We start from the raw sequence: 45,263 nt of genomic DNA, 5'->3' as shown, positions 1-45,263 counted from the left end.
GGGCCGTCCGGGCCGTCCGGGCCGTCCGGGCCGTCCGGGCCGTCCGGGCCGTCCGGGCCGTCCGGGCCGTCCGGGCCGTCCGGGCCGTCCGGGCCGTCCGGGCCGAGCGTGCACGGAGCGGCTCGGCCCTGGGCCTTGATCGACACGGGTTCGGGGAAGTCGCGGTGTCCGGGCCGGTGGGACACCCCGATTTCCCTGAACCCGTGTTGACCTTGCCGTGCGGCGGGCCGAGAGAGCGGGCCGAGGGCCGAAGGGGCGGGTCGCGGGCCGAGGCGGAGGGCCGCCGCACGGCGGTCGAGGAGCAGGGGCGGGCCGGCGCCGGGTGTCCCAAGTCGCGTTAAGGCGGGTGCGGCCCGCCGGGCAGGCCTGTGCCGGGTGGCTCGGGTCGCGTCAGGGCGGGTGCGGCCCGCCGGGCAGGCCGGTGCCGGGTGGCTCGGGTCGCGTTGCGGGCGGGTGCGGCCCGCCGGGCTGGGACGGGTCGCTAGCGTGGCGGGGTGACCACCGACCCGCTCGTCCCTCTGCTGGCGCTCGCCGACGTCGCCGCCGCCGTCGACCGGGCCCGTGAGCGCTTCGACCAGGCGCTCGGGCACCGCGCTCTGCGCCGCAACGGTGGCCAGGTCGCGGCCGAGGTCAGCCTCCGGTCGGCGGTGGCCAGCGCCGCGCTCGAAGGCGCCGTCCACGAGCGTGAAGAGGTCCGGGCCGGCACCGTCACCGACCCGGTGCTCCAGGGGGCGCTGCGGGTCGCCGGGGCGCTGCCCGGCCTGAGCGAACTCTGGCCGAAGGCCCCCCGGCAGGCACTCGCCCGGCTGCACGTCCTCGCCGCCCGCGACATCGTGACGGAGGCCGAGCTCGGCCGACCGGTGGCCGACCCGGTGGTCGCCGCCCGCCTCGACGGGCTCGCCGGTCTGGTGGCCGGCGGCACGAAGGTCTCCCCGCTGGTACTGGCCGCTGTCGTACACGGAGAGCTGTTGAACCTGCGTCCGTTCGCCGGGCCGTCCGGCGTGGTGGCGCGCGGCGCTGCCCGGCTCGTGCTTCTCGCCAGCGGCCTCGACCCGCGCGGCCTGCTCGGCGTCGACGTCGGTCACCGGGAACGGGAGCCCGAGTACGTGGGCTCGGCCGGCGCGTTCGCCACCGGCACCCCGGACGGGCTGCGCTCCTGGCTACGGCACTACATGGCGGCCGTCGAGGTCGGCGCCGACCAGCTCACCGCGATCGGCGACGAGGTCCTCGCCGCGGCCTGACCGCGACCGCGGCACGACCCGTCGGGTGAGCGCGACTTCGATCCGCCGCGTGAGCGCGGCCCGGCGGGTGAGCGCGGCTCGGCGGGTGAGCGCGGCCCGGCGGGTGAGCGCGGCCCGGCGGGTAAGCGCGGCCCGGCGGGTGAGCGCGGCCCGCTGTATGAGCGCGGCTCGCTGCATGAGCGCAGGCGCGGGCGACCGGGTGAACCGCCGACGATGCGGCGAAGGTCAGGCGGTGGCGGCGGCGCGGGTGCGGCGGTGCCGCCCGTACCAGGCGATGCCGATGGCCACGCCCACGCCGACCCCCAGGGCCGCCGCGGCCACCGGAACGGCCGGCCGCTCCCGCAGCCGGCGACCCAGCGGGATCGGATGCCGAAACTCCAGCACCGGCCAGGCGTTCTCCGAGGCCAGCTTGCGCAGCTGCCGGTCCGGGTTGACCACGCTCGGGTGACCCACGCACTCCAGCAGGGGACGATCGCTGTACGAGTCGGAGTAGGCGTACGAGTCGGCCAGGTCGTAGCCGCGCTCGGCGGCCAGCTCGCCAACCGCCTCGACCTTGCTCGGACCGGCCGCGTAGAACTCGACCTCGCCGCTGTACCGGCCGTCCCGCACCGCCATCCGGGTGGCGATCACGTCGGTGACCCCGAGCAGCTCGCCGATCGGCCGGACCATCTCCTCGCCGGACGCGGAGACCAGCACAACGTCCCGCCCGGCTGCCTGGTGCTCCGCGATCAGGATGGCAGCCTCGGCGTACACGTAGGGGTTGATCAGCTCGTGAAGCGTCTCCGCGACGATCTGGCGGACCTGGTCCACCTGCCAGCCCTTGCAGAGCGCGGCCAGGTAGTCCCGTGTTCGGGCCATGGTCTGCTCGTCGGTGCCGCCCAGCCGGAACATCAGCTGTGCGTACGCCGACTTGACCACGTCACGCCGGGTGATCAGCCCGTCCCGGTAGAACGGCCGACCGAACGCCAGGGCGCTCGACTTGGCGATGACGGTCTTGTCCAGATCGAAGAAAGCGGCACTTCGGCCCACGGCGCGAAAGTCTAGCCGGATGGTCTATCGTCGGCGGGTGCCCGGGGTCAGGCCACCCCTCGGACCTGCGGACGGGTGCCTCCAACTCCGCTCGGCGTGACCGCGGTCACAATCCGCGAGGAGATTTTCGCGCTGAGTGGAGTGAACACCACTCGACGTGACGGGTCCGCTCAGGCAGACTTGTTCGCACGACGAGCTTTCACATCCCCGAAACAGACAGACCCTCGGCGGTTGCACCCCCCGTGACCGCTGAGTGGTTCGGCTCGACCCCCCCGGAGCCGAACCGTCGACGACCCCCGTCTCCCCCCGACGGGGGTCGTCCCTTTCGCAGGGAGCGCTCCCGCACGGCACAACTGACCGCTCCTCCTACTGCAGTGCCAGTCGGCGGGCGCCAAACAGCTCGAAGAGCCGGGGCAGCCGTCTGCGCCACTCGTCCTCGTCGCTCAGGTCCCAACGCTCGTCGGCAGGCTCCGGGCTGGGCTGTTGCGGAGCAGCTGCGGCCCGCGCCGACTCGGCGGCCTCCCAGAAGGCCTCATCGTCACCCGTCAGCCGCTCGTACGCCGTCTGCGCGGCGTACTGGAGAGCCTCGTCGCCGATCCACAGCTCGCGGCCTTCTGCTGCGCTGATCTGCCGCACGGCGGGATTGTCGGCGAGCGAGTCGGGGTCACGCGCGGCCGACTCGAACGCCACTCTGCCCAGGCCGACCAGCCCTGCCTGGAAGTCGGAGAACCCGTCGTCGGACAGAAACCCGTACTCGATGATCCAGCACGCCGCGCAGACATCCCACGTGTCGACCTGGTCCACCACATCGTCGAGCACCTGGCCGAACGCCACGATGTGCGACAGCGGGAGTCGCATCAGCTCCGCGACCAGGGCCTCTGCAACAGCACTCGGCTGACCGTCACGTTGGGGCTGGTCCGCCGCCGCGCCTGCCGCCGCTCTTGCCCGATCCACGACATTCCAGAACTCCTCCACGTCCACGGCCAGGAGTGTCCCCGATGGCTGTGACAGGTTGGGGCGCGCGGTAATCGTCGGGCCTCCTGTGACACAAGCCAGAGTGAGAGTCGCCGAGGCAATGGGGGTTCGGGTGGGTCCACCGGGGAAGCGCGACGAGGGCTGGTTCACCAGCCTCTACGCCGCCGAGTACGCGCACATCGTGAGGTACGGCCTGCGCCGATTAGCCGACTTCGACGCATCGGCGGAACTCGCGCAGGAGGTCTTCGTCGTCGCGTGGCGTCGCCGCGGCGAGGTACCGGACCGCAGCCTGCCCTGGCTGTACGGGGTGGCCCGGCGCCTGCTGGCCAACCAGTGGCGGTCCCGACGCGCCGCCCCGGACCTCCTGCCGATCGCCCACGTCGACCTGACGCGGGTGACCGACCCGTCCGGCGCCGACCGGACGCTCGGGGTTGCCGACGTGCGGGCCGCGTTGGCCACCCTCAACGACCTGGATCAGGAGATCCTCCAGCTCGTTGGCTGGGAGGAGTTGACGGTGGCCGAGGCGGCCCAGGTCCTCGGCTGCACCCGCGCGACCGCGGCGGTGCGCCTGCACCGCGCCCGCCGTCGCCTCGCCGCAGCGATGTCGGACCGGCCGGCCCGCTCCCCACGCCCGATGCTGGCCGCTTCCCGAGAGGATCTGTGATGGACGGAGCGGAACGCACCCGTACCCTTCTCGGCCCTGCCGACCCGGCCCGGAACATTGTCGTCGCGCCGCCGCCGGTTCCGGCGCGGGATCTGATCGAGCGCGCCGGCGCAACCGAACCCGCAACGGGACACCGTCGCGTACACCCGACGCGCCGGTTGGTGCTGACGGCCGGGACGCTCGCCGTCGCGGCCGGTGCCGTGGCCGTCCTCCGACCGTTCGACAAGCGAACACCGGACGATCCGGGCGGACTCGGCGGTGCCGTGGGGACGCTGCTGGTGCCGGTCGCGTACCAGTTCGACGCCGACCCGCCGGCAGCCGGCCCGCAGCTACGCACGCTGGCCAGCAAGATCAAAGATGCGGAGTACGACCACCGCAGCGGGCACTACATGTACCACCACACGAAGGTGTGGGGTGATCCGGTGATGAGCTCCCCCGACGACCGTTACCACGTGGCCTTCGCCGGTGAGTCGAAGGTCTGGATGGCCGCCGACGGGACCGGCAGCCAGAGCAACACGCAGCTGGAACCGCAGTACCCCGATCAGGAGTCCCGCGACTACTGGCAGCGCAAGCTCGCGGCTCCCGAGGTGGCTGGCACTGCCGCCCCGATCCCGCTGCCCCCCATGGCGCTCACGCCGCCGCCGACCGACCCGTCGCAGCTGCGCGAACGGCTCAAGATCGAGTACGGCGCGGGGGCCGCGAGCAAGGAGGTCAGCACGCTCTACGCGAGGTACGTCTTGCCGCGGGCGACCCGAGCGGAGATCCTGCGGGTCCTCGCCGACGTGCCTGGTTTCCGCTGGCGTGGACGTGTCATCGACCGGGCCGGTCGGGCCGGTGTCGCGGTCACCGTCGACGAGCGCGAGCACGACCAGCAGTCTCTGCTGATCTTCGAACCGAAGACGGGCGAGCTGCTCGCCCACGAACTGTTGACGCTGGCGCCGGTGCGGATCAGCGCGTACCAGCTGATCCTGGACACGACCTGGACCGACCGGATCGGCTGACCGCCGACTTGTGGGGCCGCTCTCTCGAGAGCGGCCCCACCGCTTTTTCTCGGCAGCCGCGGTAGCTGTGCGGCAACCCACTCACATAGCAGATCGATCGTCTCGGCGGGCGTTGTCCACAGGCCCCGGAGTTGTCCACAGGCGAGGAATCGAGGGCGGTGTGCCGGGCCGATCGCGAGCAGGGTCGGCGGTGCATCCGATCCCGACCGCTGGAGGCCGCGATGGCACCCCGTACCTCCGTCCCGCCGATCCGACGGCTCCCGCTGGTCGTCACGGCGGACGGCGACCTGCTCGACGACCTGCTCCGGCTCGCCGCCGCCGGCGGCACCGAGGTGGAGCTCGCCGCCGACCCGGCTGCAGCCCGCACCCGCTGGGGTCCCGCGCCGCTGGTGCTGCTCGGCGCCGACCAGGCGCAGGCGTGCCTGCGTGCCCGACTGCCGAAGCGGCCCCGACTGGTGCTGGTCGGCCGGACCGGTCACCTCGATCCCGGTTGGCAGATTGCCGAGCTGATCGGCGCCGAGCACGTCGCCGCGCTGCCCGCCGCCGAGCCCTGGCTGCTGGATCGCCTCGCCGAACAGGGTCCCGAGCAGCCGGCCGGCCCGGGTGCCCGGGTCGTCGCGTTGTTCGGCGGTCGGGGCGGTGCCGGCGCGAGCGTGCTCGCCGGCGGGCTCGCCGTCACCGCGGCGCGGGCCCGACTGCGTACCCTGCTCATCGACGCCGACCCGCTCGGTGGTGGCCTCGACCTCGTGCTGGGTTGGGAGCAGCTGGAGGGGCTGCGCTGGCCGTCGCTCACCGACGCGGACGGGCGGGTGGACGCGCCCGCGCTGGTCCACGCGCTGCCCAGCCGGGGCGACCTGGTGGTGCTCTCCTGGGATCGCGGCGAGATGCTGGCACTGCCCGCCGCCGCGATGGCGGCGACCGTCGACGCCGCCCACCGTGGCCGGGACTTCGTGGTGATCGACCTGCCCCGACAGTTGGACGACGCCGCCGTGGTCGCGTTGCAGGCGGCCGACCAGGCGTTCGTCGTCGTACCGGCGGAGCTGCGCGCCACCGCTGCCGCCGCCCGGGTGGTGGCTGCGGCCGCCCCACACTGCGCCGCGCTCTCGGTGGTGGTGCGCGGGCCCGCCCCGGGCCGTCTGCGTGCCACCGAGGTGGCACGGGCACTCGGGCTTCCTCTCGCGGGCACGCTGCGCCCCGAGCCAGGGCTCTGCCGGGGCCTCGAACGCGGCGAGGCGCCGGCGGCGGCCGGAAAGGGCCCGCTCGCCACTCTCTGCCGGCGGATCGTCGCGGACCTCACCGGCGTCCCCGCCACGGGCGCGGCATGAACGGCCGCCCGGAGGAGGGCACCTTCGCGGCCCGGGTGCGGCAGCGGATCGCCGCCGCCACCGACCCGGTCACCCCGGCGGCGATCGTGTCCGCCGTACGCGCCGAGCCCACCGCTGCGGTGTTGGGCGACACCGCAGTACTCCGGATCGCCGACCGCGTGCACGACGACCTCGTCGGCGCCGGGCCACTGGCCCCACTGCTGGCCGATCCGGAGGTGACCGACGTCCTGGTCAACGGTGTCCGCGTCTGGGTCGACCGGGGCGCGGGCCTGCACCAGGTCGCGGTCCCGGTGGGCTCGGTCGAGGATGTCCGCCGGCTGGCGCAGCGCCTGATCGCCAGCGCCGGTCGGCGGCTCGACGACGGCTCCCCGTACGCCGACGCCCGGCTCCCCGACGGCACCCGACTGCACGCAGTGCTGCCGCCGGTGGCGACCGAGGGCCCCTACCTGTCCCTGCGGACGTTCCGGCACCGCCCGTTCACCCTCGACGAACTGGTGCGCCAGGGAACCGTGCCCCGACCGGTGGCGCCCCTGCTCGCCGCCGTCGTCGCGGCCCGGCTGGCGTACCTGGTCACCGGCGGCACGGGCTCGGGCAAGACCACCCTGCTCAACACACTGCTCGGGTTGGTGCCCGCCACCGAGCGGATCGTCCTGGTGGAGGACGCGGCCGAGTTGCAACCGGGGCACCCGCACGTGGTGGGGCTCCAGGCGCGTACCGCCAACGTCGAGGGGACGGGCGTGGTCGGCCTCGGCGACCTGGTCCGGCAGGCGTTGCGGATGCGCCCGGACCGGCTGGTGGTCGGGGAGTGCCGGGGCGCGGAGGTGGTCGACCTGCTGGCCGCGCTGAACACCGGCCACGACGGTGGCGCCGGCACGCTGCACGCCAACGCCCCGTCCGACGTGCCGGCCCGGCTGGAGGCGCTCGGCATGCTGGGCGGGCTGCCCCGCGCCGCGCTGCACGCCCAGGTGGTCGCCGCGCTCCAGGTGCTGCTCCAGGTACGCCGAGGGGACCGGGGTCGGGTCCTGGAGTCGATCTGCCTGCTACTTCCCGAAGGGCCGGAGCGGTTGGCCACGGTGGTGCCCGCCTGGATACGTGGACGCGGGTTGGGGCTGGCCGCGCGTACCTTCGCCGCGCTGCTGCGAGACCGTGGCGTGGCGGTGCCGCCGATCCTGAGCGAGCCGTGGCCCGGATCGGCGGGTCCGTCATGACCGGCGGGACGGTGCTGGTGGTGGGGCTGCTGCTGGCCGCCGCAGCCCTGGTGGCCTGGCCCGCGCGGACCGTTCGGGCCCGCCGCCGACGGGTGCTGGCACCGGGCCGCGGTGCCATCGGCGCTGACCCGGACGACGCCCTGGTGGAATGGATCAGGGGCCTCGCCCGCGGACCAGGTGGGCCGACCGACGAGTTCGGCGACCTGCCGGCCCCGGCCCGCCCGGGTGGCCTCTCGTACACGCCGGGAGCGTCGGCGTCCAGCGGCGGGCGAACGGCTGTCGCCTGGTCCACTCGGGACCTCGACGGCAGCACGAGCCGCCCGAGGGCGACCGGCGGCCCTGGGGGATCCACGCGACCGGCCGGCCCGGCACGTCCGCCGATCCGTCGGGATCCTCGCCGCCCTGCGGCCACTGCCCGCCCGGAAACCGAGACCCTGGAGACCGTCGAGCATCCTGGTACCAGCCTGGTCGACCCGGCGGACCACCGTCTCGGCGACCTGGCAGGCCAGCGTCTCGGCGCCCCGGCGGATCACGCTGCCGGCGGCTCCTACGCGACTCAGCCGGTACGCGTGCGTCGATCGTCCAGACGTGGGCTGCTGCTGGTTGGCCTGGTGGGGGCAGGTGTCGGTGCCGTGTCCGCTGGGCCGGTGGCCGCGGTCGCGGTGGCCGGCTACGGCACGCTGGCCATGCGTGCCCTACTTCGCTGGCGGGCGAACCGGCATGCCGAGATGGCTCGGCGGCGCGGCCTGGACCTGCTCTGCGGTCTGGCGGCCGATCTCCGGGCGGGCCTGCCCGTCCCGCCAACCATGGAGATCGCAGCCGCAGAGGGGTCGGCTGGAGCGGACCGGCTTCGGGAACTGACCTCGGCCGCCGTGCGGCTGGCGGACCGGACCGGCGCACCGCTGGCCGAGCTGATCGAGCGGATCGAGGCGGACGCCCGCGCGACCGACCGGGGCCTGGCCGCCGCAGCGGCGCAGGCGGCGGGCGCCCGTGCCACGGCCTGGTTGCTGGCGGCCCTGCCGGTCGGCGGGATCGGTCTCGGCTACGGGATCGGGGTCGATCCCTTGGCGGTGCTCCTGCACAGCACGGTCGGTGGGGTCTGCGCGATCCTCGCCGTTGCCCTACAGGTCGTCGGCCTGCTCTGGGCCGAGCGGCTGGGCGCGGCGTCGGGGCGGGCCGCCTGATGTCCTCGGTGCTCCCGGGCGGCGCGGTCGGTCGGCGCGGCTCGCCGGACCGGGACGGTTCGGGTCGCGGCGGTGTGGAGAGGCGGCGGCGACCGGACGCGATCCGGCTCGCGGCAGGGATGGCCGGGCTCGCCGTGGCGGTGGTCGTCGGGGGCTGGGTCGGGCTGCTCGGTGCGGTTCCGACAGCTGTCCTGCTGGACGTGCTGCTGCGGCGGATCGAGTCTCCGGCGGTCCGCGGTCGGCGACTCCGGGAAGCCGCCGACCTGCCACTCGCCGCTGACCTGCTGGCGGCGGCGATGCGGGCGGGTGCGCCGGTGGACCGCTCGGTGCTGGCCGTGGCCGAGGCGCTGGACGGCCCGCTCGCCAGCCGACTGGCCCGGGTCGGCCGCACCCTGCTTCTCGGCGGTGGCCCGGCCGAGGCCTGGTCGGCGTTGGAAGGGGTGCCGGGAGCGGAGCGGATGGCCGCCGCGGCATTCCGCTCGGCCAACAGCGGCGCTGCGCTGGCCGGTGCGCTGACCCGTCTCGCCGACGACCTGCGGGCCGACCGGGCTACCGCCGCCGAGGCGTCCGCCCGTCGGGCCGGCGTCCTCATCGTGCTGCCGCTGGGGCTGTGCTTCCTGCCCGCGTTCATTCTCGCCGGCCTGGTGCCGGTGATCGTCGCCGTTCTCGGCGACGTGCTCTGACCCATCGAGAAAGGAAAGACGCATGCGCAAACTCATCGCCCGACTCCGCGGCGACGACGGTATGAACACCGCCGAGTACGCCGTCGGCACGCTCGCCGCGGTGGCCTTCGCCGGGATCCTGTTGAAGGTGCTGACCTCCGGCAATGTCCAGTCGGCGCTGACCGCGGTCATCGACCGGGCGCTCAAGTGACAGGGCGCCGGCAGGTCGGCCATGCTCGGAAAACGGATCCCCCCGGGCGAGCGTGCGACGGAGGGTGTCAGGTCCACCTCGGCGGCGGCGACCGGGGGTCCTTCACCGCCGAGTTGGCGGCCGGCCTGCCGGCGCTGCTCCTGCTCCTGCTCGCCGGCCTGACCGCGGTCAACGCCGTCAGCACTCAGGCGAGTTGCCTGCACACGGCCCGGGAGGCGGCGTTGGCCGCGGCCCGGGGCGACAGCGGCGCGGACGGGGGGCGCGCGGCACCGCCGGGGGCGGAGGTGTCGGTCTCGGTCGACGGCGATCGGGTGCAGGCGACGGTCCGCGCGCCCGTCCGCGCGCTGGGCGGCCGGCTACCGCGGGTCACCGTGGTCGCCACCGCCGTCGCGGCCCTGGAACCAGGCGCCAGCGAAGGGAGTTGGTGATGCGACACCCTCGCGTTCGGTCGTGTAGGCGCGGCCCGAACGCTGAGCGACACGCTGGCGACCGGCCGGACGCGCAGCGAGGTGGCGCGACCCTGCTGCTACTCGCGTTGGGACTGGTCTTCGTGCTGGTCGGGACGTTCGGCGCGGCCGTCGCCGCAGCGGGAATGGCGGCTCAACGGGCGGCGGTGGCGGCAGATCTCGGCGCGCTGGCAGGGGCTGCCCGGGCGCTTGACGGCGACGCGGTGGCCTGCGCTGCCGCTGCGGACATCGCCCAACGCAACGCTGGCCGACTGGTGGACTGTCTCCTCGACGGGCTGGACGTGCTGGTGACCGTCGAGGTGGCGTTCACACCGCTTCCGGGCCTGACCCGGGTCGCCGCGTCGACGGCCCGTGCCGGCCCGGTGCGTGGCTGAGTCGATGGCCCGCGCCGGCCCGGTCTGCGGCTGAACAAGGACCCCGGGGAGACATCGGCCTGGCACCGGTGTCGCGAGGTTGCGGGTTGCGCCGATGGACTGCGCTGGGCTGGCCCGACGACCGGGCTGGTCCGACCGCAGCCGGCTGGCCGGGACAGGGCAGCGCCCTGTCCCGGCCAGCGGCCGAGAGGGTGTGAGGCGGGTGCGTCAGCGGGCCTGGAGCGCGTCGAGGGCGACGGCCATCGCGATGACGAGACGGCGGTCGATCTGCGGGTTCTGCACCTCGACGACGTACTTGTCGCGCAGGCCCCACTTCTTCACCACGGAGAAGACCGGCTGGCCGCCGGCGGTGAAGTCGAAGTGGTACGGCAGCCAGGACAGCGAGTCGACGAACCGGCGCAGCAGCGCCACCGGCAGGCTGCGCTCCTGGCCCGTCACCTGCGGCAGGCCGGCCTGCTCGACGTGCCAGGTGGAGCGCAGCAGGGACTGGGCGAAGTCCTTGCGGAACAGGCCGATCGCGTTGCCGGCCGCGTCGGTGACGTCGTAGGTGGCGCCGAGGTCGATGCGCTGGCGGGCCTTGAAGCCGAGCAGGGGCTGCTGCTTGGAGTCGTCGGTGTAGATCGTCACCTGCTCCTTGAAGGCGAGCCGCTTCTGCTGGGCGAACGCCAGCAGCTCACCTTCCGTGCCGTCCGGCGCCACCGCCCGGACCTCGTACTGGTTGACCATCATCCGCAGCCGCTGGCGGATGTGGAACTGATTCAGGGTCTGCAAGTTGTCGAGCTGCATCTGTTCTCCTCAGGGGGGATGGTGCGCCGGAGTCTCGCACAGCCGGGCAACCGCTGCCCGCCTGTGCCCCGGCGCTCCCACCCCCGACCGGCCCGCCCCGCCCGACCGGCCCCGACGACCGTCAGCGGCCGTCCACGGTCACGCGTAACGCCCAGGTGTTGAGCACCTGGTGGATGCTGCGCAGCCGCTCGTTGATCTGCTCCAGGCGTTCCGCCTGAGCCAGGGCGGCCAGCGCGGCCCCGAGTGCGATCTGCTGGTCGAGGGTGAGTTGGTCCTGGTCGATGGTGTAGAGCAGGTCGACGGTCTCGGCGATCGTGTCGGCCACGGCTTCTCCTCGGGCGCGGGGGCGAACTAGAACAAGCATCGATGGAAGCGCTCCCATGCCATTGTGCCCAGAGCCGCGCGGATTCATGCAAGGTGGCTCAGGCGGGCAGATTTCCCAGCACCACGTCGAGCACCCGGATCGCGTCCGGCTTGGAGAGCGGGTTGTTGCCGTTGCCGCACTTCGGCGACTGCACACAGGACGGGCAGCCGGTCTCGCAGCCGCACTCCGCTATCGCGTCTCGCGTGGCGCGCAGCCACGCCGACGCCGTCCCGTACGCCCGCTCGGCGAAGCCGGCGCCGCCCGGGTGTCCGTCGTAGACGAAGACCGTGGGCGCCTCGGTGTCCGGGTGCAGGGCGGTCGAGAGCCCGCCGATGTCCCACCTGTCGCACGTCGCCATCAGTGGAAGCAGGCCGATCGCGGCGTGTTCGGCGGCGTGCAGCGCACCCGGCACGTCGGCCTGCTGGACCCCGGCGGAGGCCAGTGATCGCGGTGACAGCGTGAACCAGACCGCCACCGTGCGCAGCTCCCGGGTGGGCAGGTCGAGCGGTCGGGTGTCGATCACCTCGCCGGTGGCGATCCGGCGCCGCTGGTACGACACGACCTGGCTGGTCACGTCCACCTCGCCGAGGAACATGCCGACCGGTCCGGCGTCCACGTAGGAGCGCACCGACACCACGGACAGGTCCGTGACGTCCCGGGCGTGGGTGGACCAGTCCGGCTCCTCGACGTGCACCAGCGCGCACCCGTCGGCCAGGTCCAGGTCGTCCACCACGTACGAGACGCCCTGGTGCAGGTAGACCGCGCCGGGGTGCAGCAGGAAGTGCGACGAGCCGCCGTCGACAGTGCCGAGGAGGCGACCGGTGGCGGACTCCACCACGACGACCGGGGCGCCGCCCTCGCCGCGCAGGTCCACCTCGGGACGCTCGCGGTGCCGCCAGTACCAGCCGGTGGGCCGCTGCCGCAGCGCCCCCGCCTCGACCAACTGGTCGATGGCCTCCTTCGCCCCGTCGCCGAAGAGCGCCAGGTCGGCCGGGGTGAGTGGTGCCTCGACGGCCGCGCAGGCCAGCTGCGGCGCCAGCACGTACGGGTTGGCCGGGTCCAGCACCGTCGCCTCGACCGGCGCACCGAAGATCGCCTCCGGGTGGTGAACCAGGTAGGTGTCCAGCGGATCGTCCCGCGCCACCAGCACCGCGAGGGCCTCCTGCCCGGATCGTCCGGCGCGGCCCGCCTGCTGCCACAGCGACGCCCGGGTGCCCGGATAGCCACAGATCAGCACCGCGTCCAGACCGACCAGGTCGACGCCCAGCTCCAGCGCGTTGGTGGAGGCCAGGCCGAGCAGGTCACCGTGCAGCAGCGCCCGTTCCAGCTCGCGCCGCTCCTCGCGCAGGTAGCCACCCCGGTAGGCGGCGACCCGGTCACCGAGCCCTGGGACCGCGTCGTCCAGCGCCCGGCGCGCGTTGGCGGCCACCACCTCGGCGCCCTTGCGGGACCGGACGAACGCGAGCGTGCGTACCCCCTCGGCGACCGTGTCGGCGAGCAGGTCCGCGGTCTCCCGCAGCGCGGACCGGCGGACCTGGCGAAGCTCGTCGTGCTCGCCGGTGGCCTGCGGGGGCACCGGAGGAGACGCAGAAGAGTCGGGTGGCAGCAGCGGCGGCTCCCAGAGCGCGAAGGTCACCCCGCCGCGCGGCGACGCGTCCTCGGTGACCGCCGTCACCGGCAGGCCGGTCAGTCGTCCGGCCGCGGTCGCCGGATCGCCGGAGGTCGCCGAGGCGAGCACGAACACCGGGGTGGCGCCGAAGCGGGCGCACTGCCGGCGCAGTCGCCGCAGCACGTGCGCCACGTGCGACCCGAACACACCCCGGTAGGTGTGGCACTCGTCGATCACCACGTACGCCAGCCGGCGCAGGAAACCGGACCACTGGGCGTGGCCGGGCAGGATGCCGTGGTGCAGCATGTCCGGGTTCGTCAGCACGAAGCGGGAGTGCCGGCGGATCCACTCCCGCTCGGCGCGCGGTGTGTCCCCGTCGTAGCAGGCGGGGCGTACCCCCTCCAGGGCCAGGTCGGCGACGGCCCGCAACTGGTCGGCGGCGAGGGCCTTGGTCGGCGCCAGGTAGAGCACCGTGGCTCGGGGGTCGGCGAGCAGGGTGGCAAGCGCCGGGAGCTGGTACGCCAGCGACTTGCCGGACGCGGTGCCGGTGGCGACGATCACGTGGCCGCCCTCGTACGCCAGGGTGGCCGCCTCGGCCTGGTGCTGCCAGGGCGCGACCACGCCGCGACGGGCGAACGCCGCCCGCAGCTCCGGTGGCGCCCACGCCGGCCACGGTGCGGGTACCCCGACGCGGGCCGGCACCCGCTCGACGTGTGTGACCGGATCGCCGGCGCCCCGGGCGCGCAGCCGGCGCAGCAGGTCGACGGGCGCTGGGCCAGCGTCGTGACCTGCGGATACGGTGGGCGCGGCGGACGACTCCAGCTCGCGGCGCGGCGTAGGGCGCGCCGAGATGAAGTCGTTGGAGGTCACGTCCTGCACTCTCGCACTGGTGTTCGGAGATGAAAAGCCGGGCCCGGGGGTAAGGGGAAGCCTCCGCCGGTGACCGCAGGGTGTCCCGGCGGTAGTGGTTAGATGCCCAGGAGAGTTTACGGCTCTGGCGAGGAGGACCGATGGAGCTGTCGCTGGCGACGCGCACCGTGGGCGAGCACACGGTGCTCGAGGTCGGCGGTGAGGTGGACGTCTACACCGCGCCCCGGCTCCGTGAACGACTCCTCGAGCTGATCGACGGTGGCGCGCGACACGTGGTCGTGGACCTCGGGCGGGTGGACTTCCTCGACTCCACGGGGCTGGGCGTGCTGGTCGGCGCGCACAAGCGGCTGCGGACGGCCGGCGGCTCGTTCTCCCTGGTCTGTGACAAGGAGCCGCTGCTCAAGATCTTCCGGATCACGGCGCTGGACCAGGTGTTCCCGCTGCACCCCACGGTCGAGGCGGCGGTCGGTGCGGGCCCGACCGGCGCCAACGCGTGATGGCGACGGTCCGGCTCTCCTTCTCTCCGGCGCCGGTGCACGTGCGTACGGCCCGACTTGTCGGCGTCGCCGTCGCCCGACGTGCCGGTGTCCGCGAAGACCTGCTGGACGAGGTGCGCCTGGCCATCGGTGAGGCGTGCACCCGGGCGGTCGCCCTGCACCGCCAGTACGGCCTGGCCGATCCGGTGCTGGTGGAGATGTCCGACGGCGGCTCGTACGCGGTGCGGGTGGTGGACCGCGCGCCGATCGAGGCAGGCATCGGGCTGGCGGCGTTGCCGCCGGACGAGTTGGCCAACGAGTCGCTTACCGACGAGGCGCTTACCACTGGCGTCGGGTTCGCGCTGCTCGCGGGCTTCGTCGAGGATCTTCAGGTGCGCCCGGTCGACGAGGGCATCGGCACCGAGGTGCGGATGGTGTGGCCGGTCGGCCGCTGACCCACTCCGGTATCCCGGCCGCACAACCGCCAGGCCGCACAACCCGCAAGGCCGCATGACCGCCCGCCAGGCCGCATCCCCGTCAGGGGGTGCGGCCTTGTCGTCATGGATCGGGCCCTATATCAGATTTCGTTTCATAACACAGCGACGAAGATCATCGAGACACGGTGCCACCTCGATGTGACCTCGAACACTGTGGAGGGCTACAGTACCCGGGTTGTCAGCAAGTGATCCAGCCCGCAGCCAGCGGGTATGGGTGGGTATCGCTGGTCCGCTGGGGTGGGTTGGCGCGCGCTTGCGAGTCCGCATCCAGGCGTCGACAGGTGCGTCTCCACCGTCGACGCGAGTGTTCGGTAACAGGAGGACACAGATGTCCGAGACCTTGGCCGCCGATGGCGGCGGGCTTTCCCTTACCGGAAGCAATGTCACGTACGTCGTCATCGCCGCGGTCATCGCGCTGGTGGCGCTCGTCTTCGCCGCCGCATTGACGAAGACGGTGCTGGCAGCCGGCAAGGGCACCACCAATATGCAGGAGATCTCGGGGGCGGTCCAGGAGGGCGCCTCGGCCTACCTGCTCCGCCAGTTCCGCACGTTGGCGATCTTCGTAGTCGTCGCCGTGGTGCTGCTCTTCCTGCTGCCGGTGCACGACACCGACGGCAGCGAGATTGCCGTGAAGGTCGGCCGCTCGCTCTTCTTCGTCGTGGGCGCCGTGTTCAGCGCGTCCATCGGCGGCGCCGGCATGTGGCTGGCCACCCGCGCCAACCTGCGCGTGGCCGCCGCAGCCCGGGAGCGACAGGGTGGCCGCGAGGCGGCCATGAAGATCGCCTTCCGGACCGGTGGCGTGGTCGGCTTCCTCACCGTCGGCCTCGGCCTCTTCGGCGCCGCGCTTGTCGTCCTGGTCTACCGGGGTGACGCGCCCACCGTGCTGGAGGGCTTCGGCTTCGGCGCCGCGCTGCTCGCGATGTTCATGCGTGTCGGCGGCGGCATCTTCACCAAGGCCGCCGACGTCGGCGCCGACCTGGTCGGCAAGGTCGAGCAGGGCATCCCCGAGGACGACCCGCGCAACGCCGCCACCATCGCCGACAACGTGGGCGACAACGTCGGTGACTGCGCCGGTATGGCCGCCGACCTGTTCGAGTCGTACGCGGTGACGCTCGTCGCCGCGCTGATCCTCGGCCGCGCCGCCTTCGGCGAGGACGGTCTGGTCTTCCCGCTGATCATCTCCACCATCGGCGTGCTGGTAGCCATCGTCGGTGTCTTCATCACCCGGCTGCGCACGTCCGACCGCAGCGGCCTGACCGCCATCAACAGGGCCTTCTACCTCTCCGCGGTGCTCTCCGCGGTGCTGGTGGCCATCGCCGCGTACGCGTACCTGCCGGCGACCTTCGCCGAGTTGGAGGGCGGGCTCGACGTCACCGACCGCAACCCGCGACTGGTGGCCATCGGCGCGGTCGTGATCGGCATCGTGCTGGCCGCGGCGATCCAGGCGCTGACCGGGTACTTCACCGAGACCAACCGCCGGCCCGTGCAGGACATCGGCAAGAGCTCGCAGACCGGCGCCGCCACGGTGATCCTGGCCGGCATCAGCATCGGGCTGGAGTCGGCTGTCTACTCGGCGCTGCTGATCGGCGCCGGCGTCTTCGGGGCGTTCCTGCTCGGCGGCAGCTCCATCACGCTGTCGCTGTTCGCGGTGGCGCTGGCCGGCACCGGCCTGCTCACCACTGTCGGCGTCATCGTCGCCATGGACACCTTCGGGCCGATCTCCGACAACGCCCAGGGCATCGCCGAGATGTCCGGTGACATCGACGAGCACGGCGCCCGGACGCTCACCGAGCTGGACGCCGTGGGCAACACCACCAAGGCGATCACCAAGGGCATCGCGATCGCCACCGCGGTGCTGGCGGCGACCGCGCTGTTCGGCTCGTACACGGACACGCTGAAGGCTGCGTACGGGGACGCAAAGGTGGGGAACGTCGAGGCGGAGATCCTCAACGCGCTCAACCTGGCCAACCCGCGCAACCTGGTCGGCCTGATCATCGGTGCGGCTGTCGTCTTCCTCTTCTCCGGGCTGGCCATCAACGCGGTGTCCCGCTCGGCAGGCGCCGTGGTGATGGAGGTTCGCCGGCAGTTCCGTGAGCTGCCCGGCATCATGGACCGCACCCAGCGCCCGGAGTACGGCAAGGTCGTCGACATCTGCACCCGGGACGCGCAGCGCGAGCTGATGACCCCCGGTCTGCTCGCCATCCTGGCGCCGATCGCTGTCGGCTTCGGCCTCGGGCCCGGCGCCCTGGCGGCGTACCTCGCCGGTGCGATCGGTGCCGGCACCCTGATGGCGGTCTTCCTGGCCAACTCCGGTGGCGCGTGGGACAACGCCAAGAAGCTGGTCGAGGACGGCGCGTACGGCGGCAAGGGGTCCGAGGCGCACGCCGCAACTGTCATCGGCGACACCGTCGGTGACCCGTTCAAGGACACCGCCGGCCCGGCGATCAACCCGCTGATCAAGGTGATGAACCTGGTCTCGCTGCTGATCGCGCCCGCCGTGGTGGCGTACAGCGTCGGTGACGACCGCAACGTCGCACTGCGGGTGGGCATCGCGCTGGTCGCGACGCTGATCATCGTGGCGTCGGTGGTCTTCAGCAAGCGCAAGGGCATCGCGATGGACGACTCCGACGCCGGTGGCACCACCGGCGCGGGCAGCGCCGACCAGCGGCCGGAGACGGTCAACGCCTGAGCGACACCGGCACCGGGGTCCCCGTTCGACGTACCCGTCGGGCGGGGACCCCGGCCATCCGGACCGGTGCCACGCCTGACCGAAGGCCGTACGCTGCAACGCATGCGTACGTGCCGGGCGTCTGCCGCCGGAAAGCTCACGGTGGTCCTGGCCACGCTCGTCGTCGTCCTCGCCGGCTGCGGTGGCGGGCCCAGCCCGCGGGCCTGGGCGGCGTCGGTCTGCGGCGCGCTCACGCCGTGGCGCTCCGAGATCAGCAAGTTGACAAGCAGCACCGATCAACAGATGACGGCGCAGACCACTCCGGCGCAGGCCAAGGAGAACCTGGTGCGGCTCTTCGGTGGAGCGGAGCAGGCCAGCGAAACCGCGCGCCGCAAGGTCGAGCAGGCCGGCGTCCCGGAGACCGACAACGGCGAGGCCATCTCCGCCGGGTTCCGCGGCTCGCTGAGCAAGATGCGGGACGCCTACGGCCGGGCCCGGGACACCATCGAGGGGTTGGGCACCGGCGAGCCGACAACCTTCTACGACGGCGTGCGGGCCGCCGTCGAGACACTCAACAAGGAGTACGACGCCAGCGCCCTGGACACCAGCAAGCTCAACTCCGAGGAGTTGAAACAGGCATTCGACGAGGTGCCGGAGTGTCGCTGAACGGGCTCGGTGACTCTTCGGCGGCGCAGCCGCTGGAGGCGCTGTTCCCCGTACCCGAGCCGGATCCGCCGGACACCGGCGCGGCGACGTCGGGCGCCAGCCGGCGGCGGGGCGACCCGGCCCGATCGGAGTCGAGTCGACCCGGGTCGCCGCACGCCGACGACGCGGGCCGGCAACTTGTCTTCTTCGGCGCGGATGCCGCCGAGCCGACGGTCGCCGACCTGGCCGGCTTGCTGGCCGGGCCGGGCGAGGTGGTCCGGATGGGCGGCACGGCCCGACTCGCGGTGCGGGTGGACGCCGCCTGGCGGGTGCACGTGCTCGTCGCCGAACTGGCGCTGCGCGGCCTGGCCGCGAGCTGGGAGCCGACCGAGGACGAGCGACACACCGTCCGTACGTCGTACACCCGTCTGTTGAAGCCGCTCGCGGTCGCCTGGCTGCACGGCCCGACGAAGCGTCCGCCGGCGATCTTCCACCTGACCGGCCGGCGGCTGCGGCTCTGGCTCGCCGCCGCCGGGACGCCGGAGCCGCCCAGTGGGTTCCTGCTGCGGCTCGGCGCGGGCGACCAGGAGTCCTGGGACGCGATCGGCGCAGCCCTCGCCGCCGCCGGTCTGGCCGGCACGTTTGTCGGCCCCGACGAGGGCGGTCCGGCGTACCGGATCACCGGCCGGCGCCGGTTGGCGCGGCTCGCCGAACTGGTCGGCGGGCCACCGCCGACGGCGCCAACGGACGCCTGGCCCAGCCGGGCCTGAACCAGGCAATTCGCCCAAGTCGGGAGGGGTGGTCGGCTGTCCGGTGCCGGACAGCCGGCGGGCCGATCCAGAGGAAAACGGGCGGGTCGGATCTCGGTCGATGGTCCGCCATCGTCACAGTGACCCGCTTCGAGCCCTACTCACGGTGTACGGTGGCGCCGTCCGGCAGTGCCGAGCACGGCGGGGCGGAGTTGACCGCCGCGCCGCAGCGGATTGCCGCCCGCGAAACCCGAAACGCGGACGGCGCGTTACGTTGGACATCCGGACCGCCGGTGCCGCGGCGGGGTGGAGAGCGGTCGCTGTTCCCGGCGCCGGCAGGCCACGAGCAGGAGTGAGGACGACAGAGACGTGCCGAGCAAAGCTGGAACCACCCGTCTGGTCATCGTCGAGTCACCGGCGAAGGCCAAGACGATCTCGGGCTACCTCGGCCCGGGGTACGTCGTGGAGGCCAGCTTCGGTCACGTCCGCGACCTGCCGCGCAACGCCGCCGACGTGCCGGCGAAGTACAAGGGCGAATCCTGGGCCCGGCTCGGGGTGGACGTGGACAACGGGTTCCACGCCCTCTACGTCGTCTCCGCCGACCGCCGACAGCAGATCAGCAAGCTGGTGAAGCTGTCCAAGGAGGTCGACGAGATCTTCCTGGCGACGGATGAGGACCGCGAGGGCGAGGCGATCGCCTGGCACCTGGTGGAGACGCTCAAGCCCAAGGTGCCGGTCAAGCGGATGGTCTTCCACGAGATCACCAAGCCGGCGATCCAGGCGGCGGTGGCCAACCCACGGGAGATCGACCGCGATCTGGTCGACGCCCAGGAGGCTCGGCGGATCCTCGACCGCCTCTACGGCTACGAGGTCTCCCCGGTGCTGTGGAAGAAGGTCATGCCGAAGCTCTCGGCGGGCCGGGTGCAGTCCGTGGCGACCCGGATCGTGGTCGAGCGGGAGCGGCAGCGGATGGCCTTCCGCACCGCCGAATACTGGGACATCCTGGCCACCCTCGCCGTGGCGAACGCCGGTGAGGGGCCGCGCACCTTCAACGCCACCCTGGTCGCGCTGAACGGCGACCGGATCGCCACCGGCAAGGACTTCGAGCCGACCACCGGTCGGGTCCGGGCCGGCGCGGGCGTCGTGCACCTGGACGAGGGCGGTGCCCGTGGGCTCGCGGCCCGTCTGGAGGGCCGGCCGTTCACAGTCACCCGCGTCGAGGAGAAGCCCTACCGCCGTCGCCCGTACGCGCCGTTCATCACCTCGACCCTCCAGCAGGAGGCGGCCCGCAAGCTGCGCCTGTCCTCGCAGCAGACGATGCGCACCGCGCAGCGGCTCTACGAGAACGGTTACATCACCTATATGCGTACCGACTCGGTGAACCTGTCGGAGACCGCCATCTCGGCGGCCCGCCGGCAGATCGTCGAGCTGTACGGCGAGCGCAGCGTGCCGCCGGAGCCGCGCCGCTACACCGGCAAGGTGAAGAACGCGCAGGAGGCGCACGAGGCGATCCGCCCGGCGGGGGACAACTTCCGCACCCCGGGTGAGGTGGCCAAGGAGCTGTCCGCCGAGGAGTTCAAGCTCTACGAGCTGATCTGGCGGCGGACGATCGCCTCGCAGATGACCGACGCGGTCGGTTCCAGCGTGTCGGTCCGCATCCGCGCGGTCTCCACCTCGCAGGAGGAGGCCGACTTCGGCGCGACCGGCAAGACGATCACCGACCCGGGCTTCCTGCGCGCGTACGTCGAGTCCAGCGACGACGAGAACGCCGAGGCCGAGGACGCCGAGCGCCGGCTGCCCACCCTCGTCAAGGACCAGCCGCTGACCGCCGACGAGCTGGCCGCGCAGGGCCACCACACCCAGCCGCCGTCGCGCTACACGGAGGCGTCGCTGGTCAAGGCCCTGGAAGAGCTGGGCATCGGGCGGCCGTCCACCTACGCCTCGATCATGCAGACGATCCAGGACCGGGGGTACGTCACCAAGCGCGGCCAGGCGATGATCCCGACGTTCCTGGCCTTCGCGGTGATCGGGCTGATGGAGCGGCACTACCCGCGTCTGATCGACTACGACTTCACCGCCACAATGGAGAACGAGCTGGACGAGATCGCCGGCGGTGACCACGCCGCTGTCGACTTCCTCACCGCGTTCTACTTCGGCAGCGCCAACGGCGCCGGTGACCAGGACATCGCCCGCTCCGGTGGGTTGAAGAAGCTGGTCACCGAGAACCTCAGCGACATCGACGCGCGCAGCGTCAACTCGATCCCGCTCTTCACCGACGACGACGGCCGCGAGGTAGTGGTCCGGGTCGGCCGGTACGGCCCGTACCTCCAGCGTGAGCTGCCCGGCGGCGAGCAGCCGGCGGCGACGGCTGCCGGGGCGGCTTCGGACTCGACGGCGGCTTCGGCTTCGACGGCGGCTTCGGGTGAGGGTGAGGAGAGCAGCCCCCAGGGCGACCGGGCACCGATCCCCGAGGGCCTCGCCCCGGACGAGCTGACTCCGGAGAAGGTGCACGAGCTGTTCCTCGGCGGCAGCGGCGAGCGCAAGCTCGGCGACGACCCGGCCACCGGCGAGCCGATCGTGCTGAAGTCCGGCCGATTCGGCCCGTACGTGTCCAGTGGCGAGCGGAAGTCCTCGCTGCTGCGCTCGCAGACACCTGACTCGCTCTCGCTGGAGGAGGCGCTGCGGCTGCTCAGCCTGCCCAGGCTGGTGGGCGTCGCGCCCGACGGTGTCGAGGTGTTCGCCAACAACGGTCGCTACGGCCCGTACGTGAAGCAGGGCGAGGAGTTCCGCTCGCTGGAGTCCGAAGAGCAGATGTTCACGGTCACCCTGGACGAGGCGCTGACCCTGCTGGCCGCCCCGAAGACCCGGGGCCGGCGGGCCGCCGCGCCGCCACTGCGGGAGATGGGCGTCGACCCGCTGACCGAGAAGCCGCTGGTGATCAAGGACGGCCGCTTCGGCCCGTACGTCACCGACGGCGAGTTCAACGCGTCCCTGCGGCGCGGGCAGACCCCGGAGGCGTTGAGCCTCGAGGAAGCCTCGGAGATGCTGGCCGACAAGCGCGCCAAGGGCCCGGCGCCGCGCAAGAAGGCGGCGGCGAAGAAGGCACCCGCCAAGAAGGCCACGGCCACGAAGAAGGCCACGGCCACCAAGAAGACGGCCGCTGCCAGCAAGTCCACGGCCGCGAAGAAGACGACGACGGCCAAGGCCACCTCCACGACGGCGAAGAAGACGCCGGCCAAGAAGGCGACCCCCCGCAAGGCCGCGTCGAGCACGGAGTAGAGCCTCGGGACAGGAGATCTTGGTACGCGAGCGCCCCTGGAGGGGCCGTTTCGTACCAAGATCTCGGTCAGGCGAGGTCGTCAGCCGGGCCAGCCGGCGGCTTCGAGGGCGGTTCGGAGCTGACGGACGACTTCGGCGGCGTCTGCGCGGATCGCCCAGGCGGGGAAGCGAAGAACGCGGTCGCCCTCCAACCACAGGTCGTTCTGACGCCGCATGTCCGCCCAGGCAGTCCGCGGATCGAGGTGCTGCCCGCCGTCGATCTCCACGTGGACTCGCCACTTTTCGAACCACGCGTCGAGATAGCGGCGGCGCCCGGCGGCATCGCGTCGAACGGCCTGGCGGGACGGCTCGGGCAGCCCGGCGCGACGAATTAGGTCGAGAAATTCGAGCTCGGCCAGGGAATGCGAGCCTCCGGCGACGTCCACGGCGGTTCGGTGGATCAACTGTCGACGGTGGGCCCGGGGAAGCCGCCCCAGGACGTGGTGCAGGTCGTCGCCGGCGACGAGTCGTTGCTGGAAGCCGGCCGCGATGATGGCCCTCGCCTCGGCGTCGGTGCGCGCCCACTGGGCCGCGTCCACCAGCGACCGGGCAGCTCTGGTGCGGGGCGGTCGCGCCAAGCGGTGAACGTCGGCTGCGGGAAGGAGGGTCGTGCGGTGGACGCGTACACCCGGCGGTATCGCACGGATCTGATGCCTCGCCGGCAGGAGCACGTGGATGATCCGGCTGTCGTAACCGCGCAGTCCGCAGGCGTGAGCGGCCGTCAGGCCACCGAGCAGCGCGGCGGGGCCAGCCGCGAGCAGGGCGATCCACCGGCTCTGCTCGACAGTGATCGGGCCGTTGTGCGTGATCAGGACCGACCGGTGTGCCCGTCGCCAGCGGCCGCTGGACACCCGGTGGCGGATCGCCTTCGGTGACAGGTGTCGTCGTGCCTGGTCGAGGCTGATGACGGCATCCTGCTGGAACAGCAGCCAGGTCAGCTCGTCGGCGTCATCACCGGGCAGCGCCCGCCGCAGCCCGGCCCACCCCGAATTCGCCCGCACGGACCCACCCTGCCCCCGCGCCCGCACAGCTGTCCGTCCCTGTGGATACCGCCCGAGATCTTGGTACGCGGCCGCCCCTGGAGGGGCCGTCCCGTACCAAGATCTCGGACGTCAGGCGCCGAGGACGTGGGTCAGGTGGGGGTTGGTGAAGACGCGGTTCGGGTCCAGGCGGTCGCGGACCGCCTGGAAGTCGGCGAAGCGGGGGTACGCCGTGGCGAGTGACGCGGCGTCGCGGTAGTGCAGTTTGCCCCAGTGCGGACGACCGCCCAGCTCGGCGGCCACCTTCTCGAACGCCTGGAAGTACGGCTCGTACGGCATGCCGACGTACTGGTGCACGGCTACGTACGCGTTGTCCCGGCCGTAGCCGTGCGAAAGCCAGATGTCGTCGGCGGCGGTGAAGCGCACCTCGACCGGGAACAGGACCTTGAACGGCAGCCCGTCCACGATCCGTCGCAGTGCGGTGAGCGCCTCGGGCAGCGCCTCGCGGGGCAGGCCGTACTCCATCTCGACGAAGCGGACCCGGCGCGGGGTGCAGAACACCCGGTCGGAGCGTCCGGTGTACTGCCGTTCGGTGAGCGCGCGGGCGGAGACGGCGCTGATGCCGGGTGCCAGCGCCGGCACGGCCCGGCCGAGGCGACAGGCACCGGCGAAGACGGTGTTGGACAGGAAGTCGTCGTCCAGCCAGCCGCGCCATCGGGGCAGCGGCCGGTCGTTGGCGGGCACCCGGTCGTTGGCCTTGACCTGGACCCGGGACGTGTACGGGAACCAGTAGAACTCGACGTGGTCGTGCCGGCCGATCAGCGCGGGCAGTTCGCCGAGCACGTCGGCCAGCTCGGCGGGACGTTCGTGGGCGCGGAGGACGAAGGCGTCCACGCAGCGCAGGGTCACCTCGACCAGGACGCCGAGCGCGCCGATCGAGACCCGGGCGGCGGCGAAGACGTCGGGGTGTTCGTCGGCGGAGCAGCGCAGCACCTCGCCGGCGCCGGTGACCAGTGTGAGGGCCTCGACGAAGGTGGACAGGCAGCCGTAGCCGGCGCCGGTGCCGTGGGTGCCCGTGGAGATCGCGCCGGCGACCGTCTGCGCGTCGATGTCACCGAGGTTGGGCAGTGCGAGGCCGTGCCGGGCGAGCAGCCCGTTGAGCGTGTGCAGGGTCATTCCCGCCGGTACGGTGACGAGTCGGCGCGCGACGTCGACGCTGACGTCGGTGTCCAACTCGGACAGCTCCATCCGCCGGTCGTCGGCCAGGGCGACAGCGGTGAACGAGTGGCCGCTGCCGGTGACGCGGATGCGGCCTCCGGCGGCGGCGGCGACCCGGACAGCTTCGGCGACGTCGTTCGGCGAGCCGGGGCGCAGGATGGCGGTGGCGCTGCCACGCTGGTTGCCGGCCCAGTTGGACCAGCGGGCGGTGAGCGGTGCGGTGCCGACCATGCGCGCTCCTCATTCATGAATATGAAGTGACTTCATATCAGGAACGTTGTACCTGGTAAATACCGCAATTGCGATCCGCTCGTTGTACCGGTAGTCACGGACTCGTGACGTGGAGATATGTTCATCCGTCGAAGGGGGGTGGCGCCGAGTGTCCACACCAGCCGCCACGACCGGGCCGCTGCGCCGCGTACCGGTGCAGGGTCGAAGTGTTGCGCGGGTCCAGCGCATGTTGGATGCCTGCGCCGAACTCGTCGACGAGGTGGGGTACGAGGGACTGACCACGACCCTGCTCGCCGAGCGGGCCGAAGTGGCGATCGGGTCGGTCTACCAGTTCTTCCCGGACAAACGGGCGATCGTGCAGGCGTTGACCCTGCGCACGATGGAGTCCTACCTGCAGCGGCTCGACGAGCGCTTCGCCTCCGACGAGATGACCCACTGGTGGGACGGCGTCGACGCGGGCATCGACGAGTACATCACGATGCACCGCACCGTCCCCGGCTTCCGTACCCTGCACTTCGGCGACGTGGTCGACCTGCACCTGCTCGATGAGCAGCGGGACAACAACGGCGTGATCGCCGATCAGTTGGCGCGGGTGCTCATCGAGCGCTTCGGGCTGACCGACGTGCCGAAGCTGCGCTTCGTCCTGGAGATCGCGGTGGAGGCCGCCGACGCGCTGATCAAGCTCGCGTTCCGGCGGAAGTCCGACGGCGACGAGCGGGTGCTGCTCGAGGCGAAGGCGCTGATCCGGGAGTACCTGCACCGCCAGGTCGACGGGCGCGACAGCGCCCACTCCGCCGCCGAGCAGCAGGCCGAGGCCGTCCAGCACGTCTGAGTGGGCGCGCCGCGCGCCCGTCAGAGGAACGCGTGGCCCTCGCCCCGGTAGGTGGGCACTGTCGCCACGACCGCGTCCCCCTCGATCAGGTGCAGTTCGTTGACCCGTTCGCACAGCTCACCGGCCTTGGCGTGCCGGAACCACACCCGGTCGCCGACGCGCAGGGTGGCCGCCGCCGCGCCGGAGAGCGGTGTCTGCACCTCACCGGCGCCCTCGGTGCCGACGAGCTTCAGGCCGGCCGGCAGCCACGGTCGGGGCAGCCGGCTGTCGGCGGCCTGACCGGAGGCGATCCAACCGCCGCCGAGCACCGTCGCCAGCTCCGGCGTCGGCCGGCGGACCACCGAGCAGGCGAAGAATGCCGCAGGGCTGGGCCGCCAGGCGCGGTACGCGTCGAACAGCGTCGGCCCGTACAGGCCCGATCCCGCGGTGACCTCGGTGACCGCGGGATCGGCGCTCGTCGCGGCCACGCTGCCGGTGCCACCGCCGTTGACGAACTCCAGGTCGGCGTGCTCGCGTACCGCGGCCACCGCCGCGCCCCGGCGGGCCAGCAACTCGCGGTACGACCCGCGCTGGGCCAGCCTGATCGCGCCCGCCAGCAGCGTCCGCCCCGGCGGCGCGTCGCCCAGGCCGGCGATCTGCGCCTCGTACGACATGAGCCCGGCCAGCCGGAAGCCGGGCCGGTCGGCGATGGCGGCGGCGAGTGCGCCGGCTGCCCGGGCGCTGTGCACCGGCGAGCGCCGGACGCCGACGTGCACCCCGCGCAGTGGTCGCCAGGAGGCGTCCAGGTCCAGGCAGAGCCGTAGCTCGGCGCGCTGCCCCGGGGCTCGGACGGTGTCGATGAAGTCCAGTTGCCCGGTGCTGTCGATCATGAGGGTGACGGCGGCGGCGAGCGTCGGGTCGGCGGCCAGTTCGGCGAGCGCGGCCCGGTCGGCGCTCGGGTACGCGACGAGCACGTCGTCGCTCAGGCCGGCCCGGACCAGCCAGATCGCCTCGGGCACCGTGAACGCCATGACGCCGTGCCAGCCGGGTCGGGCGAGCGCCCGGCCGATCAACTCCCGGCTGCGCACCGACTTGCTCGCCAGCCGGATCGGTTTGCCGGCGGCGCGGTCGGCGAGGGCCGCCGAGTTGGCGTCGAAGGCGGTGAGATCCACCACGGCGTACGGGGGGTCGAGATGGGCGGTCGCCCGGTCCAGGCGGTCGCGCAGTTTGTCGCTTTCGATGGCCACGTGTGCACGCTAACTGTCCGACGATGAATGCGAAATACCCTCGCGTACGTCCCGGGCTGCGGCCGGCGCCTCCGGCGGCCTAGGCTCAGCGAGCAGGAGAATGTCGCCGGTGGGGCGGCCCCCACCGGGTCTAGAGTGTTCCACCGGGGGTGCCCAGCGATGGGCCGGCACGTGGAGGTACGGCCATCGAAAGCCAGAACAGCGGCGAGTCGCCCGGCGTGTCGCGCGCGGGTGACCAGTCGGGCAACGCCGCCAACCAGTCCAGCTCCGGTCAGGTCGATCCGTCCGGCTACGCCGCGATCCGCTCGGTTCTGCGGATCAGGCCGTTCCGACGGCTCTGGATCGTGCTCGGCGCGGCCTCCTTCGGCGACTGGCTCGGTCTGCTGGCCACCGCTCTCTTCGCCGCCTCGCAGGTGCAGGGCAGCACCGCCCAGGGCGCCGCGTTCGGCGGGGTGACCGCGATCCGGCTGTTGCCCGCGCTGGTGCTCGGCCCGGTGGCCGGCGTCTTCGCCGACCGGTTCGACAGGCGCTGGACGATGGTCATCTGTGACCTGCTGCGCTTCGTGCTCTTCGCGTCCATTCCGCTCTACGCCCTCTCCGGCGCGGCGGGTGGCCTGGTGGTCGGCTGGGCGCTGATCGCCACCTTCCTGATCGAGTCGATCACCCTGCTCTGGATCCCGGCCAAGGAAGCCGCGGTCCCGAACCTCATCCCGCGGGCCCGGCTGGAGGCGGCCAACCAGCTCACCCTGATCACCACGTACGGGCTCACCCCGATCGCCGCAGCCGTCGGCCTGGCCGTGCTCGACCGTGGCGTCCGCGGTGCCGTCGGCGGCGACCTGCCCTCCTGGGCCGAACCGGCCCAGCTCGCGCTCTGGATCAACTCGCTGTCCCGGCTCGCCACGGCACTGGTGGTGGCCTTCGGGATCAAGGAGATCAGCGAGGCGCAACGCGGTGAGGTCGGGCGTGCCGAACAGAGCATGTTCCGGCAGTTCTCCGAGGGCTGGAAATACATCGGCAAGACCCCGCTGGTGCGTGGCTTGGTGCTGGGCATCTTCGGCGCGTTCGCCGGTGGCGGCATCGTGGTCGGCACGGCCAAGTTCTTCGCCAACTCGCTCGGCGCCGGCGACGCCGCGTTCTCGCTGCTCTTCGGCGCCATGTTCGCCGGTCTGGCCCTCGGCATCGGTCTGGGCCCGATGATCGTCAAGGACATGTCCCGGCGCCGGTGGTTCGGCATGAGCATCGTGCTGGCCAGCGCTGCCGTGATGACCCTCGCCTTCGCCATCCACCTGTCCATGGCGATCGTCGGCGCGGTCCTGGTCGGCGCCGGCGCCGGAATGGCCTTCCTGGCCGGCACCACGCTGCTGGGCGGCGAGGTGGCCGACGAGGTGCGCGGCCGGGTCTTCGCGGTGGTGCAGATCGGCACCCGGCTGGTGCTGATCCTGGCCATCGGCCTGAGCAGCGTGTTGGTAGGCGTCGGCGGCTCCCGCAAGCTGACCATCGCCGACCTCGGCATCTCCGTCTCCTCCACCCGACTGCTGCTGCTCGCCGCCGGTGCCGCCGGCATCTTCGCCGGGATCAGCGCGTTCGGCCAGATGGACGACAAGAAGGGCGTCCCCGTCCTCGCCGACCTCTGGGGCTCGATCCGCGGTCGCCCGCTGATGCCCTCCGAGCCGTTCGTCTCCGCCGGGCTCTTCGTGGTGTTCGAGGGCGGCGAGGGCGCCGGCAAGTCCACCCAGCTCGCCGCGCTCGCCGAGCGGCTGCGCGGCCAGGGGCGTGACGTCCTGGTCACCCGCGAGCCGGGGGCCACGACCGTGGGTAAGCGGATCCGGTCCCTGGTGCTGGACACCTCCGGCGACGACGCGCCCTCTGCGCGCGCCGAGGCGCTGCTCTACGCCGCCGACCGGGCGCACCACGTCGCCGCCGTGGTCCGGCCCGCGCTGGTCCGCGGTGATGTGGTGATCAGCGACCGGTACGTCGACTCGTCGCTCGCGTACCAGGGCGCGGGGCGGACGCTCCCGGTCGACGAGGTTTCCTGGCTCTCCTCCTGGGCCACCGGCGGGCTCAAGCCGGACCTGGTGGTGCTGCTCGACGTCGAGCCGCGGACCGGCCTGTCCCGGGTCGCCTCGCGCAGCGCGGCCGCCGACCGGCTGGAGGCCGAGTCGATAGCCTTCCACGAGCGCGTCCGGTACGCCTTCCTGGACCTGGCCGCCGCCGACCCGAAGCGCTACCTGGTGCTCGACGCGTCCCGGCCGGCCGACGAGATCACCGGGCTGGTGGTCCGGCGCGTTTCGGAGATGCTGGGTAAGCCGGGCGGCATCGTGCACCCCCGCCCCGCGCAGGGCCCGGACACGTCGGTGCAGCCGGAGTTATCCGACGCGGAGCTGGTGATGATGGAGCACAAGACCTGATGCCGGACGTCTTCGCCGACCTGGTCGGTCAGGACGAGGCGGTAGCCGAACTGCGCCGGGCCGCCGCCGCGGCGGCAGCCGTGCTGCGCGCCGGTGCGGCCGACCGGGCACCCGCGCTGATCTCCGCCGGCCCGGCCAGCCCTGGCGAGGCCGGTGACACCGAGCCCGGCGCGCTGGATCCGTCGACCGGGATGACGCACGCCTGGATCTTCACCGGGCCGCCCGGCTCCGGCCGTTCGGTCGCCGCCCGCGCCTTCGCCGCCGCCCTGCAGTGCACGTACGGCACCGGCTGCGGCGAGTGCCCCGGCTGTCACACCACGATGGGCGGCACGAACGCCGACGTCCGGATGGTGGTGCCGGAGGGGCTCTCCATCGGCGTCGGCGAGATGCGCGCGCTGGTGCTGCGCGCGGCCAGCACCCCGTCCGGCGGGCGCTGGCAGGTGGTGGTCATCGAGGATGCCGACCGGCTCACCGAGGCGGCCAGCAACGCGCTGCTCAAGGCCGTCGAGGAGCCGCCGCCGCGTACGGTCTTCCTGCTCTGCGCCCCCTCCACCCACCCCGACGACGTGTCGGTGACCATCCGGTCGCGCTGTCGTGTCGTACCCCTGCGGCAGCCGCCGGCCGCGGCGGTGGCCGAGGTGCTGGTCCGTCGGGACGGCATCGCGCCCGACGTGGCGCAGTGGGCGGCGGCGGCCGCGCAGGGGCACGTGGGTCGGGCCCGCCGGCTGGCCCGCGACCCGGAGGCCCGCAAGCGGCGTGAGGCGGTGCTCGCCGTGCCACGCCGGTTGACAGGCGTCGGCGCGGCGTTCGACGCGGCGTCCGCGCTGATCGAGGCGGCCGAGGCGGAGGCCGAGGCGTCGGTGTCCGAGGCCGACGCGACCGAACGGGCGGCGCTGGAGACCGCGCTCGGCGCGGGCGGCACCGGCCGGGGCGCGGCCGGCGCGCTGCGCGGTGCCGCCGGGCAGCTCAAGGAGCTGGAGAAGCGGCAGAAGTCGCGGGCCACCCGGGCCCAGCGGGACGCGCTGGACCGGGCGCTCGTCGACCTGGCCGGCTTCTACCGGGACGCGCTCACCATGGCGCTGCGAGCCCCGATCGCCCCGGTGCACACCGACACCGCCGCGCTCGCCGGCGCGGGGGCCCAGAAGTGGGACGCCGAGGGGTCGCTGCGCCGGCTGGAGGCCGTCCTCGCCTGCCGGACGGCGATCGAGGCGAACGTCAAGCCACGGATCGCGGTCGAGGCGATGATGCTCGCCCTCTGGAAGGGCTGACCCGCAGCTCCAGCCGGTTGTCCACAGCCATCGACACGTGCGATTGCTGTGCGGTACGGTCCGGTGTGCCGTGGTGACGGTGGCGGCACGCTCAGTGAGGGCCCATCCGGGAGGAGCCGCCGATGCCGCGGGGGGAGATCGACGAGGCCTGGATCGAGGAGGCGGTGCGGCGCTACCGCCGCATCGAATCGCTGCAGGCCGAGTTCGACCAGGCCGTGTCGACAGTCGAGGTCACCGTCCGGTCACCGGACGGGTTGGTCGAGGTGGTGGTCACCGCCGGAGGGCGGATCACCGACGTCCGGTTCCTCGGGCCGCTGCACACCCGCAGCCCACGGGACGTGGCCGGCTCGGTGCAGGCCGCCGTCACCGCGGCCGCCGACGCCGCCGAGTGGGCCCGGGAGAAGCTGCACAACGAGACGTTCGCCGCCTACCGACCGCTCGCGGGGGCCTGACATGGACGCACTGCGCGCGCTCTCCGCCCGGCTCGACGAGGCGAGCGCCACGCTCACCACCCTGTCCCACACGGTCACCGCCAGCGACCCGGCCCAGGCGGCGTTCGGTACGGACGCCCCGGGCCGCCCCGGCGAGATCGGCCGCGCGCTGCACCGACAGTGGACCGCCGCCACCGACGACCGGGCCCGCGAGGCACGAGCCGCCGCCGGTCGGCTCGCCGCCGCCGCCTCGGCGATCCGCGAGGCCGCCGACCGGTACGCCGAGGTCGACCGCGCCGCCCGCCGTCGGATCATCGGAGAACCGTGATGGACCCACTGGACCGGCTCGCCGAACCGGGCCTCGACCTGCTCCACCGGGTGGACGCGTTGCTCGCGGCCGGCGTCCCCGAGGGGCACCGGGTCTGGCCTCTGCTACGCCGGATGCAGGTGCTGCCGGGTGACGCCGTCCGTGGCTTCCTCGACCTCCACCCGGCGCCGCTCGCCAGCGCCGGGCACGCCGTCCGCCGGCTCGTCCGGGGGTACGACGACGTCGGCGCCGCGCTCACCGACCCGGTGCTCTGGTCCGGCCCGGCCGCCTCGGCGTACGGGCAGGAGCGCGCGGCGCTGCTGCGTCATCTCGACGAGGGCCCGGAGAGCCTGGTCGGCCGACTGGACTCCACCGCCGGGTACGCGGACGCGCTCGCCGACTGGGTGGAGGGCAGCCGCCTCGCCCTGGCCCGCACGATCGCCGACGTGCTGCGCTCGGCTGAGGCGGTGGCCGTTGTCGCCGCCACCGCCGCCGGCCCGCCGACCCGCTTGACGCCTGTCGGCCCGGGTGTCGCCGACGCGGCCGAGATCGCCGCGCGGGTGCTGGCGGTGCTGTGCGTCGCGTACGACGGGGCCGAGACACTGCTGCGCCAGTGGGCGCCGAGCCTGGCCGAGTCCATCTGGCGGTCGCCGCTGGACGGCCGTCCCCGCTACGACCAGCCCACCCAGCCCACCCGGGTCGGCTGGTAGCCGATCGCCGCGGCTCGTCCCCCTCGGGGAGCGCGTCGCCGTCGGGCAGCTCTGCGGACAGGCCACGGCGTCGCTCGCGGGCGCCCGAGCAGAGTCGACGCCCACGGCGACGCCGTGGTCTTCCCCCTGCACCCCCCGCAGGTCTGCCTCCACTCAACGCCGCCCGGCGGCGTTTGTCCCCCACCCGCGGCCGGATTCAACCGTCCGGGCGAGGGTCATCGGCACGACGGGTGGCCCGGCAATCGGTCGAGTCGACGGTCATGGATGGCAGGAGAGGGATTGGCCGCTGCGTCGTTGGCGGTGCTGCGTCGTAAGGTGGGGGGATGGGCATGCTCTGCGCGGTCAGCTTCAACCGGTACGGGCGCCTCTACTACCTCGACCCGGGCGAGTTGCGTCCGCAGGTGGGTGACCGGGTGCTCGTGCCGACGGACGACGGGCCGGAGGTGGCCGAGTGCGTCTGGGCCGCCCAGTGGGTGACCGAGGAGACCGACGGCTTTCCCCGGCTGGTCGGGCTGGCCGGCGACGACGATCTGCGCCGGGACGAGGCGCTGCGCCGTCGTAAGGCCGAGGCGAAGGTGGCGGCGAAGCGCCTGATCCGCGCACACGGTCTCCCGATGAAGGTGGTGGCCGTCGACCACGTGCTCGGCTCCGCCGACGGCGGCGGCGAGCGCAGCACCGTCTACTTCACCGCCCCGCACCGGGTGGACTTCCGTTCCCTGGTCCGCGACCTGGGCGCCACCCTGCACTGCCGGGTCGAGCTGCGGCAGCTCTCGGCACGGGACTCGGCCCGCGTCCAGGGCGGCATCGGCTCCTGTGGTCGGGACCTGTGCTGCGCGACGTTCCTCACCGACTTCGAGCCGGTGACCATCCGGATGGCCAAGGACCAGGATCTGCCGCTGAACCCGCTGCGCATCTCCGGGGCGTGTGGCCGGTTGATGTGCTGTCTGAAGTACGAGCACCCGCTGTACCAGCGCTTCCAGGCGACCGCGCCGGCCGTCGGCAGCCGTGTCTCCACCCCGGAGGGCGAGGGTCGGGTGGTCGGCCACAGCGTGCCGAAAGACGCGGTGACCGTTCGCCTGGACGCCGACGGTTCCCGCTGCTCCTGCTCCCGCGCCTCCGTTTGCGCCCCCCGCCAAGCCCACGACGAGCACTACACCCCCTAACCCCCTCCTCACCGTGGCCTCTCCACCCCCCGTTGATCATGAAGTTATTGCCGCCTGCCCCGGCGTGTCGGGACAATAACTTCATGATCAACGGGGGTGGGCGGGGGTCGGCGGGGGTGGGCGGGGTCAGTGCAGGACTATCGGGGGTTCCGTTAGGTGGGGGGTTAGCGGGGTTTTCGGGGTTAGCCAGCTTGTCGTGGGGTCGTCGTCGGGGTTCACCTGCCAGTCGCGGGAGACCCGGTCCACCCCGATCGGATAGACGGTAAGCGTGCCGTCCGGGTCGATGCGCAACCGCAGGAACGACTTGGAGTCCTCGATGCCCTGCCCGGCGAACAGTTCGTTGACGTTCACACCGAACGAACCGGCGACCAGCAGGTACGCCGCCACCAGCTGGCTCGCCACCAGGCCGATGACCGGGCCGTACAGCACCGCCGCGGCCGCCGCCGGCAGCGGCCACGGCCAGTCGTAGAACGGCAGCGCCAACCAGATCCACGTGCCGCCGGCGGCCAGCGCCACCTGGGCCACGCCGTGGCTGACGCCGAGAATCCAGTGCCGGGCATGCCGCTTGCCGCTGGCGCTCGGCGGCTTGGCGAAGAGAGCCGCCGCCACCACCGTCACGAGCACCATCAGCACCAGCGGGACGCTGAACAGACGCTGGTTGGTGCTGTCGGCCCAGTTCGCGGTCGCTCCCGCCATGGCCAGCATCAGCAGGGTGTGCAGGGTGCCGAGCAACGTGGTGAAGCCGGGATTGCGGAACGGCAGTCGGGCGAAGATGCCCCACCCGTAGCGCCGGGAGCGGGCCGCGTCCGGATAGCGGGCCACCAGGTCGTACGGCTGGGTACGGCTGGCCCGTCGGGCCAGGGTGTCCCGGGGTGGCACCTCTATGCGTTGCGGCAGCTTGTGCGTGGGGTACAGGTACGCCCCGCCACCCCCGCAGGTGATCAACTGCCGGTCCGGGCCGGCATAGCGGGCGTAGTGGTGCAGGTCGCCGGAGAGCAGCAGCCGCACCTGCGCCCCGGTCGGGTCGATGATGGTCCGGACGAAGTAGTCGATCGAGTCGTACGCCGCCGGGTCGTCGGCGGCCTTGACCCACGTCGGCGACGGCGCTGCGATGATCACCTTCGACTCCGGGGTGAGCCGCCGGGCCACCTCGTCGAAGTAGGCCAACTGCGGGTCGTCCAGGTACGAGCCGGACTGGTCGTCCACACCCAGCAGCCACCAACCGGCCGGCAACTCCACAGCGAAGTACGACCGCGACTGCCCGGTGCGCCAGCCGGCGAAGTTACGGTCCCGGGAGCGGACGAACAAGCGCAGGAAAGCGGTCAGGCCGTCGTACCAGTCATGGTTGCCCGGCACCGCGAACAGCGTGGGACGGTCGGGCGGGGTCGCCGGCAGCGCGGCCTGGTAGGGCCCCTTGCACCGGTTCTCGTACTCCGCGTAGGCCGCCGACGGGTACACCTGGTCCCCGCCCATCACCAGGGTCTGCGCGCGGGGCAGCCGGTGCCCGTCCACGGCCAGCTCCGGCTGCGCCAGCAGGTACGCGACGGAGTAGGTGGCGTGAAAGCCGTCACCGAGGTCGGCCACGTAGTCGAGCCACAGCCCGCCGTCCGGCCCCGCCTGGCGGAAGATGTCGTCGCCGAAGGCATTCTGCAACTCGCGCTTGTCCAGGTACGCGCCGAAGAGGATCGCCAGCAGCGTCCGGATGCCGGTGCTGATCAGCAGGAACGGGGCCAGCCAGGGCACCGGCTTGCGGGGGGTGAAGCCCAGCTCCAGCGGATCGGTGGAGCGCGGCCGGCGAGGGGCCCGCTCCCCGTCGGGCTCGCCCGCCGGGGTCTGGTGATCGTCGCGTTCGTCACTCACCCGCCGCAGCGTAGTACCGGTCCCGACGAAGCGCTGTCTGGTAATCAGCCAGATGACGGTTGTTGTCCGGTTGGTGCCAGCGGGGGCGCGGGGGTATCCCGTTCGGTCCGAGGTCGGGGGGTGCCGTACACTTGCTGATCGTTGCCGCCTTAGCTCAGTCGGCTAGAGCGACGCACTCGTAATGCGTAGGTCGACGGTTCGATTCCGTCAGGCGGCTCCACAGAAAGGCCCAGGTCACCGGCATGATTGCCGATCATGACCTGGGCCTTTTGCTTGTCGCCGTCAGTCCGGGCAGCCAACGTACTCACCTGTACAGGAGAGGGTTCGACAACTTCCGCAGGCAGGTCGTGCCGGGGGAGCCGCGAATCGAGGACGGCCTCCCCGACCCCCTGAACTTGGATCAGTGGGGCCCGCGACCCCAACCACGTCGAGGTCCGGCCACATCCGCCGAGGTGCACTACGCCGGGAAGCCGTCGTCACCGTCGGCGTTATCCCGGGTTTTCGTCGCCGCTCAGTGGGAAGCCCGTCCGGTCCCCGGCCTCGTTGGAACTGCGCAGCGCGCCGACGGCAGCCAACCCCGCCCCGGCGAGCGCGATCGCCGTCTCCACGGCCGACGAGACCTGAAGGGAGGCTTCCCCTGACACGCCCACCGCCATCCCTGCTACCAGGAAGGGGTCCTGGTCAGGGTTTGTCATCTTCCACCAGCCGGACCACACCCCGGCGAGGTTCGAGTACATGTCTGCCGCTGTGAGGGACAGCAGGAACAACCCCGCCGGGAGCAGCCGACGGCGGTCGGCCCGCCCTCCGGACAGCGCGAGTGCCCCCATGCTCACGAGGGCGGCGAGCAGCGCCGGCCACACCGTCCCGAGCAGCTCCGGCAGGGGATGGTCGACGAACTCCTGGGCCGAGTCCAGCCCGAACCAGGCGAACAGCAGCAGCGCGAGGACTGCCGTCGCCACACCCCGCCGTCTGCCACGAGACGGTAGCGCCAACACACCGGCCGCGAGACACACAACGCCAAGCGCCACACCCAGCGCGGCGAGCCGTTGCCTGTCGATCGAGGCCCGCCATCGCCCCACGACGGACGTCTCCGCCGCTGGCCCGTAGGCCACCCACCCCACGTCGATGACCTGCTCCTGATGCCAGAGCAGTCTCATGGCCGCCACCACGGCCAGTAGCCCGACACCGGCGGCGACGGTCCATCGCACCCGGCGCGCACCGCGATGCAGCAGAACGTAGCCGAGCAGTGCGAGCAGCATGAGCAGGCCGAACTGCATCGACGCAGCCGGCATGGCGAGCAGCGCCGCCGCGGCCGAGAGCAGACCGCCCGCCACGGATGCGACGAGCAGGCCGAACGGAAGACGCATGGCGGAGATCGTGACACGTGAGTCGGTGGTGCGTAGCCCCGGTTGAGCGAGTGGCGGGGTTGCCGCTGCCGGCCGCACGACGGCCCGGAGCCGCGGCCGGTCAGTTCGCGGTCGGAGAGAAGTCGGCGCCTCGCCGGCCCCGGCAGTACTCGCCAGGCGTCATCCCGAAGTAGGCCCGGAACGCCTGGATGAACGCGCTGGGACCGCTGTAACCGCTGGCCGCGGCGGTCGTGGTCACCGACTCGCCCTCGGCGATCAACGTGAGCGAGTGGTGCAGCCGCAGTTGCGTCCGCCAGTGCGGGAACGACATCCCGGTCTGCTCCCGGAAGAGCCGGCTGAGGGTACGCGCACCGGCCCCCACCGCCATGCCCAACTCGGCGAGGGTGCGGCGGTCGGTGGGGTCGTCGAGCAGGATCTCGGCAAGGTTCCGCAGCCGGGAATCGGCCGGGTACGGCAGGCGCAGACGCAACGTGGCCGCCCGTCGTAACTGGTCCAGAGCCACGCGTTCGAGGTTGTCCCGTTCGTTGTCGGTCAGCTCCTCGTCGTCGGTCAGGCAGACGATCACCTCGCGCAGCAGCGGGGAGACGGCCAGGGCGGTCGGCTGCTCCACGCCCAGCGGGTTCAGCGGGCGGTCGAACATGATCGCGCGCATGTCGGTGGGGCCGTACGCCCGATGGGCATGGGCGACGCCGGCGGGTATCCACACCGCCCGGTCCGGTGGCACAGTCCACATCCCCGTCGGCGTCGACACTCCCAGCACGCCGTTGCGGGGGCAGACCAACTGGTGGCGCGGGTGGTCGTGCCAGTCGATCCGGTCGCGGTCGGCCAGGGGCACCCGGGCAGGCCCGTCCACATCGTGGCTGCTTGCCGACATAAATCGGCAGGATATCAATAGCCCGCAATTGGAGGACCGGGCATTCTTCCTTCAGGACACCTAACGAGAGAGCTGATGGTGGCGGAGACAAGCAGCCGAGCGAATCCGCTCAGCACGGAGCCAGCGCTGGCACCGGCCGAGGGCCTGGACGGGCAACCGTCGGCGTGGCGGCGGATGCGCCTGTGGGGCGCGGCCCACGCGGTCGACGACCTCTACCAGGGTCTGGTGCCGGCCTGCGTTCCGTACTTCGTGCTGGACCGCCACTACAGCTACGTCGCCGCCGGCGGTCTCACGCTCGCCGCGACCCTCGGCAGCTCCGTACCGCAGCCTTTTGTCGGCGTCGCCGTCGACCGATACCGGCTCGACTGGCTCGCTGCGGCGGGAGTGACGCTCGCCGGAATCGGGCTCGGCCTCTCCGGTCTCGTGCACAGCTACGCGGCGGTCTGGCTTCTGCTCTGCGCGTCGGGGCTCGGGGTGGCGATGTTCCATCCGGCCGCCGGGAAGTCGGCTCGGGTGGCGGCGGGCGAGAGCGCGACAGCCATGAGCATCTTCGCCGCCGGGGGCAGTGTCGGGTTCTTTCTCGCGCCGGTGCTGGCCACTCCCGCGCTGATCGCGATGGGCGTGGGCGCTACCGCGCTCTTCATCCCGCCGGCCGTACTCATGGGTTTCCTGCTGTACCGCAATCGGCTACAGCGGCCGGCAGGACGCGGCGTTTCGCACAGCGGCCGCGACCAGTGGGTTCCCTTCCTGGTGCTGACCTGTATCGAGACCGTCAGGTCGGTCGCCTTCTTCGGTGCGATCACCTTCATCGAGTTGTTCTGGATCCGCCACCTGGGCGCGGGCAAGAGTCTCGCCGGCGCGGCGCTGGCGTGCTTCCTGGTCGGTGGAGTGGCCGGAACGCTGTTGGGCGGGCGGATCGCCGACCGTGTGGGCATGGTCCGCACCGTGCAGCTCGGCGCGATCGTCGCCATCCCCGCGCTCGTCGGCCTGCGGTTCACGCCCGGGGAGTACCCGCCGCTCCTCTTCGCCGTGCTCGCCGGCATCGCCCTGAACATCCCGTTCGCCGTCCTGGTCAAGCTGGGCCAGGACTACCTGCCGACGCGGCCCGGCACCGCCGCGGGTGTGACGCTCGGGCTCGCCGTGAGCATCGGCGGCCTCCTCGCGCCCGTCCTCGGAGTGGCGGCGCAGTCCTGGGGGCCCCAGGGTGTGTTCACCATCATCTGTCTGATTCCCCTGGTGGCACTGGCCCTCGGCGTGTTCCTCACCGAGCCGCGGAAATGACGCGGCCAGCCGATCCGGGCGCCGCCCCGCCGCGCTCCGCCTTGACCGCCCCCGAGCCGGCCAGACCGCACTTTCACACGAGGTGATCCCCGCTGTGACCGGTGAACGCCGAACCAGCACGGGCGTGCTGGCCGGAACCGCGGCGTACTTCATCTGGGGTCTGTTGACCCTCTACTGGCCGCTGCTGGAGCCGGCGCCCGCGATGGAGATCCTCGCCCACCGCATCGTCTGGTCGCTGGTCTTCGTCGTCATCGTGCTGGCGATCCAGCGCGACCTCACCTGGTGGCGGGTGCTGCACCGCCAGCCGCGAGTCCTGGCGCTGCTGGCGGGCGCGGGCTGTTTCGTGGGCGCGAACTGGGGCCTCTACATCTGGGCGGTCAACAGTGGGCGGGTGATCGAGGCGGCCCTCGGCTACTACATAAACCCGCTCTTCAGTGCCCTTCTCGGCCTGGTGGTGCTGCGGGAACGGATGGCTGTCGCGCAGTGGGCCGGCGTGGCCCTGGCCACGGGGGGTGTGGTGTGGCTGGGGATCGACGCCGGACGGCCGCCGTGGGTGGCGATCGGTCTCGCTGCCACCTTCGGAATCTACGGGCTTCTCCGCAAGTGGGCGGCCATGCCGAGTTGGCGGGCACTGGCGGTGGAGACGGCCGCGCTGGCCGTTCCCGCCGCCGCGTACATCGCCTTCCTGTCGACGACGGGCCAGAGCCATTTCGGGGACAGTCCGGTCCGGTCCGCCTTGTTCGTCAGCACCGGTCTGATCACCGCTCTGCCGCTTGTCCTGTTCGGTTTCGCTGCCGTTCGGACGCCCCTGACGGTCCTCGGGATGCTTCAGTTCCTGCTGCCGACGATGCAGTTCCTCATCGGCTACTTCGGACTGCACGAAGCGATAAGCACCGTAGGCCTGGGGGCCTACTGCCTGGTCTGGGCGGGCGCGGCGTTCTTCCTGGCCTCCTACGCCTGGCGGCAAACCCGCCCCGAGGACCGCCGAGCGTAGGACGTCGTCACGATCAGCGACGACACGGAATTCGTGCCGATGACCAACTGTCAACAGTGTTCGCAGCTCGCGGCCAGCAGGAGTCACAGAGAGCTGACGACGTGAAAGATCAGGGCTCTCGTCGTCCGAAGGTGATGCCGCCGAGCTTGCTCTCGGGCGAGGTGACGGTCATCTCGGCCTCCACCGCGAACCCACTGTCGCGCAGCCAGGCCGCGACCTGGGCCGGCCGACGGCGGTGCACACGGAGCTTCATCGGGTGGCCGCCGTACCCCTCGGTCTTGAGGGTCGTCTCGTCGCCCACGTGGAAGCCGACCAGCAGCGGACCTCCGGGGCGCACCACCCGCCGGAAGTGTGCGAGGACCTGGCCGAGCCGCTCGTCGGGAATGTGGATGAGCGAGTACCAGGCGATCACGCCGGCCACCGAACCGTCGGCCAGGTCGAGATCGGTCATGGTGCCGACCTCGAACCTCAGCTCGGGGTGATCCCGGCGGGCCACCGCGATCATCCCGGGGGAGAGGTCGATCCCGAAGGCGGCGACGCCCAGACCGTTCAGGTGAGCCGTGATGCGACCCGGACCGCACCCCACGTCCGCGACCGGACCACCACCCCGGGAGCGTACGAGGTCGGCGAACAGCGCCAGAGCCGCTCGTTCGTAGGGTGCCTGCGCCAGGAAGTCCCGGACCAGGTGCGCGTAACTGACCGCGACCGTGTCGTAGGACGTGCGGGTGTCTGCCAACCAACCGTCGACGCTCATGGCGGCCACGTTAGAGGGCAGGGGCGGAAGGGCCGATCAGCAACGCCCGCCGATCCGGCACTGCGTCCACCCGACCTCCGGGGCGCCCGTCCATGGCAATACGGTCATTGTCATGAACGACAATCACAGCGTCACATCCGGACCTCGCCGAACCCCAAGCCGTGCTCTGCGTCGCCGCTGCGCAGTACCCGTCCAAGGGGCTTCTCTTGGAACGCCGAGCACAGCCCGAACCGGAAACCAGCAAGCCGCCGCCGCACTGCCGAGGGCAGCGCGATGAAACTGCGTCCCGTGCTGTTGGGTGCCGTCGCTCTCGTTCTCGCCCTCGTGTCGGCCGCTCTGTCCGTACCCGCTGGCACACCGGTCACCGCCCACGCCGCAGCCGCCTGTCCCACGCCAGCCCGACCGACGATGAAGATCCTGACCGTGGGCGACTCGATCACCGAGGGCGCGACGATGGCCGGCTCGGTGAGCGCCGCCTACCGCGCCGAGCTGGGGCGACTGCTCAACGAGAACTGCGTCCCGCACACCTTCGCCGTCGCGGCGCTGGGAGGCACGACCTGCAACTACTGGACGTCGCGGATGGCGGACCTGGTCAGCAGGCACCAACCCGACCTGATCCTGGTCAACTGCGGGACGAACAACAACCTGTCGACCGCCAGCGCGGAGCAGATCACCGCGTTCGAGCGTACGTACCGGACACTCTTCGACACGGCGCTGGACATCGACCCGGACGTCGTCATGTATCCGGCCCTCGTGCAGTACAGCGCCGGACATGGCACGACCGGCTGCACGACCCCACCCGGCCCGAGCCCGGCCTGGCTGCCCGCGAGCGAAGCCGTGGTCAACGACGCGATCTACCGCAGCATCAGGATCATCGACGAGTTCGGCAAGCGCGTACCGACCTGGATCGACTACCAGTCCATCCCCGAGAGCTACCTGGACCAGTGCGGAGTGCACCCCACGCCCGGTGGTTACGACGTGATGGGCCGGCTTGCCTACAACACCATCGCCCCGCGGTTGGGCGTACCGCTGGCGCCGCTGCCGTGTGGGTTGGTCGGCCGTCGGCCGGGCGCACCGGTCGGTGACTGGACTCCCTGCGCAGGGATGAACCTCAACTCATGAGGCACGTCCGGTCACCGCAGTGATCATCGACGCCCGCTGTCCATACTGAAGGCGCGGCCCCGATTGGCCGTTTTCGCCCAACCTCTGGAGGTGCCGTCCATGCCGCCTACGCCACTGATCATCAGCCTGCCGATCGCCGACCGCCCGACCTCGTTCCGCTTCTACCGCGACGGTCTCGGCCTGGAGGCGGTGGGTGAGCCGGCCGATGACGGCATCCCGGAGCCGTTGCAGTTCGTGGTGAACGACGGGCTGCGCCTGATGCTCATTCCGACCGGCGGCTTCGGCTGGGTGATCGGCGGACGCGAGGTAGCGCCGAGGGGGCAGAGCGAGTGCCTGCTCGGCCTCGGCGCCGCCACCCCGGCCGAGGCGGACGCGATCGTCGAGCGGGCGCACGCCGCCGGCGGCGACGTGGTCTCCGCGCCGACCCCACAACCCTGGGGGTACGCGGGCGTCTTCGCCGACCCCGACGGCCACCTGTGGATGGTGTCGGTAGAGCCGCACACCCGCCATTAAGGTGACGCCATGACGGTACGTGGACTACGGCGCATCATCGTCTCGGTTGCCGATCGGGAACGGGCGCTGGCGCTCTACCGGGATGCGTTGGGTCTGGCGGAGAAGTACAGCGCGGGCGACATGGTGGTCCTCGCCGTCGCGGACACCGGGGTCGAGCTTCTGCTGCACGAACGCCCACCCACGCCCGGGTTGGCCGGTGTCGCCGCGAGCTTCCTCGTGTCGGATGTCGACGAGGCGACCACCGCGGCGCAGAAGGCAGGTGCCCAGGTCGTCGACGCCCCCGCCGATCAGCCCTGGGGTGAACGACAGTCGGTGCTCACCGATCCGGACGGGCACGTTCTCTGCCTGGTGGCACCGACGGTCTGACCGTCTGCCGCCCATGTCGGCCGAGCAGCCGCTGATGCGCGATGGCAACGGGGGCTTGTTACTCCGCCCGATTTCATATGGTCAACAGACCGCCATTGCGTAGGGTGTCGTCCTTGATCGCGATGAGATTCGCGGAGACGTACGAGATGTTGTGCGTCTGGTGCCACTCGCTCGGGTAGTACGTGACCAGCCGTGACGTCTGGAAACGGCACTTGATCTCAGGCACGAATCGAGAATATTTGGCGTCAGTGAAGTACCAGAACGAGTTTTCGTTGTAGAACGCCACGTGGGTCGGGTCCTGGTAGGCCCCACGACCGTCGGTGCTGGGTGTCAGCGACAGCAGCATTCCGTTCGGCGCGAGCAGTCGATACAACTCGTTGAAGAGAGCGACTTTGTCCGGTACGTGTTCCAGGAAATCCACTGCCCTGATGACCCCGACGCTGTTATCGGGCAGGTCGACCCCGTTTGTGATGTCACAGATGATGTCGACGCCCGGCCCGTCGTGGTAATCCAGACCCCGATAGCCTTCCGGCTTGTTGTGTGCCGCACCGAGGTCGATCGCCAGGAGCCCCTGTCGTCGTGACCAGGTGAGCGCATTCTGTTGGATGTTCCGGTCGTATATCGCCACGGTGCGCTGCTGGATGCGGGCGTTGACGTCGGGAATGCGCTGCGTGTTCTTGGCATGCATGCGCTGCAGGTACAGGCACTTCTGAATGTGGTGGAACTCGCTGACCTGGTAGATCCGAGCCATGAGATCGGCGTCGTCGGCGACGTCGAGCGAGTCGTCGTATCCGCCAACCTTCTCGTAGATGTCCCGGCGGAAGGCGCGCACGTGGTTCGGCGCGTACCAGATATAGCTCACATTGTGCGGCGTCGGCGGCATCGCGCGACAGACCAGCACCTCGCGGCCGTCCACCTTCTCGTCGTAGTGACGCCAGCCGAAGGAACTCGCGAAGCGGTCTTCGCAGCGGCTACCGTCCTCCTGGATCTGCGCGGTGTCGCTGTAGACGAAACCCACCTCCGGGTTGAGGTCGAAGGCCGCGACGATCTCCTGCAGGCAGTCGCTGCTGAGCACATCGTCGTCGTCCAGCTCGACGAGGATGTCCCCGGTGGCCTCGGAACAGGCGTACCCCTTGATGGCGCCGACGCCGTTCAGGTTGTCCTGGACAATGAGCCGGACCCGGTCGTCATGTCGCTCGGGCCGCCAACGCGACCCCTGGTTGAGCACCACCACCCATTCCCAGTCGGTGAAGGTCTGCGCCAGCAGCGACTGGAAACATTCGTCGATGAACCGAGTGCGGTTGCTTCCCGTGAAGACCGTTACGCGCGGTGTGTGCATCGAGCCGGTCACCTCCCCGCCCGAGCCGAGGACGAAGCGGTCGGAGCCGCTCGGTACTTCGCCGGAACCGACGACGCGAGCCGCTTGTCCAGGCGGATCGCGGCGCTGAAGGCGTTCCGCGCCCCAGCGGTGTCACCGGATTGGGACAGCAGCGTGCCCAGTCGAAGGTAAGCGGTCGATGCTTTGCTGTCGATCGACACGACCTTGCGGTAAATGTCCACCGACTTCGTCGGCTCCGTACTCTCCAGCGCGATGGCCTTGTTGTAGAGGGCCGGCTTGTAGCTGGCGTCGGCGGCCAGTGCCTTGTCGTAGCTGCTGATCGCCTCGTCGTTCTGGTTACGTGACTGGGCTATGAAGCCCAGATTGAACCAGGCGAACTTGTTGTTCTCGTCGGCGTCCAACACCTTCTCGAACGTGGCCTTCGCTTCGTCGAGCTTGCCGGCCTGCCCCTGTTCGACGCCGAGCTTCAGCAGATCAGCCGGCGCGGCCCCGGTGTTGTCGCCGCCGTTCGGCTTATCGCTGTTGCCGGAGTTGCTCGGCTGCGGTTTGCCAGGAGACTCCTCGCTGCATCCTGCGGCACCGGTCAGCAGGACCGCACCACAGGCGAGCGACCCGAGTATCTGACGCGTTCTCATTTATTCTCCTTGAACGATGGCGGGCCTTCCGATTTGCTGGCCGGCCCGCTGATGTGATTGCTGCGACCGGCACTGCCCGACGTGTTGGCCACAGGCCCAGAACGGCGACCGTTTAGTCGAGTGAGATGCAGGACACCCAGATGTCCGCGCCCCCGCCAGTGAAGGTGAACTGATATCCACTAATCGACAAGGGCTGGATCAGCACCGGATTGACACCCGCGCCCGACAGTTGATAGCCGGTTCCAACGGCAATGTCTCCGGCCTGGCACCCGAAATCAACGGGGGTATCCGCGATCACCGTCAGCGGTCCCTGAATATAGGCGGCCTGGATACCGGTGCCCGCCACTCCCTGTACGCCCTGCGGTCCCTGAGGGCCGGTGTCACCTTGGGCGCCTTGGAAGCCTTGCGCGCCGGCGTCGCCTTGGGCGCCCTGGAAACCTTGGGTTCCTTGAGCCCCCTGCGCGCCTTGAGCGCCCGTATCGCCTTGCGCGCCTTGGAAGCCTTGCGCACCTTGAACGCCGGTCTCGCCTTGGCTGCCTTGGCTGCCTTGTGCGCCGGTGTCGCCCTGGAAGCCTTGCGCGCCTTGAGCGCCGGTGTTGCCTTGGGCGCCCTGGAAGCCCTGAGCTCCCTGCGCGCCGGTGTCGCCTTGCGCGCCCTGGGAGCCTTGGCTGCCTTGTGCGCCGGTGTTGCCCTGGCTGCCTTGCGCGCCCTGTGAGCCTTGAGCGCCGGTGTTGCCTTGGGCGCCCTGGAAGCCCTGAGCTCCCTGCGCTCCCTGCGCGCCGGTGTCGCCTTGCGCGCCCTGGGAGCCTTGGCTGCCTTGTGCGCCGGTGTTGCCCTGGCTGCCCTGCGCGCCTTGTGCGCCGGTGTTGCCCTGGCTGCCCTGCGCGCCTTGTGCGCCGGTGTTGCCCTGGCTGCCCTGCGCGCCCTGTGCGCCGGTGTCGCCCTGGAAGCCTTGCGCGCCCTGTGCGCCGGTGTTGCCTTGGGCGCCCTGGAAGCCCTGAGCTCCCTGCGCTCCCTGCGCGCCGGTGTCGCCTTGCGCGCCCTGGGAGCCTTGGCTGCCT

42 protein-coding genes, 1 tRNA gene and 2 pseudogenes are annotated in these 45,263 nt (G+C 71.7%); 29 read left to right on the top strand and 16 right to left on the bottom strand.

Going from position 1 to position 45,263, the window contains the following annotated elements:
- Nucleotides 1-185, bottom strand: a 185-nt coding sequence (locus tag AB0K10_RS26795; protein WP_363687870.1) for a hypothetical protein, incomplete at its 3' end; no start/stop codon positions are given.
- Between the two features lie 309 nt (nt 186-494).
- Here AB0K10_RS26795 and AB0K10_RS26790 point away from each other — a divergent pair.
- On the top strand, nt 495-1,241 hold the full coding sequence (locus tag AB0K10_RS26790; RefSeq protein WP_363687868.1) for an oxidoreductase: 747 nt from the start codon (nt 495-497) through the stop codon (nt 1,239-1,241).
- Between the two features lie 225 nt (nt 1,242-1,466).
- Here AB0K10_RS26790 and AB0K10_RS26785 read toward each other — a convergent pair whose 3' ends face one another.
- Nucleotides 1,467-2,270, bottom strand: coding sequence for an HAD-IB family hydrolase (locus AB0K10_RS26785; protein ID WP_363687866.1), 804 nt, complete (start codon nt 2,268-2,270; stop codon nt 1,467-1,469).
- 366 nt (nt 2,271-2,636) lie between these two features.
- Complete coding sequence (locus AB0K10_RS26780) at nt 2,637-3,251, bottom strand: DUF4240 domain-containing protein (protein ID WP_363687864.1); 615 nt, start codon at nt 3,249-3,251, stop codon at nt 2,637-2,639.
- A gap of 106 nt (nt 3,252-3,357) precedes the next feature.
- Between AB0K10_RS26780 and AB0K10_RS26775 the strand changes: the two genes are divergently transcribed.
- From AB0K10_RS26775 to AB0K10_RS26735, 9 genes and pseudogenes are all read left to right on the top strand, one after another.
- The gene (locus tag AB0K10_RS26775) at nt 3,358-3,909 is read left to right on the top strand and encodes a sigma-70 family RNA polymerase sigma factor (RefSeq protein ID WP_363687862.1); all 552 of its coding nucleotides are present in this window, start codon (nt 3,358-3,360) and stop codon (nt 3,907-3,909) included.
- Complete coding sequence (locus tag AB0K10_RS26770; RefSeq protein ID WP_363687860.1) at nt 3,909-4,910, top strand: CU044_5270 family protein; 1,002 nt, start codon at nt 3,909-3,911, stop codon at nt 4,908-4,910. Before AB0K10_RS26775 ends, AB0K10_RS26770 begins: the two co-directional genes overlap by 1 nt.
- 221 nt (nt 4,911-5,131) lie before the next feature.
- Nucleotides 5,132-6,235 carry a septum site-determining protein Ssd gene (gene ssd / locus AB0K10_RS26765; protein ID WP_363687858.1) on the top strand — a complete coding sequence of 368 codons (1,104 nt, stop codon included), beginning with the start codon at nt 5,132-5,134 and terminating at the stop codon, nt 6,233-6,235.
- Nucleotides 6,232-7,443 (top strand): TadA family conjugal transfer-associated ATPase, encoded by a 1,212-nt coding sequence (locus AB0K10_RS26760; RefSeq protein ID WP_363687856.1) that lies wholly within the window; start codon nt 6,232-6,234, stop codon nt 7,441-7,443. The genes ssd and AB0K10_RS26760 overlap by 4 nt, the downstream gene beginning before the upstream one ends.
- Nucleotides 7,440-8,627 (top strand): hypothetical protein, encoded by a 1,188-nt coding sequence (locus tag AB0K10_RS26755; RefSeq protein ID WP_363687854.1) that lies wholly within the window; start codon nt 7,440-7,442, stop codon nt 8,625-8,627. Before AB0K10_RS26760 ends, AB0K10_RS26755 begins: the two co-directional genes overlap by 4 nt.
- A gap of 119 nt (nt 8,628-8,746) precedes the next feature.
- Nucleotides 8,747-9,310 carry a type II secretion system F family protein gene (locus tag AB0K10_RS26750; RefSeq protein WP_363687942.1) on the top strand — a complete coding sequence of 188 codons (564 nt, stop codon included), beginning with the start codon at nt 8,747-8,749 and terminating at the stop codon, nt 9,308-9,310.
- Between the two features lie 22 nt (nt 9,311-9,332).
- Nucleotides 9,333-9,500, top strand: coding sequence for a DUF4244 domain-containing protein (locus AB0K10_RS26745; protein ID WP_234584142.1), 168 nt, complete (start codon nt 9,333-9,335; stop codon nt 9,498-9,500).
- Nucleotides 9,501-9,613: 113 nt separating this feature from the next.
- The gene (locus tag AB0K10_RS26740; RefSeq protein ID WP_363687852.1) at nt 9,614-9,928 is read left to right on the top strand and encodes a TadE family type IV pilus minor pilin; all 315 of its coding nucleotides are present in this window, start codon (nt 9,614-9,616) and stop codon (nt 9,926-9,928) included.
- 77 nt (nt 9,929-10,005) lie between these two features.
- A pseudogene (locus tag AB0K10_RS26735) lies at nt 10,006-10,341 on the top strand (Rv3654c family TadE-like protein); the annotation flags it as partial.
- A gap of 207 nt (nt 10,342-10,548) precedes the next feature.
- On the opposite strand, the gene AB0K10_RS26730 reads toward AB0K10_RS26735, so the two are convergent.
- From AB0K10_RS26730 to AB0K10_RS26720, 3 genes are all read right to left on the bottom strand, one after another.
- Nucleotides 10,549-11,127, bottom strand: a complete 579-nt coding sequence (locus tag AB0K10_RS26730) for a hypothetical protein (RefSeq protein ID WP_363687850.1) — start codon at nt 11,125-11,127, stop codon at nt 10,549-10,551.
- Nucleotides 11,128-11,248: 121 nt separating this feature from the next.
- On the bottom strand, nt 11,249-11,452 hold the full coding sequence (locus AB0K10_RS26725; RefSeq protein ID WP_363687848.1) for a hypothetical protein: 204 nt from the start codon (nt 11,450-11,452) through the stop codon (nt 11,249-11,251).
- A gap of 97 nt (nt 11,453-11,549) precedes the next feature.
- On the bottom strand, nt 11,550-13,922 hold the full coding sequence (locus AB0K10_RS26720) for a DEAD/DEAH box helicase (protein ID WP_363687940.1): 2,373 nt from the start codon (nt 13,920-13,922) through the stop codon (nt 11,550-11,552).
- A 188-nt stretch (nt 13,923-14,110) separates the two neighbouring features.
- Between AB0K10_RS26720 and AB0K10_RS26715 the strand changes: the two genes are divergently transcribed.
- From AB0K10_RS26715 to topA, 6 genes are all read left to right on the top strand, one after another.
- Nucleotides 14,111-14,467 (top strand): STAS domain-containing protein, encoded by a 357-nt coding sequence (locus AB0K10_RS26715; protein WP_363687846.1) that lies wholly within the window; start codon nt 14,111-14,113, stop codon nt 14,465-14,467.
- The gene (locus AB0K10_RS26710; protein ID WP_363687844.1) at nt 14,464-14,901 is read left to right on the top strand and encodes an ATP-binding protein; all 438 of its coding nucleotides are present in this window, start codon (nt 14,464-14,466) and stop codon (nt 14,899-14,901) included. The genes AB0K10_RS26715 and AB0K10_RS26710 overlap by 4 nt, the downstream gene beginning before the upstream one ends.
- Nucleotides 14,902-15,271: 370 nt before the next feature.
- On the top strand, nt 15,272-17,632 hold the full coding sequence (locus tag AB0K10_RS26705) for a sodium-translocating pyrophosphatase (protein ID WP_363687842.1): 2,361 nt from the start codon (nt 15,272-15,274) through the stop codon (nt 17,630-17,632).
- Nucleotides 17,633-17,734: 102 nt separating this feature from the next.
- Complete coding sequence (locus AB0K10_RS26700; protein ID WP_363687840.1) at nt 17,735-18,277, top strand: hypothetical protein; 543 nt, start codon at nt 17,735-17,737, stop codon at nt 18,275-18,277.
- Complete coding sequence (locus AB0K10_RS26695; protein ID WP_363687838.1) at nt 18,268-19,026, top strand: hypothetical protein; 759 nt, start codon at nt 18,268-18,270, stop codon at nt 19,024-19,026. The genes AB0K10_RS26700 and AB0K10_RS26695 overlap by 10 nt, the downstream gene beginning before the upstream one ends.
- A 348-nt stretch (nt 19,027-19,374) precedes the next feature.
- Nucleotides 19,375-22,284, top strand: coding sequence for a type I DNA topoisomerase (gene topA, locus AB0K10_RS26690; protein ID WP_363687836.1), 2,910 nt, complete (start codon nt 19,375-19,377; stop codon nt 22,282-22,284).
- Between the two features lie 80 nt (nt 22,285-22,364).
- Here topA and AB0K10_RS26685 read toward each other — a convergent pair whose 3' ends face one another.
- Together AB0K10_RS26685 and AB0K10_RS26680 are read right to left on the bottom strand one after the other, a co-directional pair.
- The gene (locus AB0K10_RS26685) at nt 22,365-23,324 is read right to left on the bottom strand and encodes a DUF559 domain-containing protein (protein WP_363687834.1); all 960 of its coding nucleotides are present in this window, start codon (nt 23,322-23,324) and stop codon (nt 22,365-22,367) included.
- A gap of 111 nt (nt 23,325-23,435) precedes the next feature.
- A complete protein-coding gene (locus AB0K10_RS26680; protein ID WP_363687832.1) occupies nt 23,436-24,752 on the bottom strand; it encodes a D-arabinono-1,4-lactone oxidase in 1,317 nt (438 codons plus the stop codon).
- Nucleotides 24,753-24,978: 226 nt separating this feature from the next.
- On the opposite strand from AB0K10_RS26680, the gene AB0K10_RS26675 reads away from it, so the two are divergent.
- Nucleotides 24,979-25,584 carry a TetR/AcrR family transcriptional regulator gene (locus AB0K10_RS26675; RefSeq protein WP_363687938.1) on the top strand — a complete coding sequence of 202 codons (606 nt, stop codon included), beginning with the start codon at nt 24,979-24,981 and terminating at the stop codon, nt 25,582-25,584.
- Nucleotides 25,585-25,604: 20 nt separating this feature from the next.
- On the opposite strand, the gene AB0K10_RS26670 is transcribed toward AB0K10_RS26675, so the two are convergent.
- A complete protein-coding gene (locus AB0K10_RS26670; RefSeq protein ID WP_363687830.1) occupies nt 25,605-26,810 on the bottom strand; it encodes an amino acid deaminase/aldolase in 1,206 nt (401 codons plus the stop codon).
- Nucleotides 26,811-27,127: 317 nt separating this feature from the next.
- Here AB0K10_RS26670 and tmk point away from each other — a divergent pair, with 317 nt between their 5' ends.
- From tmk to ricT, 6 genes are all read left to right on the top strand, one after another.
- Nucleotides 27,128-29,218, top strand: a complete 2,091-nt coding sequence (gene tmk, locus AB0K10_RS26665) for a dTMP kinase (protein WP_363687936.1) — start codon at nt 27,128-27,130, stop codon at nt 29,216-29,218.
- Nucleotides 29,218-30,486, top strand: a complete 1,269-nt coding sequence (locus AB0K10_RS26660) for a DNA polymerase III subunit delta' (protein ID WP_363687828.1) — start codon at nt 29,218-29,220, stop codon at nt 30,484-30,486. The genes tmk and AB0K10_RS26660 overlap by 1 nt, the downstream gene beginning before the upstream one ends.
- Nucleotides 30,487-30,608: 122 nt before the next feature.
- On the top strand, nt 30,609-30,938 hold the full coding sequence (locus AB0K10_RS26655) for a YbaB/EbfC family nucleoid-associated protein (RefSeq protein ID WP_007454690.1): 330 nt from the start codon (nt 30,609-30,611) through the stop codon (nt 30,936-30,938).
- A gap of 1 nt (nt 30,939) precedes the next feature.
- Entirely contained in the window at nt 30,940-31,245 is a 306-nt protein-coding gene (locus AB0K10_RS26650) for a hypothetical protein (protein ID WP_363687826.1), read from the top strand.
- Nucleotides 31,245-31,934 (top strand): hypothetical protein, encoded by a 690-nt coding sequence (locus tag AB0K10_RS26645; protein ID WP_363687824.1) that lies wholly within the window; start codon nt 31,245-31,247, stop codon nt 31,932-31,934. Before AB0K10_RS26650 ends, AB0K10_RS26645 begins: the two co-directional genes overlap by 1 nt.
- A 323-nt stretch (nt 31,935-32,257) precedes the next feature.
- On the top strand, nt 32,258-33,097 hold the full coding sequence (gene ricT, locus AB0K10_RS26640; protein WP_363687822.1) for a regulatory iron-sulfur-containing complex subunit RicT: 840 nt from the start codon (nt 32,258-32,260) through the stop codon (nt 33,095-33,097).
- 126 nt (nt 33,098-33,223) lie between these two features.
- On the opposite strand, the gene AB0K10_RS26635 is transcribed toward ricT, so the two are convergent.
- Entirely contained in the window at nt 33,224-34,957 is a 1,734-nt protein-coding gene (locus AB0K10_RS26635) for a metallophosphoesterase (RefSeq protein ID WP_363687820.1), read from the bottom strand.
- Nucleotides 34,958-35,100: 143 nt separating this feature from the next.
- On the opposite strand from AB0K10_RS26635, the gene AB0K10_RS26630 reads away from it, so the two are divergent.
- Nucleotides 35,101-35,177 (top strand) — tRNA-Thr (locus tag AB0K10_RS26630).
- 268 nt (nt 35,178-35,445) lie between these two features.
- Here the strand turns inward: AB0K10_RS26630 and AB0K10_RS26625 are convergent.
- A complete protein-coding gene (locus tag AB0K10_RS26625) occupies nt 35,446-36,324 on the bottom strand; it encodes an aminopeptidase (RefSeq protein WP_363687818.1) in 879 nt (292 codons plus the stop codon).
- 100 nt (nt 36,325-36,424) lie between these two features.
- Nucleotides 36,425-37,198: a helix-turn-helix transcriptional regulator gene (locus AB0K10_RS26620; RefSeq protein ID WP_363687816.1), complete on the bottom strand. Its 774-nt coding sequence runs from the start codon at nt 37,196-37,198 to the stop codon at nt 36,425-36,427.
- 75 nt (nt 37,199-37,273) lie between these two features.
- Here AB0K10_RS26620 and AB0K10_RS26615 point away from each other — a divergent pair, with 75 nt between their 5' ends.
- Together AB0K10_RS26615 and rarD are read left to right on the top strand one after the other, a co-directional pair.
- Complete coding sequence (locus AB0K10_RS26615; protein WP_363687814.1) at nt 37,274-38,479, top strand: MFS transporter; 1,206 nt, start codon at nt 37,274-37,276, stop codon at nt 38,477-38,479.
- A gap of 94 nt (nt 38,480-38,573) precedes the next feature.
- A complete protein-coding gene (gene rarD, locus AB0K10_RS26610; protein ID WP_363687812.1) occupies nt 38,574-39,473 on the top strand; it encodes an EamA family transporter RarD in 900 nt (299 codons plus the stop codon).
- Nucleotides 39,474-39,582: 109 nt separating this feature from the next.
- Here the strand turns inward: rarD and AB0K10_RS26605 are convergent, their stop codons facing one another.
- Nucleotides 39,583-40,227, bottom strand: coding sequence for a class I SAM-dependent methyltransferase (locus AB0K10_RS26605; RefSeq protein WP_363687810.1), 645 nt, complete (start codon nt 40,225-40,227; stop codon nt 39,583-39,585).
- A 273-nt stretch (nt 40,228-40,500) separates the two neighbouring features.
- Here AB0K10_RS26605 and AB0K10_RS26600 point away from each other — a divergent pair, with 273 nt between their 5' ends.
- The 3 genes from AB0K10_RS26600 to AB0K10_RS26590 all read left to right on the top strand — a co-directional run bounded on the left by AB0K10_RS26600 (nt 40,501) and on the right by AB0K10_RS26590 (nt 42,228).
- A complete protein-coding gene (locus AB0K10_RS26600) occupies nt 40,501-41,349 on the top strand; it encodes an SGNH/GDSL hydrolase family protein (RefSeq protein WP_363687808.1) in 849 nt (282 codons plus the stop codon).
- A 99-nt stretch (nt 41,350-41,448) separates the two neighbouring features.
- The gene (locus AB0K10_RS26595; RefSeq protein ID WP_363687806.1) at nt 41,449-41,862 is read left to right on the top strand and encodes a VOC family protein; all 414 of its coding nucleotides are present in this window, start codon (nt 41,449-41,451) and stop codon (nt 41,860-41,862) included.
- Nucleotides 41,863-41,871: 9 nt separating this feature from the next.
- A complete protein-coding gene (locus AB0K10_RS26590; RefSeq protein ID WP_363687804.1) occupies nt 41,872-42,228 on the top strand; it encodes a VOC family protein in 357 nt (118 codons plus the stop codon).
- Between the two features lie 73 nt (nt 42,229-42,301).
- Here the strand turns inward: AB0K10_RS26590 and AB0K10_RS26585 are convergent, their stop codons facing one another.
- The 3 genes and pseudogenes from AB0K10_RS26585 to AB0K10_RS26575 all read right to left on the bottom strand — a co-directional run.
- Nucleotides 42,302-43,579: a glycosyltransferase gene (locus AB0K10_RS26585; RefSeq protein WP_363687802.1), complete on the bottom strand. Its 1,278-nt coding sequence runs from the start codon at nt 43,577-43,579 to the stop codon at nt 42,302-42,304.
- Nucleotides 43,576-44,202 carry a tetratricopeptide repeat protein gene (locus AB0K10_RS26580; RefSeq protein WP_363687800.1) on the bottom strand — a complete coding sequence of 209 codons (627 nt, stop codon included), beginning with the start codon at nt 44,200-44,202 and terminating at the stop codon, nt 43,576-43,578. Before AB0K10_RS26580 ends, AB0K10_RS26585 begins: the two co-directional genes overlap by 4 nt.
- A gap of 112 nt (nt 44,203-44,314) precedes the next feature.
- Nucleotides 44,315-45,263 (bottom strand): annotated as a pseudogene (locus AB0K10_RS26575) (hypothetical protein); the annotation flags it as partial.

Source organism: Micromonospora sp. NPDC049274, from assembly GCF_040678875.1.
In the GTDB taxonomy this organism is placed as follows: Bacteria; Actinomycetota; Actinomycetes; order Mycobacteriales; family Micromonosporaceae; genus Micromonospora.
This window is presented reverse-complemented; position numbering and strand designations above follow the sequence as displayed.

What these genes read in the sequence shown, in the direction of transcription:
- AB0K10_RS26770 (WP_363687860.1), top strand. Translation starts at nt 3,909, where the DNA reads ATGGACGGAGCGGAACGCACCCGTACCCTTCTCGGCCCTGCCGACCCG.
- ssd (WP_363687858.1), top strand. Translation starts at nt 5,132, where the DNA reads ATGGCACCCCGTACCTCCGTCCCGCCGATCCGACGGCTCCCGCTGGTC.
- AB0K10_RS26760 (WP_363687856.1), top strand. Translation starts at nt 6,232, where the DNA reads ATGAACGGCCGCCCGGAGGAGGGCACCTTCGCGGCCCGGGTGCGGCAG.
- AB0K10_RS26755 (WP_363687854.1), top strand. Translation starts at nt 7,440, where the DNA reads ATGACCGGCGGGACGGTGCTGGTGGTGGGGCTGCTGCTGGCCGCCGCA.
- AB0K10_RS26750 (WP_363687942.1), top strand. Translation starts at nt 8,747, where the DNA reads ATGGCCGGGCTCGCCGTGGCGGTGGTCGTCGGGGGCTGGGTCGGGCTG.
- AB0K10_RS26745 (WP_234584142.1), top strand. Translation starts at nt 9,333, where the DNA reads ATGCGCAAACTCATCGCCCGACTCCGCGGCGACGACGGTATGAACACC.
- AB0K10_RS26730 (WP_363687850.1), bottom strand. Translation starts at nt 11,127, where the DNA reads ATGCAGCTCGACAACTTGCAGACCCTGAATCAGTTCCACATCCGCCAG.
- AB0K10_RS26715 (WP_363687846.1), top strand. Translation starts at nt 14,111, where the DNA reads ATGGAGCTGTCGCTGGCGACGCGCACCGTGGGCGAGCACACGGTGCTC.
- AB0K10_RS26705 (WP_363687842.1), top strand. Translation starts at nt 15,272, where the DNA reads ATGTCCGAGACCTTGGCCGCCGATGGCGGCGGGCTTTCCCTTACCGGA.
- AB0K10_RS26700 (WP_363687840.1), top strand. Translation starts at nt 17,735, where the DNA reads ATGCGTACGTGCCGGGCGTCTGCCGCCGGAAAGCTCACGGTGGTCCTG.
- AB0K10_RS26680 (WP_363687832.1), bottom strand. Translation starts at nt 24,752, where the DNA reads ATGGTCGGCACCGCACCGCTCACCGCCCGCTGGTCCAACTGGGCCGGC.
- AB0K10_RS26675 (WP_363687938.1), top strand. Translation starts at nt 24,979, where the DNA reads ATGTTGGATGCCTGCGCCGAACTCGTCGACGAGGTGGGGTACGAGGGA.
- AB0K10_RS26660 (WP_363687828.1), top strand. Translation starts at nt 29,218, where the DNA reads ATGCCGGACGTCTTCGCCGACCTGGTCGGTCAGGACGAGGCGGTAGCC.
- AB0K10_RS26655 (WP_007454690.1), top strand. Translation starts at nt 30,609, where the DNA reads ATGCCGCGGGGGGAGATCGACGAGGCCTGGATCGAGGAGGCGGTGCGG.
- AB0K10_RS26650 (WP_363687826.1), top strand. Translation starts at nt 30,940, where the DNA reads ATGGACGCACTGCGCGCGCTCTCCGCCCGGCTCGACGAGGCGAGCGCC.
- AB0K10_RS26645 (WP_363687824.1), top strand. Translation starts at nt 31,245, where the DNA reads ATGGACCCACTGGACCGGCTCGCCGAACCGGGCCTCGACCTGCTCCAC.
- ricT (WP_363687822.1), top strand. Translation starts at nt 32,258, where the DNA reads ATGGGCATGCTCTGCGCGGTCAGCTTCAACCGGTACGGGCGCCTCTAC.
- AB0K10_RS26625 (WP_363687818.1), bottom strand. Translation starts at nt 36,324, where the DNA reads ATGCGTCTTCCGTTCGGCCTGCTCGTCGCATCCGTGGCGGGCGGTCTG.
- AB0K10_RS26620 (WP_363687816.1), bottom strand. Translation starts at nt 37,198, where the DNA reads ATGTCGGCAAGCAGCCACGATGTGGACGGGCCTGCCCGGGTGCCCCTG.
- AB0K10_RS26615 (WP_363687814.1), top strand. Translation starts at nt 37,274, where the DNA reads ATGGTGGCGGAGACAAGCAGCCGAGCGAATCCGCTCAGCACGGAGCCA.
- AB0K10_RS26605 (WP_363687810.1), bottom strand. Translation starts at nt 40,227, where the DNA reads ATGAGCGTCGACGGTTGGTTGGCAGACACCCGCACGTCCTACGACACG.
- AB0K10_RS26600 (WP_363687808.1), top strand. Translation starts at nt 40,501, where the DNA reads ATGAAACTGCGTCCCGTGCTGTTGGGTGCCGTCGCTCTCGTTCTCGCC.
- AB0K10_RS26595 (WP_363687806.1), top strand. Translation starts at nt 41,449, where the DNA reads ATGCCGCCTACGCCACTGATCATCAGCCTGCCGATCGCCGACCGCCCG.
- AB0K10_RS26590 (WP_363687804.1), top strand. Translation starts at nt 41,872, where the DNA reads ATGACGGTACGTGGACTACGGCGCATCATCGTCTCGGTTGCCGATCGG.
- AB0K10_RS26580 (WP_363687800.1), bottom strand. Translation starts at nt 44,202, where the DNA reads ATGAGAACGCGTCAGATACTCGGGTCGCTCGCCTGTGGTGCGGTCCTG.